Consider the following 57,671-nt stretch of genomic DNA (forward strand, 5'->3'; position numbering starts at 1 on the left):
ACAACTAACTATTCACCCAATTCTTTAAAATTTGCTTGCCTTCTGGGGTTAAAACCGATTCTGGATGGTATTGTACGCCTCTAACGTCAAATGTTTTATGTCTTAGAGACATTACTTGTCCGTTTGAATCATAAGAGGTGGCTTCTAAACAATCAGGTAAATCAGGATTTACCACCCATGAATGATAGCGTCCTACTTCAATGTTTTTTTCTAAGCCATTAAAAAGGATTTCGTCATCAACACAAATAGCTACAGGGGTGGCAACACCGTGATATACATCATCTAAATTGACTAGCGAGCCACCAAAAACCTCACCAATAGCTTGTTGCCCTAAACATACCCCGAATATACTTTTTGTAGGGGCATATTTTTCTATAATGGCTTTTAACAACCCCGCTTCATCTGGAATTCCAGGACCTGGTGATAATACGATTTTATCAAAAGGTTCAACATCTTCAAGGGTTAATTTATCGTTTCTTACCACAGTAACATCACAGTCTAGATCTTCTAAATAATGCACTAGATTGTAAGTAAAACTGTCGTAATTATCTATAACTAATATTTTTTTCATCGCTTTATTCCTAGGGTCGAAGGAATCTGTTTTAAGTTATACTTTATTCTTTTTTCTGAGCCTGTGTTTTAAATATCTTCAGCTAGAGTGATGGCTTTGGTTAAAGCGCCAAGTTTATTATAAACCTCTTGTAATTCACTTTCAGCATCCGATTTTGAAACAATTCCTGCACCGGCTTGCCAGTTTAACTTATAGTCTTTACTTAAAAAAGTACGTATCATAATGGCATGATTAAAATTTCCGTCAAAATCCATAAATCCAATAGCGCCTCCGTAATACCCACGACTCGTTTTTTCATATTTTTCAATAAGTTGCATAGCCATGTGTTTTGGAGCACCGCTTAAGGTTCCAGCAGGAAAAGTGTCGGCAACTACTTGCATGGTTGAGGTGGTGTCGTGTTTTTTTCCAATAACCTTACTCACTAGGTGAATCACATGCGAGAAGAACTGTACTTCACGATATGTTTCTACTTTAACACCGCTTCCGTGACGACTCAGGTCGTTTCTGGCTAAATCGACAAGCATCACGTGTTCTGCGTTTTCTTTGTCGTCGGCCTTTAATTGTTCCGCAAGTTTGTTGTCTTGTTCGTCGTTTCCGGTACGTTTAAAGGTTCCGGCAATAGGATGAATTTCAGCCAAACCGTCATCTACAACCAATTGGGCTTCTGGCGAACTACCAAAAATTCTAAAATCACCATAATCAAAATAGAAGAGGTATGGTGAAGGGTTGATGCTACGTAGTGCGCGATAGACGTTAAAATCATCGCCCGTAAATTCTTGTGAAAATCGTCTAGATAATACAAGTTGAAAGATGTCACCACGACCGGCATGTTTTTTACCAACAGCGACTTGGGTTCTGTATTCGTCATCGGTTAGGTTAGATTGTATGTCACCTTTAGCGCTGAAATCGTATTCGGCAAAATTCTGCGTGTTAATTAGTTTGTCAATAGCATCAATATTGTTTTCCTGGTCTTCGTAGCAGTGTGCAAAAATATAAGCTTCATTTTTATAATGATTAATGGCTATAATATTCTTGTAAACGGCATAATACATATCAGGAACGGTTACCGAATTGTCCTTTTTGCTTATTTGAATGTCCTCAAAATAACGAACAGCATCATAAGCTGTATAGCCAAAAATCCCGTTGTTTATGAATTTGAAATCTTCATCAGTATTCACATCAAAACGCTTAGTGAATTTATAAATTTCATCTACAACATTAACGTCTTCTGTGATGGCTATGTTTGTTGAACTTCCGTCAGGATAGGTTTCAGAAATCACCTCGTTTTCAACCTTAATTGTTGCAATAGGGTTGAAGCAAATGTAAGAGAAGTTTTTATGACTTCTATGGTAATCACCACTCTCTAACAAGATGCTATTCGGGTATTTATCACGAATTTTATAGTATACCGTTACAGGGGTAATCGTGTCGGTTAAGATTCGTTTATGATGGGTGTATAGGCTAAATTTTTTCATATATGACATAAAAAAGGCTTGTCGTGAATGACAAGCCTTTTGATATTTTAATTTTTAAATATACTAGGATTTTACTTCACGAAGATTAGTTTCGAAAGCACCACCACCAAGTATTGTTTAAAATTGTGTTCATTTTGTAAATTTTATCTTGCCAAATATAAAAATGATAAGCCATTACGCAAAACTTTATGTTACTTTTTTAATTAAAAGTTTGTTAAACTAAAAGATATTCAAAGAAGTATTATTTAGTTTTATGCTTATGAAGTTAAACGTGTTATTTGTTGCCTTTTTGATAATGGCAAGTTGTGGGGGAAATAAAAAAAACGAAGCGGTTACTGAAACAGCTTCAAAGGAAATAAAAGTTGAAGTTCCTCAAGAAAAGGGAGATGCTCTTGAAGTCTACGATTTTGATGGTTTTGAAAAGTTTCTAAATAAGAAAGACGATAAGGTTTATGTGGTGAATTTTTGGGCCACGTGGTGTGCACCTTGTGTTAAGGAATTGCCTTATTTTGAGAAATTAAATGCTGCTTATGCTGATGAAAACGTTGAAGTACTTTTAGTGAGTTTAGATTTTCCGCACATGTACGATACCAAACTGAAGCCTTTTATAAAAGAAAATAATCTACAATCTCATGTTGTGGCTTTAGATGATCCCGATATGAATACTTGGATTCCAAAAGTCGATGAAAGCTGGTCAGGCTCTATTCCTGCAACGGTAATTTATAATAAAGACAAAAGAGCTTTTTTCGAACAGTCATTTACATACGACGAATTAGAAAAAGAAATAAAACCATTTATAAACTAAAATGATAATCATATGAAAAATGTCATTAAAATAATTTCAGGTGGCTTGTTAGTACTTTTAATAAGCGCTTTTACTGTGAATACGAATACCAATACCGGTTATAAAATAGGCGATGTTGCTGAAGATTTTTCTTTAAAAAATATTGACGGAAACATGGTATCTATGGCCGATTATAAAAATGCCAAAGGATTTATTATCACCTTTACCTGTAATACTTGCCCTTACGCGGTTATGTATGAAGACAGAATCGTAGCTTTAAATAAAAAATATGCACCAATGGGCTATCCTGTAATAGCGATTATGCCTAATAATATAGACGTTAAACCTGGTGATGCTTTACCAGAAATGAAAAAGCGAGCCGAAGAGAAAGGCTTTGATTTTCCTTATTTGATTGATGAAGGTCAGCATGTGTACCCGAAATTCGGAGCAACAAAAACACCACATATCTTTGTGTTAGAGAAAACCGGCAAGGGTAGCGTAGTCAAATACATAGGAGCTATTGACGATAATTATAAAGATGCTTCAGAAGTTAAAGTGAAATATGTTGAAAATGCTGTAGATGCCTTATTAAAAGGTCAAGAAGTGTCTGAAAAAGAAACAAAAGCCATTGGTTGTTCTATTAAAGTATAATGAGAAGTAAATATCTTATATAAATCCGAAGTAATAATTCTTCGGATTTTTTTTCGGCTATAAGTTTTATAAGCCTTAATTTTGTAGAACACTTATTACATAAAAACATGGAAGATTTAACACAAGAAGAATGGGTAGAACAATTAGCTAATGATAACAATGCTGTTGTTTTAGATGTAAGAACTGATGCTGAAGTTGCAGAAGGTATTATAGAGAACGCGATTCATATTGATATCTATAAAGGTCAAGAGTTTGTTGATGAAATAGAAGCTTTAGATAAATCTAAAAACTATTACGTGTATTGCCGTTCAGGAAATCGTTCAGGAAAAGCCTGTCAAATCATGGAGCAATTAGGTTTTGAAAACGCCTATAACCTTGAAGGCGGTATGCTAGAATGGACCGGAGATGTGGTTGAAAAATAGATAGCGTATGAAATTTTATATGCACTATTTATTAATTTTTATAGTTGTTGCTTTCACGAGTTGTGGTCAATCAAAATCTGATGATTATACTGATATGAAGGCCGAGCAATTTCAAAATGACGTGAGTCATGATTTTGTTCAGCTTATTGATGTGAGAACATTAGAAGAGTTTAAAGCAGGCCATTTGAAGCATGCGATTAATGTTGATTTTAAGTCAGGCGATTTTATTAAAAATATTGAAAAATTAAACTCCAGTAAACCCGTGTACATTTATTGCAAATCAGGGAATCGTAGTAAAAAAAGCGTTTCTGCTTTTAAGAAAGTTGGGTTTACTACAATCTATAATTTAAAGGGTGGTTTTTTAGTCTGGAAAGACAAGGGTTTACCTGTAGTAAAAGGTAAATAGCTCTTTTCAATTGCGACTTTTTTTATTTCATATTTAGGTTTAATAATTTACAAATGTTAATTTAAAATGAATTTATTAACGTTTATCTATAAATTAAGTCATTCATCTTTTTTATTTTAATTCAAGATATGCTTTTTTATATCTTTGATAGTAAGCTTATTAAAACATTGATAATTCAATAATTTAATAGCTACAACAAGAATTAATTTATAGCGTTTTAAGATGGAATACGGATTTGTAGTACTAGGTATAGTTGCTTTATTGTTTATGAGTATGTATGGATATTCATATATATCGGTTGCTCAGGAAAAAGCCAGAGAGATAAAGGAAAGACAACAGAGAGAAGAAAAAGAATTAGAGAGGCGTGAACGTCGGCTTAGACATCAAGCAATCATAGATGAAAAAGTAAATAAAGTGGCGGCACGTCGAGAAGAAATTCAACGTGAATTGAAATTATTAAAAGATATGAAGGAAGCGCAAAAAGTGAGTTAAACCTTTTTTGTTTCAGTCTGAAAAGAAGCCTGTATAAATTCAATTATACAGGCTTTTTTTATATTGTTAATTTAAGGTGTTGTTAGCGATGTCCATTCGTGTACATTGCTCTGATCCTAAGTATTGCGGGTCACCATATTCTTCAGACCAAAAACCCTCAAATACATTTTTAGACAGACATTTGTAAACCACAACACCATGAAAGGTTTGGTGGTTTTCACCCGTGTAATGAAAATTGATTACTAGAATGTTGTCTTTAAAAAAACCGTGTCCTATTTGAACTTGGTTTTCATTTATAAGCCAGCGCGCCTTAATTCTGTTGTGATGGTCCAGGCTTAAATTTAAAGTGCCTTTATAATTGTAGGGTTCGCCATCTTGATTGCTGCCAACAATAGAAAAATCGCCTACTAAATCTTGAATGCTCATGTTTTTGATGCTTCTTGCTGTTATTAACTTTTTCTCAGCGGGTAAAAATACAATCATTATTCGATGTGCCGTTAATAACTCCTAACAATAACCTTTTTAAAAGCTATTATAAAGTTCTATTTTGCATGCCTGTTTTAAAATTTATAAATGAAAGTCTGTATAGCCGAAAAACCAAGTGTTGCCCGTGAGATTGCTGCTGTTCTAGGAGCAAATACGCAGCGCGATGGCTTCTATGAAGGCAATGGTTATGCGGTAACCTATACTTTCGGACATTTATGTACTTTAAAAGAACCCAACGATTATAAACCGTACTGGAAAAGTTGGGATTTAAACAACCTACCCATGCTTCCTGAGAAGTTTGAGACTAAGGTGGTGTCAAATTCAGGGATTCAGAAGCAATTCAAAATTGTAAAAAGTTTATTTGATAAGGCCGAAGTGGTTATAAACTGTGGCGATGCCGGGCAGGAGGGGGAGCTCATTCAGCGTTGGGTGTTGAATGAAGCCAATTATAAAGGCGAGGTACAACGTTTATGGATTTCATCCTTAACAACTGAAGCCATTAAAGAAGGTTTTGAGAGCTTAAAACCAGCAACCGACTATGATAATCTGTATTACGCAGGCTTTTCACGAGCGATTGGTGATTGGTTATTGGGTATGAATGCTACGAGATTATACACGGTAAAACACGGCGGGTACAAGCAAGTACTTTCTGTTGGGCGCGTACAAACGCCTACTTTAGCTATGGTGGTGAATCGTTTTAAGGAAATTGAAAACTTCAAGCCACAACCGTATTGGGAGTTACAAACCAAATATCGCGACACCCTTTTTAGTTATGAAGAAGGGCGCTTTTTAAAGAAAGAAGATGGTGAATCTTTAGCGAATAAAGTAAAAGAAAGTGAATTTGAAATTGATTCGATCACCAAGAAAAAAGGTAAAGAATACGCACCAAAATTATTCGATTTAACGGGGTTACAGGTGTATTGTAATACGAAATTCGGATTTTCAGCCGATGAAACTCTTAAAATCGTTCAAGCGCTATATGAACGTAAAGTGGTGACGTATCCTAGAGTAGATACCACTTTTTTACCCAATGATATTTATCCAAAAGTCCCTGGTATTCTTCAAAAGCTTACTAATTATGTGGCTTTAACACGACCTGTTTTAGCTAAGAAAATAAAAAAATCAACACGGGTTTTTAACGATAAAAAAGTAACAGACCACCATGCGATCATTCCAACGGGGATGCAAACCCATTTACAGGCGGCACAGCAGCAGGTTTATGATATTATTGTGAAGCGCTTTATTGCTGTTTTTTATGACGACTGTACGGTATCGAATACCACGGTTTTAGGAAATGCGGCTAAAATTGTGTTTAAAACCACTGGAAAGGAAATTATAGACAAAGGTTGGCGTGTGGTTTTTGAAAATCCGAATGCTAAGGAAAAGGAATCAGGCATCTTACCCACTTTTGTTAAAGGTGAAAAGGGACCGCATGAGCCTTCATTTTTAGAAAAGGAAACCAAGCCACCAAATCAATTTACAGAAGCCTCCTTACTGCGAGCCATGGAAACCGCAGGAAAACAGGTTGATGATGAAGAGTTGCGTGATTTAATGAAGGAGAACGGTATTGGCCGACCATCAACACGGGCCAATATTATTGAAACCCTCTTTAGAAGAAAATATATTAAACGAAATAAAAAGCAAGTATTGCCTACGGTTACGGGGATTCAGTTGATAGATACCATTCAAAATGATTTGTTGAAATCTGCCGAATTAACCGGTTCTTGGGAGAAACAACTTAAGGACATTGAAAAAGGCGAGTACAGTGCAGCAGCTTTCATTAAAAACATGAAACGCATGGTAGATGCTTTGGTTTATGAGGTGCGGAGCGAAACCAAACGCGCTAATATTTCTTATGAAACCGTGCAGAAACAACGTGCGGCTAAAGCAGAAACTAAAAAAGCAGCAGGCATTTTAGATGAAACTTGTCCGAAATGTAAAAAAGGAAAACTTCTAAAAGGAAAAACAGCTTATGGTTGTAGCGCCTACAAAGCGGGCTGTGATTTTGTGTTACCGTTTAGTTTTTCGAATAAAAAAATATCTGAAAAGCAATTTATTCGTTTGCTTCAGAAAGGCTCTACGGTGAATTTGAAAGGCTTTAAAACAGAAACAGGAACTGTGGAAGGTTTGTTGCGTTTTGATGATGACTTTCAGTTGAAGTTGGAACCGAAAAAGACTTCCGCGAAAGTGATAGAAAAACCAACTTCTGATGCTTTGGCTTGCCCGAAATGTAAAAAAGGCACTGTCATTAAAGGAAAAACAGCTTACGGTTGTAGCGCTTATAAATCTGGTTGTGATTTTACGATGACTTTTGAAGCTGTAAGAGCGGCTATGAACGGACAAAAACCTACCAAAGCGCTGGTGCATCAAATATTAAATGGAAGCATCTAAAACACCGCATAGACACTTTATGATTTACAAACCTTATGGTTTTTTAAGTCAGTTTAAAAGTCACGATTCCAAACAGCAATCTAAAAACTTTTTAGGCAGTCTTTATGATTTCCCCGAAGGCATTATGGCCATTGGCCGTTTGGATGAAAAATCGGAAGGTTTGTTACTCTTAACCACCAATGGTAAAATGAGCGATTATGTAAACAGTCGTAAGGTAGAGAAGGAGTACTACGCGCAAGTAGACGGGGCCATTTCCGCGGAAGCGATAGAAAAATTAAAAACAGGAGTAGAAATAGGTTTTAATGGTAAAAAGTACCAAACCAAACCCTGTAAAACCTTTGCTTTAAAGGAAATTCCTAACTTACCAACTCGCTCTAAAAAGATACGCGACGAGCGTCATGGTCCGGCGCCATGGATTTCGGTGGTGTTAAAAGAAGGCAAATTTAGGCAGGTACGAAAAATGACATCGGCTGTAGGCTTTCCAACTTTGCGCTTGGTACGCGTTCGGGTGGGGGATATTCAGATAAAAAACATGCAACCGGGTGATGTAATTGAAATCCCCAATTTAAGATCCCTCCTTGAGGAGGGTCGGGGAGGTGTATCATAACTTGAGGAGGGCTAGGGAGGTGTTTTTATACCTCCAACTTCTTAAGTTCTCTATAATTTTGGTTTAATCGTTTTAGTAGTAAACCGTATAAAAGCTTGTAAAACAGCCAAAAACATAGTGTGAAAAACACTACCATGATAACGCATATACCATAGAATACTAAAATTTCTGAAGAACTGGCATTTGTAAGTTTGTCGGAAACTTCAGGTGAATGTTCAATACCAAAATATAAACCGATTATTACTGAAATAAAAAGTACAATGAGGTTGTATAACACGTAATATTTAATGATTTTACGTGTTTTGAGGATGCTTTGCATTAGTTTCTTAGCGTTATCGGTGACCGAAATGGCCTTGTGTGCTTTAAATAAGAGATAAATAAAAAGCAAGATAATGGCATAAGTGAAAACATTTATTAGCGTTAAAACTGTTTTATTGGTGAAAACAAGATCAAGTTGTTCGTTGTATGATTTCGAAAAAAAAGTAGGTAATACATTAATGAGAATCCAAAAAACGAGCTCTGCAATACTGATATAAAACAGCGTCTTTACTATAGAAGACGATTTTTTATGTAGCATGGCATATATAGATCTCGCAGAAACCTTATGACTATTGGAACTTTGATTCCAATCTTTCTTTAATAAATCTAATTCATCCATAGGGTTACGGATTTAAAATGGTTTTTAGCTTCGTTTTAATTCTGTTCATCTTCACACGGGCATTCACTTCACTAATTCCCAAAGTTTCACTTATTTCTCTATAGTCTTTGTCTTCTAAATATAGAAACACTAGAGCCTTTTCAATATCATTTAATTGATGGACGGCTTGGTAAAGCACTTTTAATTGTTGCTCTTGGGTATCGTCGTACTCTTCGGCCTTCATTTTAAAAGCAACGCCTTCAAAGTCTTGCGTATTTATGGTACGCTTTGATTTTCTATAAAGCGTAATTGCGGTATTTAATCCCACACGATACATCCAGGTACTAAATTTTGCATCACCTCTAAATTTCGGGTAAGCACGCCATAACTGAATCGTAATTTCTTGAAATAAATCGTTATGCGCATCGTAATTATTGGTGTACAAACGGCATACCTTGTGCACGATATTTTGGTGCTTTTCAAGTAATTCAACAAAATTATGTTCTAACTCTTTATTCAAGGGGTTGGATTAGTTATGATGTAAGTGTTTTAAAGTTTTAAATTGTTACACTTTAATAGAAATATATTTTATAAATATTAGTTTGGTTTTTTATAAACCGTTTAAAATCACAGGTAATGTTAAGATTTAGAGCTGTTTATGGTTGAGGTTTATAAGATTTGTTTTTTTGTTGAAGTGAAAGTTTAGATTTTTTTTAGTAATTAACTGGTTTTTAGGTTTTTGAATATGGTGTATAGATAGAATCTATGGTGCTAAAAAATCTAAATAATTGATAGTCAGAAGGGCTAATATATGAAAAAAATATAATTCGAAAACTTCAATTGATGATGCCCTTTCTATTTAAAAAAAATTGCTTCAAAATGAGTTTGTGACTTGTTATTGAGGTTAAGCGGTAAATGTCTTTAATAGAGTTGTTTATCATGATAAATGTCATGGTTTTTTTGAGTAAAATTTTCTAGCTTTAGAATATTAATAAGTTCTAAAATATATCGTTATGAAAGCTAAGAAGAACCCCGTAGTAGACATTGGGAGAAATAGCAGTATATATTTTGCTATCGGATTAAACATCATGTTGTTTTTTACTTGGCAAGCTTTAGAAATTAAAACTTATAAAGCAGACCAAGATGTTGTTGAAATTATAAACATACAAAAACAATTTGAAGAGGAAATTCCAATTGTGAACGTAAATACGCCACCTCCACCGCCACCTCCTGCATCAGTTCATGAGTCTATCAAGATTGTTGAAGATGCTGTTGAAATTGAAGAAACGGTTATTGAGAGTTCTGAAATCGGACTAGAAGATGCCGTTATGGCACCAATACCGGTTGCTGTTGAAGCCGTTGAAGTTGAAGAAATCGAAGAAGATGTTCAAGTGCCTTTTGCTGTCATAGAACATGTTCCCGTTTTTCCTGGTTGTGAACAAGGCACTAATGATGAGAAGATTGCTTGTTTTCAAGAAAAAATGAAGGCACATATTTCTAAGCACTTTAGATACCCACAATCTGCTTTAGACTTAGGTGTTCAAGGTCGTGTTTCCGTGGTGTTTATAATTGATGCGAATGGAAAAATAGCATCAATAAGATCTAGAGGTCCAGATAAAACTTTGGAAAAAGAAGCCGAACGCATTATAGGCTTACTGCCTGATATGATCCCAGGAAAGCAACGCGGAAAACCCGTAAAGGTTTCTTACGCAGTGCCTATTTTCTTTAAATACGAATCTCGATAGATCTGTGTTTTTTGAATTAAAAATTTAGAGGCGGCTTGAAAATTCAACTTTTCAAGCCGCCTTCTTTATGTTTATAGCTGGTTTCTACATTTCATCTTAAAGTTTCTACAGTTCAGTCAAACGGTTTTCCAAAATCAGGTCTTTTGTTAGATATTTGCTTCATCATTAATCTTAAAACGTATCATTATGAAAAATCTAGACTATCATCTTAAATTGAAAATTTATATCTGTGTAAACGGGAATCTAAAAAACAACTGTAACCTCTGCCGAAAAACTTTTCACTAAATTTAACTTTTAACTTTCGAACCCTTATGTCTAAAACCGTTAAAAATAGCATCATATTATTTGTTGTAGGCTGTATTGCTTTTGTAATAGGGACTTTAATTAACGGCGATTTTGAAACTAAAAGTGCTAATACACTACTCATAGATTTCGTGTTTTACCAATTATATGGATTTGTATTAGGCTATTCTAATATGTATTTCTTTAAATATTTGAATGGTTTAAATTGGACAAAAAAGGAATATGCAAAACGAATTATTATTGGTGTTGTCGGGGCGATTATCATCACTTTAATAGGCTTATTTGTTTTGCGCTTAGCATCTGCAATGGTTTATTACGGCATGGACTTTAATACCTTTTTGAGTGGTGAAAAGTTAGAATATTATCAATTCGGACTTTGGATTACGCTCACCATTGTAGCCATATTTCATATTGTTTATTACTACAACAGGTACCAGCAAAACAAGTTAAAAGAACAAAAAGTCATTGCAGGGACCGCTAGTGCAAAGTTTGACGCTTTAAAAAATCAATTAGACCCACATTTTCTGTTTAACAGTTTAAATGTATTAACCAGTTTAATTGAAGAAAATCCTAAAAATGCGCAAAAGTTCACCACAGGATTGTCTAAAGTATATCGTTATGTATTGGAGCAAAAAAGTAAAGAGTTGGTTACTGTAGATGAAGAACTACAGTTTGCAAAAACTTATATGTCCTTACTTAAAATGCGTTTTGAAGACAGTATTGTATTCACCATGCCAGAGCAAGCCTCTAATCCCGAAAGTAAGGTCGTACCTCTATCATTGCAGCTTTTATTAGAAAATGCCGTAAAACACAATATGGTGACCTCCAGCAAGCCCTTGCATATCACCATATATGAAGAAGAACATAATTTAGTGGTGGAAAACAATTTTCAGCCCAAACAAATAGTGAAAAAGAGTAGTGGCGTGGGGTTGAACAATATCAACCAACGCTACAATTTACTCACCAATCGTAAAGTCAACATAACCAAAGAAGCAAAGCGTTTTGCCGTGTCAATTCCAATGCTTACTAAAAAAATATCAATCATGAGAACAACATCACAATCACATTTAGACGACAGTTACGTACGTGCACGCAAACACGTAGAAGAATTAAAAGGCTTTTATTACAGCCTAGCATCTTATTGCGTAGTCATTCCATTTTTAATTTTTGTAAACTATAAAACCTATTGGGGCTTCCAGTGGTTTTGGTTTCCCATGTTTGGCTGGGGCTTAGGTCTCGTAATTCAAGCTTTCCGTGTTTTTGTAGACGACGGTGCTTTTGGCCGAAACTGGGAAAAACGCAAACTTGAACAATTTATGAAAGAAGAAAAAAGCAAATGGAACTAAAATAAAACATCATGGAATCAGATTATAATCACGAAAATTATCAAAAAGAAGAAGCGTATTTAAGAGCCGAAAAACGCTTAAAAGAGCTCAAAGGTTTTTACTGGCATGCCTTCTGGTATGTTGCGGTAAATATTTTTATCACCAGCATGATTGTGTTTAATGGTGGTCATTTCTGGAATTTTGGCACCTTTGCCACACCTCTTTTTTGGGGAATAGGCTTAGCCTTTCACGGGTTATGTGTCTTCGGTAAAGATATCGTTTTTGGAAAATCTTGGGAAGAGAAAAAAATAAAGGAATACATGGAAAAGGAACAAGAAAATTTTCATTAGACATGGATACAGAAGAAAAGAAACATCAGCTTTATATTGAAGCTAAGAAAAAAGTGAAGGACCTAAAGATATTCTACATCCATTTTGTGGGCTACCTCATTGTAGTGTTATTGCTTTGCTACAATTTATACATCATGGCAGGCCCATACAAGCCATTTTTTCAATGGTTTGATATTTGTATTTTAGTCGCTTGGACGGTATTCATCACCTACCACGCCTGGAATGTGTTTAAAGGCCGATTATTTTTCAAGAAACGTTGGGAAAACGAGAAATTACGAAAATTTTTGGATGCCGAAAACCAAACCACACGTTGGGAATAAAACCAATAACAATTTGGGCGTTACCACTCCCGATAGCTATCGGGAGGTTGGGATTTCCGTTGCAATCCCTGCTTGCCGGCCTAACGCAAAGTCCGATTCTAATTAAACTTACAGAAAAAAATGAATGTCATAATTATAGAAGACGAAAAACCATCAGCAAGACGCTTGCAACGGATGTTAACAACTTTAAACTTAGAAGCTGAAGTCATGCTACATTCGGTAGAAGAATCTATAAACTGGTTTAAAACCAACATACATCCCGATTTAATATTTTTAGACATTCAACTCAGCGATGGACTCTCATTCGAGATTTTTGAAGCCATAGAAGTGAAGTCAGCCATCATTTTTACCACTGCTTATGATGAATATGCACTTAAAGCCTTCAAATTAAACAGCATCGATTATTTGCTAAAACCTATAGACGAAGATGAGCTTACCACAGCTATTGAGAAATTTAAGGAACGCACACCACAAGCTCAAGGGGTGACTTTAGATTTTGAGGATATTAAAAAACTGCTTGTAAATCCAATAGATCGCGCCTATAAAAAGCGATTTTCAGTAAAAGTAGGGCAGCACTTAAAACTCATCAGTATCGAAGATATTGAATGTGTGTACAGCGAAAATAAAGGCACGTATATTCATACTTCTGAAGGCAGAAACTATTTATTAGACGCCACTTTAGACTTCCTAGAAAACGAATTGGAACCTGAAACCTTCTTCCGCATCAACCGAAAATTCTATGTAAACATCAACGCAATAAAAGATATGGTCAGTTATACCAATTCGCGTTTACAAATAAAATTAAACACCTTTAACGAACAGGATGTTATCGTAGCTCGTGAGCGTGTCAAAGATTTTAAGTTGTGGTTGGAGTAATTATTACTTCCTAGTCAAACGCTTTAAAGCCACCCATTGCTTAAGCATCTCTCTAGAATCTTGAGCAGGGTAACCCAATACGGTTTGTCCGGCTTTAATATCACCAATCACACCAGATCCAGCACCTACAGTAGCACCAGATTCAATGGTCGTGTGGTCTTTAATGGAAGCACTTCCTCCAATAATAACACCGTCGCCTAAAGTTACAGAGCCGGCAAGGCCACTGTGTCCGGCCATGATGCAAGAACGCCCCATAACACTGTTGTGTGCAATTTGAACCAAGTTATCAATTTTACAACCATCACCTATAATCGTCGAGCTAAATTTAGCACGATCTACACAAGAATTGGCACCAATTTCTACATAATGACCAATAATTACGTTTCCTATTTGCGGAATTTTAACCAATCCACGGCCATCATCACATGGACGGTAACCAAATCCGTCGGCACCAATACTCACGTTGGTATGGAAAATACAATGGTTACCTATAACACAACGTTCTCTAATAATAGTTCCAGACCAAACCGTGGTGTAATCACCAATAATGGTTTCGTCGTACACGCAAACATTCGGGTAAAGGATAACGCCTTCGCCTAGAACCACATTCGGACCAATATAACAGTTGGCACCAACTATACAGTCAGGACCTATTTTAACGGTTTCATGAATCACAGCGGTTGGGTGTACTTCAACTTCAAATTCTGGTGTTGGCGGACTAAACATTTCTAGAATACTAGCCATAGCCAAATCGGCATTAGGTACCTTGATAATGGCTCTATTTTCTCCAGGTTCAATATGTAAATTGTTGTTGATAACGGCAGCACAAGCTTGTGTGCTATCCCAAAGCTTACTGTATTTGTTACTTCCAATAAAAGTAATGTGATTTTTTTTTGCGTTTTTTAGCTGTTCAGGGCCTTCAATAAGTACATCAGTGCTACCTATTAATTCACCTTTTATAATTTCATTAATTTCTTGAATCGTATATGAAGCCATGGGTGAGTTTAGTTTCGTTTGGGTGTAAAGCTAATAGAAAAAAAACAATAATCACTTTATTCAATGCTCAATCCTGTTTTCGTCAAAAGCAGATGGCAGTAAATTGGGAATGAATTTAACCACTAAAGGCAGTAGTATAGCGCCTCCAGGTAATAAAAAGATAGCCAAGCTAGGAATGGATTTAAAAATATCTAACAACTGCTCCTGTACTTTTTTTTGCTCTTCTTTGGTTAATTCGCGTGTGGTAGATTGTGAAATAAGCACCATAAGCTCCTTACTTTCCTTAATTTCATGGTACATACGTTTGCTGTTCCTACTAATGAGTTTAACTACCATTTTACTAGAGTTGTTGTAAAAGGTCTGTACAATATTTGATGAACTTAAAAGCGCAATACTTTTTTCATTTTCGGTATAAAAACGATTCACCGATTTTATAGACTGATGTATGGTAAATAGGTTTATCCCCATATCTAAGCCTAAAGTTTCTAAAAATTGATGCTCATCGGTATCAATCATACGGTCGCCCCAAGTGGCCATACAAGCTAAGTCTAAAATATATTGCTTTTCAAACGGATTTTTTAAATAGAGTAGGGCTTGGTTGTAATCAATATAACTGCGGTCACTATAGCGTAGCGAAGCTTCAAATAGTTTGATTAAACTGTCTTCATATTGGTTTTTAATGTCCTTAGAATTTAAAACGCCTAAGGTTATCGAAACAATAGAAGCTTCAATGTTTTTCAAGTAATCTTTAGAGATGCTTTGTTGTTTTAAATATTCAGAATATGCTAGAACATCAACATAGAGTAGGGCATTTATAACAAAGTAATTGAAGTTTTTTGTGAGAATATTGTCATTGATGTGAACACGTTTATGAATGATGTTCTCCAACTGCTCACTTGACTTTTTTCCGCTTAAAATATCCTTAAAAAGGGATGTTTTAATTTCGTTTATGCTGGTGTAAAAATTAATAACACTTTCAATGAATGGTAGTTTGCTTTTAGACTTTTCATGCGCGTAAAGCAAGGCTAGTACCAGGTTGGTTTTGCAAATTTCTTCTTCCGTAAGGTCTTTTTTAGCAATACTTTGTGCAACAATATCCAGGTTGCTGCCATAAATAAAACCACAATGTCTTAGGGTGATGTAAAACTCATCTTCACTGTATTTTAAAAACAGATTGAAGTTGTTTAGTTCTTTAAGTAGCTTGTTTATCCAGCCTGCAGACGATGGGTTCATGACATATATTTATACAGCAAAAGTAATGTTTTCAAAAATTAAAACTCACAATAATCGCTTTAACAAAACTTTAACAAAACCGCTATTTTCTTTTTTTCGTAGGTATGGGTGAGAGTCAAAAAATAACTAATTAAAATCTCGAATATTATGAAAAATTTAAAAACAGTATTAGGAATTGGAGTGATCGCCTTAGCGGTTTTCTTCATAGTTGCAGCAGATCATATTGATGCACCTGCAGTACAAGGAGGTAATAGTGATATTACCGATTTTTATGCCTTTCAAGGCGAAAACACAGACAATTTGGTTTTTGTAGCAAACCTTCAGGGCTTGTTGAGTCCTTCTGTTACAAGTGCAGCATTATTTGATGAAAATGTATTGGTAGAATTTAATATTGATACCGATCAGGACAATGTTGAAGATTTAGTGATTCAAGCCATTCCCAAAGATGGTAAAATGTATTTTTTTGGGCCTGTTGCGCCATCGCAAACAGGTTTAAAAAGTACCATAGAAACACAGGCTATAACAGGTGGAGTTGTTGATATTTCTAGCTATGGAGCAAGTCCGAAAATAACTTCTAATGAAGGAATGAAATTCTTTGCGGGCCCTCGTGACGATCCTTTCTTTATGGACTTCGCTCAGTATTCAGAAATTATTGCAGGAAATGCAACCAGTTTCAATAGTCCTGGAGCAGATACTTTTAAAGGTACCAATGTGATGTCTGTTGTGGTTGAAGTGCCAAAATCTATGATCGGTGGATCGGGCACCATTAATACATGGGTAGAATCTAAAAGAAAATAATAATAACCACTTAAATATATAATCAAATGAAAACTTTAAATAAAATATTAGCCGTATTAGCGGTTTCGTTAATAGCTTTTAATTGTTCTAATAATGATGATGACCAAGGCATGATGCCAGAACCAGATTTTTCAGGAACTTTTAGTCAAGAAGATCAAATGGGAAGACCTGCAATAAATACTGTTTTTGTAGCCTCTGCCGATAAAGACATGTTCAATGTAACTGTACCTTCAAATCAAGATGCCGCTTTCCAAAGCAAATTTCAAAGTAATTTAATGGCCTTAAGTCCAGCTTTTGAAAACCCTGGAGATATGAATGCTTTAGGACAAGATGCTGCTGCTTTTACAGGTCTTCTAGCTACAGATGTGTTGAATGTATCTTTAGATGGAACCACAACATTTTACGATGGTACTAATGTATTAACGGGTCGTGCGTTAGGTGATGATGTGATTACAGTAGAACTATTGTTAATTTTTGGTGGAGAGGATTTTATGGAAAATCCAGGATTATCAAACGATAATGTGGATGCCAATGATAAAACCTTTTTGACCTCGTTTCCTTACTTAGCCAGTCCGCATTAAAGACATCTCTCTCAACCTCTCTCTCCGGGGGCAGGCTTAACGGTTTGTTCCTGGAGATATTTTAACTTAAAAAACCTAAAAAACATTTATTATGAAACCTTTTAAATACATTATATGTGTTCTTTCAATAGCGCTTTTAGTGAGCTGTAACGAAGAGCCCAAACAAATAGCGCACGCACAGGATTATCAACCATATATAGAAACCTCTAAAAATGAAGGGTTGCAAATAGCTTTAGATGATTTGAAATTTTGGGAAGATAAATTGAAAGAAGCTCCCAATCAGTTTCCTTATTTTGTAAAAGCAGCAGCTGCTCAAACTCAGATTTTTAATAGTACCGGGCGTATTGAAGCCTTAATTCAGGCAGAAAAATATTTAATTAAAGCTAACGAAGCAACAGGATATAACAAAGCGGCATATTTAAGAGCCTTGGCTAGAAATTATATTTCACAACATAAATTCACGCAAGCGTTAACCCTATTAAAAGAAGCAGAGGTTAATGGTGAAGGTTTAAAAGGCAGTGAAAAGATGTTATTTGATATTTACTTGGAACTAGGTAACTATGATTTAGCCAAAACATATTTAGAAAAAATTAGAAAAGATTTAGATTTTGATTATCTCATCCGTTTGTCAAAATGGTCAGACCATAGAGGGGATTTAGACGCTGCGATTAAATACCTTGAAAAAGCAAAAATTATTGCAGAATTATCCAATTTACCGTCAAAAAACCAGTGGGTTTATACCAATTTGGCCGATTATTACGGTCATGCAGGAGAAATTGAAATTTCTTATGAATATTATTTAAAGGCTTTAGAAATTGACCCCAATGATGCTTACGCAAAGAAGGGTATTGCTTGGGTTGTATATTCTTATGAAAAGAAGCCAGCAGAAGCTTTACGTATTTTAAACTGTATTACAGAAAACTATAAATCTCCAGATATATATCTATTAATGGCTGAAATTGCAGAGTATCAAGGCAACACAGAAGCGCAAAATAAATATGTTAATTTATATAAAAAGGTTGTAGAAAATCCTAGATACGGAGCTATGTATAATAAATACAACGCATTAATCTATGCTGAAAATAAAAAACAAACTACAGAAGCTTTAAAAATAGCTTTAGAAGAAATTGACAACAGACCAACACCAGCGTCTTATGATTTATTGGCGTGGACTTACTACAATAAGGGAGATTATAAAAAAGCCCTGCAAGTTGCAGAAAGTTATGTGGTAGGGAAAACTTCAGAACCTGATGTTTTACTGCATTTGGCAGAAATTTTTAAAGTAAATGGTAAGGAAAAGGAAGCACAAAATTTGAAAAAAGAATTGCTAGAAAGTGTTTTTGAATTAGGACCATTACAGGAAAAAAATATTATCAATATATAATCTTCAATACATGAAATTTTTAAATAAGTTCACTTTTTTAGTTGTTTGTTTAGCATTTAGCACGATGCATGCACAAGACATTAAAGGTGTTGTGGTAAATGCTGAAAAACAACCTTTGGAAGCTGTTTATGTGTATAATTTGAATTCTCAAAGTCATGCGCATTCTTCAGAAAACGGTTTGTTTATTTTAGAAGATAGTCAAGTAGGCGATTCTATAAAATTAGGGCTTTTGGGTTACAAGAATCAAATTTTGGTTTTAGAAGCTGCAAATTTCGAAACAAAATTACGGGTTACTTTAAAGGATAAAATACTTCAGTTAGAAGAATTGGTAATTCGTGAAGCATTAAATCCGTTAAACACGATTGCTAAGCTAGACTTAAGCACCACACCTGTAAATTCATCTCAAGAAATATTACGTAAAGTACCTGGGCTAATTATTGGTCAGCATGCGGGAGGCGGAAAAGCTGAGCAGATTTTTCTAAGAGGTTTTGATATTGATCATGGAACCGATGTAGCTATTAATGTGGATGGCATGCCTGTTAATATGGTGTCTCATGCACATGGTCAAGGGTATAGTGATTTGCATTTTATTATTCCAGAAACGGTAAATAATATCGATTTTGGTAAAGGTCCCTATTATGCTCATAAAGGTGATTTTGATACGGCTGGTTATATCGATTTTTCCACTAAAGATTATTTAGGGGAAAGTACGGTAGCCTTATCAGTTGGACAATTTAACTCGCTGAGAACTTTGGGGATGTTTGATTTGTTAGATAATACACCCAATCAAAATGCTTATGCGGCTGTAGAATATATTGCAACCGACGGCCCTTTTGAATCGCCTCAAAATTTTAATAGGCTCAATATGTTTGGAAAATACGTGATGTTTTCTCCCGAAAATGATAAACTTTCGCTAACTATTTCTCATTTTACTAGCCGTTGGGATGCTTCAGGGCAAATTCCGCAACGTGAGGTGGATAATGGAGATATTACCCGTTTTGGAGCTATTGATGATACTGAAGGTGGAAACACACAGCGTACCAATTTAAATGTGGAGTATACCAAGCAAGTTTCCGAGAAATCGTTATTAAAAACGAATGCCTTTTATGTGAAAAATCAATTTGAATTGTATTCAAATTTCACTTTTTTTCTTGAAGATCCTATTAATGGGGATCAAATTAAACAAAAAGAAAATCGAGATATTTTTGGTTTAAATAGCATGTTAATTCATGATACGCGACTAGGAGATACAGAAGTTAAAATCACATCTGGTTTAGGTCTTAGGCAGGATATAACTAACGACACCGAGTTGTCTAAAACATTGAATAGAACAACAACTTTAGAATATGTACAACTGGGAGATATTAACCAAACTAATATTAATGGGTTTGCTAACGCAGATTTTGAGTTTGGAAAATTAACCGTTGCACCAGGATTACGTTTGGATTATTTTAAGTTTATGTATAATGATGAACTGCAAACCGATTATGAAACCCTAGCACAAACAAAAACAATTGTATCTCCAAAATTGAATTTTTTCTATGCCGCAAAAGATAATTTACAATTGTATGTGAAGTCGGGAATAGGATTTCATTCAAATGATGCCCGTGTGGTTTTAGACAATCAAATTGATGATATTTTACCTAGAGCTTATGGCATTGATGTTGGAAATATTTGGAAGCCAAGCTCTAAGTTGGTCGTTAATACTGCTTTATGGTACTTGTTTTTAGAACAGGAATTCGTTTATGTTGGAGATGCAGGTATTGTTGAGCCTAGCGGAAAAACAGAGCGTTTCGGATTAGATTTAGGACTGCGTTACCAGTTGAATGATTGGTTGTTTTTTGATACCGATGCAACGCTAACCAAAGCTAGAAGTGTTGAAGAGCCTAAGGGTGAAGATTACATTCCTTTAGCACCAAGTTTTACTTTAACGGGCGGATTGGCACTTAATAATTGGAAAAACTTTTCAGGTGGTTTACGATATAGATTTATTGATGATAGACCAGCAAATGAAGATAATAGTATTGTTGCTGAAGGTTATTTTGTTACAGATTTTAATCTGAATTACACCATGGGAAAAGTTACTCTAGGGGTGGCAATAGAAAATCTTTTTGATATAGAATGGAATGAAACTCAGTTCGCTACAGAATCTCGCTTACAAAATGAACCACAACCGGTTACTGAAATACACTTTACACCAGGTACACCATTTTTTGCCAAAGGCACAGTGTCCTACCGTTTTTAAATGTTAATACTTGACTTTTAGGTTTATGTTAAGTTGGAAAGTGTTCAGTTATTTATAATTGGGCACTTTTTTTGTTAGTTGAAGTTAGTAATTTGAAAATATGAAGTACTATCTTTTTTAGTAGGGTATAGGGGTTTGAAATGGTGTAGCGTGATAATCTCAGGGAAAAACACCTTTGCGATTCCCTCAAGGTGCCACTCTCATCTAATCAACTTTTGATTCTTGCTACGAATTAATACGCTTACTGCAAATCAAACAAATACTCACCCCTTCAATCTACTTTTTCGTAAAAATCCAGTGCCAAATTCAAAACGCTATGAATAGTTTCTATAGGTAAGTCTTCATTAGGATTTATTCTAAAAATCTTCATACGGGTGCGGTTCCCAGCCTCCAAATTAGGATGTTCAATTTTATGGCCTTCAACAATTAAATAATAAGGTTCCAAGGTTTTTTTATCGGTCCAGATATAGCAAAACATTTTCCCTTTGTAACAAAAACAAGGCATGCCATATTTAGTGGTTTCGGCGATGTTACTATCAAATTGAAGCAATATATCACGCATGGCCAATACACAACTTTTTATAGGTTCGTCTTTTTTGAAATAGTACGTTTCGTTATTGGACATGGTTGGTAGTTGTTCGGGTTTTGTTATACTAAAATACTAATTTCTCCAATTAGTAAACCAAAGTAGGCAGCTAAATTCAGCTAATCGCATCAATTAAGTAATTGATTACTTCATGTATATGGCAACTGTTTTATACATGATGTCACTCCGAATTAATTATTTTCTGGATTCCAATTCTGCTTTTATTTTTTTCATTTTTCCAAAACTTGAAAGCACTATTAAGCTTGATGCTATGGGTACAACAATTAGTGCACTAAAAACACCAGTATCATTCTTTTTCAGGAGCCCATAAACAGTAACCATAAAGAGAATACTTAAAAGGCCTATTAAAACGGAATTCACAACTTTTAATGCTCTTAATTCTTCGGCAAGTCTTTCTGTAGTTTTTTCGTTTAATTTCATTTCTTAGTTTAGTTAGTTTACAACTTTTAAGTAGGAAATAATGGGGTGTCACGAAAGAATATGCTTTCAATACTACTAAAATAAACAATTAAACAGAATAGCTCTTAAATTCTAACAATTTTAGAACCCTTATTTTAAACCTTTTTTAATTTATATTTGTGATAGACTTATGGCATTGCGCTCTGCCTTAAATCGTTTCAGTAGGAACCACCTGTGCTTTCTAAAGAATTAATTGCTAATTTAGAAGCGTTCATTAACACTATATGACTAAAACTAAAACCAAAGAATTTTTATTTTCCATTGAGCAAATCCCTTCCTTGCTATACCTTCTAAAATGGACTTTAATTTGTGCAGTTCTAGGGGCTATTGTAGGTAGTGTTTCAGCATTTTTTCTAATAAGTTTAGAATGGGCTACAGATTATCGCGAGTCTAATCAGTGGATTATTTGGTTTTTACCTATTGGTGGTTTTATCATAGGGCTGTCTTATCATTTATACGGGAGTAGTGTGGTTAAAGGCAATAACCTGTTGCTCGAAGAATTTCATTCACCTAAAAAGATTATCCCTTTTCGAATGGCACCACTCGTATTGTTTGGTACGGTTTTAACTCATTTGTTTGGTGGTTCGGCTGGCCGAGAGGGTACCGCAGTGCAAGTAGGAGGGGCGATTGCCGATAGACTCACCAAGATTTTAAAATTAACGAATCGCGATAGAAAAATTCTTTTAATTGCCGGTATTAGTGCAGGTTTTGCCTCAGTGTTCGGAACGCCTTTAGCGGGAGGAATTTTTGCTTTGGAAGTCTTAATCCTCGGAAGAATTCGCCTCGATGCTATTATTCCTAGTTTTATGGCGGCGATTTTCGCTAATTACTTTTGTCATATTTGGAAGGTGTCGCATACCCATTATACGATCAGTAACGTTGCTGAAATGACGCCGATAAATGTTTTGTGGTGTTTGTTGGCAGGGATTATTTTCGGACTCGTAGCCATGCTTTTCTCAAAATCAACACACTTTTGGGGGCACTTATTTGGGAAGTTTATTAAATATCCGCCCTTGCGGCCTGTAGTTGGTGGTGTGATATTGGCGGTGACTATTTATTTGATGGGCACTACAAAATACATTGGTTTGGGTATTCCTACTATTGTTGATGCGTTTAATGTTGAGCTTAACTCATACGATTTTATTCTGAAATTACTATTCACCTCATTTACGCTTGGAGCAGGGTTTAAAGGCGGCGAAGTCACGCCTTTATTTTTTATTGGAGCTGCCTTAGGAAATGTGTTAATATGGTTTATCCCTTTACCCATGGGCTTACTAGCGGGAATGGGTTTTGTGGCGGTTTTTGCAGGTGCTACTAATACACCGATTGCTTGTACAGTAATGGGTATTGAGCTTTTTGGGATTGAATCGGGTGTTTTTATTGCCTTAGCCTGTTCTACAGCTTATTTGTTTTCAGGGCATTCAGGCGTGTATTCATCTCAAATTATTGGAAGTCCGAAAAACAACTCTTTCCTGCGTGAGAAGGGACTGCACCTCTCTGAAATTAAAGATAAAAGAACGAAACATGAAGAATTTGATAACCATTAGAATCTATTTTGAATACGGACAAAAAATTGAAAATAATTCTTTTTGGAAGAAATTATATGGTTCAGATTTTTCAGAAGTCTTGTTGAAACGTGCCAAAAACTTTGGTTTACATCAAGTATTACATCTTAATGTGAGTAAAGGGTATTTGAATGACCAGAATGTTAATTGGGGACAACATGAAATTCGAAACAATAAGCATCCGCATCTTATTGAAATTCTAGATTCCGAAGAAAAAATCAATGCTTTTTTAGACGAAGAAAAAGTGTTGCTTCAAAACACTAAAATTTTGATGGTTAAAAATGAAGTTTTATTGAAGTGAGTTTTCAATAAAACTATCGTTTACGTTAAATTTTTCAAAGCTTCAATGATATCATTTGGTTCAGAGCGTGTTCTGTAATCCACATCAACGTAGCGCCAAACTACAGTGCCGTTAGTATCTAATATAAAAGTTGCAGGAATGGGTAAGATACTGCCGTCACCATTGTTGATTTTGTCCAAATCAAGATTACGATCTACACGCATGTGCTCGGCCAAAAATTCAGGAACTTTCCAAGCAACGCCGTATTGAATTGCTACTTTAGCATCTTGATCAGATAAGACGGTAAACTCCATTTTGCTAATTTCTGACTCAGATAAAGAACCATCAGGTACTTGCGGACTCACAGCAACTAAGGTTGCTCCGAGTTCGTGGATTTCAGAAAGTCTGTTTTGTAAAGCTCTAAGTTGTAAATTACAGTATGGGCACCAATCACCACGATAAAAAGTAACAACAACAGGGCCTTTATTAATCAAGTTTTCTAAATTTATTAATGTGTTTTCTGCATTAGGAAGTTCGAAATTTGGTGCTTTTTGTCCAACTTTTAGGGCTTTATCACCTTGTTGAAGTGTTTTTGCTTCATTTATAATGTCATCAACGCCTTGCATGAATTCTGGTTTGGCTTGACGGCCAGCAGCAATTTTCGCTTCGGTTTGTGCTTTTAATGTTTTCATTTGGCTTGTTTCTTATAATGTGTTCTTTATGAAAATGTTCTCGATTCCGCTTGAACATCTGTAAAATTGCTCTGTCTTAACGGGCTTTGAGCGGAGTCGAGAAGTTTTTTTGTTTCTTTGAATTAAGGATTCAGCTTTGCTCAACTTAACTTGTTAATTCTTTTAAGCTTGATGTTTTACTATTTATTCAAAGGAAAACCACGATCGCGCATTAAGGCATCAATCGTTGCATCACGACCTCTAAATTGTTTATAGGCTTCGGCTGGATCTACGGCATTACGTGGTGCAAAAAGATATTTTACTAATTTATTTGCTTCATTTTTATCATAAAAACCGTCTGGAGCTTCTGCAAAAGCTTCTGAAGCATCGCTGGTTAATACATCGGCCCACATGTAACCGTAATACGCTGTTGCATAACCTTCACCTGAAAATACATGACTAAACTGCGGCGTGCGGTGGCGCATAGGAATTTCTTTAGGAATACCTAGGTCTTTTAAGGTTTCACGTTCAAATGTAGCCACATCAATGTTTTCTGGATCGGCAAGGTGTATTTTCATATCGATTAATGCCGAGGCTAAATACTCTGTTGTATTAAAACCTTGATTAAACGTAGCTGCATTTTTAATTTTTTCAACTAAACTTTTCGGCATTGGTTCTCCGGTTTTATAATGCACCAAATAGTTGTTAATTACCTTATCGGTCGATAACCAACGTTCTAGAAGTTGCGATTGAAATTCAGTGTAATCTCTAACGCCTCCGTTCAATGTTGGGTATTTTACATCTGCAGAGAAAAAATGCAGAGCATGGCCAAACTCATGGAAAAAAGTTATCGCGTCGTCCCAAGACACCAAAACAGCTTCACCAGGCGCAGGTTTTACAAAATTAGAATTATTAGAAGCTAGTACATTGGTTTCGCCTTCAAAAGAAGATGAGCTTCTGTAAGTTGTAGCCCAGGCACCAGAACGTTTTCCTTTGCGGGTATAAGGGTCTAAATACCATAAACCAATATGTTTCCCGGTGTCTTTATCGGTAACTTCCCAAACTTTTACATCTTCTTGAAAAACAGGGACAGAATCTTCAGGAACTTGCGTGAAGTTATAATTGAAGATTTCGCCAGCAACAAAAAACATGGCTTCCGTAAGTTTATCGAGTTGTAAATATTGCTTGACTTCCTCACTATCTAAATCGTATTTCTTTTTACGCACTTTTTCAGCATAAAATCTGTAATCCCAAGGTTCAATCGTAATGTTATCACCTAGCGCATTGGCAATGTCTTGCATATCGGTAACTTCTTCTTCAACCCTTGCAATCGCAGCTGGCCAAACCGCCATCATGAGTTGCATAGCGTTTTCTGGTGTTTTTGCCATGCGGTCTTGTAAACGCCATTCTGCATAATTTTTATAGCCCATAAGGCCAACACGTTCTCTACGAAGTTTTAATATTTTGGCTATAATGGCTTTATTGTCATATTCATCATTATTATCGCCTCTTGAATAATAGTTTTCCCAAACTTGTTTTCGTAATTCACGATTTTCAGAAAAAGTTAGGAAAGGATCCATCGAAGATCGTGTGTTTGTTATGGCGTATTTATTTGATTCGCCCTTGTCGTTTGCAGTTTTAGCGGCCGATTTGATAAAACCATCAGATAAACCCTCGAGTTGATCTTCAGTTAAATAAGTGATGTAGTTTTCTTCGTCATGTAAAACGTTGTTAGCAAAATCCGTATATAGTGAAGATAGTTCTTTGTTAATTTCAGCATAGCGCTTTTTCTTTTCAGTATTGAGATTAGCACCATTCATTTCAAACCTTTTATAGATTAGAAATACGGTACGTTGCGCTTGGGGCTCTAAAGGCGTTGTAAGTGAAGCCTCATAGACCGTTTTTATGCGTTTAAAAAGCTTTTCGTTTTGTGAAATTTTTGATCTGAATTCTGAAAGCTTTGGGGCGAGCTCTGATTGAATCTCTCTAAATTCAGGAGAAGATAAGTTACTGCTTAGAATACCATAGTAGGTTGATACATGTTGAAGCGTTTTTCCAGCACTTTCCATTGCAACAATGGTGTTTTCAAAAGTAGGAGCTTCGGTATTATTAGCTATGGTTTCAATTTCAGCAAGATTGAGTGCCATAGCTTCTACCATGGCAGGTTTTATAGCTTCAACAGGAAGTTTATCAAAGGCAGGAACGCCGCCATAAGGGCCAGTCCATTCTTGAAGGAGTACATTGTCACTCATTGTTTTTTCGGTGTCTTGAGTTTTGTCTTTTTTACAAGCTGAAAATAAGATGATACTACAAATAACAGTGGTTTTAATGCTTTTAGAAATCATGAATAAAGATATTGAAAATTGAAACAAAATGAAAATCGTGTCAAAAGGATGCAATATACGTAAAAATGCTTAATTTTTGTTTTAATTTTACATTGTTTAGAGTGTTTTGTGTTTCTTTTTGTAGTGTTGAGTTTCGTTTTTGTATGAAATTATTAACTATATAAAGATGAGTTTCTGTTTGTAGGTTTTTAGTTGACTTTTTTTATCGGAGAGACGGCACTCGTTAACGAACGATAGTCATTAAGTTAAATTGGATATCAGGAGTTCCAGGTTTCAAGTTGGGTGTTATCTCTGAAGAAAGGTTTGTGGGAAACAATCATCTGTGAAAATCTGTGGAATCTGTGTCTGAAATAATTCTCAACGAAATCTTAGCGTATCTCCATGTCGTAGAAAAATCTACCCCATAAGCCACTTAATAATACGCAACTTCATATCAGAATACGGACTATATTTTAAATTGGGTTCCAGCCAAAACGACTTGTGTAAAATACTTTTTTGATGAGAAAAAGTATCAAAGCCAGTTTTTCCATGATAAGCCCCTATACCACTTAGACCAACGCCTCCAAAAGGAAGTTTACTATTTGATAGATGCATAAGGCTATCATTAACAGCGCCTCCACCAAAAGACACTTCTTTTAAAATCTTTTTGATTTTTGTGTTACTCTTTGAGTAAATATAACAAGATAAAGGGCGTGGTTGGTCCTTTACTTTTTGAATGGCGTCATCAAGGTTGCTGAAAGAAATAACGGGTAGGATAGGGCCGAAAATTTCATCTTTCATGACGTCATCATCAAAAGCGACGTTGTTTAAGATGGCCGGACTTATAAAACGAGCATCCTTGTTGGTGTTTCCGCCAAAATAGAGTTTGTCTTGGTCAATAAGTTTAACTAAGCGTTCAAAATTTGTGGTGTTTATGATTTGTAAATAATTAGGCGCATCCGAATATTTTTGATCATAATGGCTTTCAATTTCAGTTTTTAAGGCTTCAAGGAAAGGTATTTCAATAGATTTTTCAACTAAAATATAATCGGGAGCCACACAGGTTTGTCCAGCATTTAGAAATTTTGCCCAAACAATACGTTTAGCGGTCATTTTGATATTCGTGTCCGCGAGTACGAAAGTTGGGCTTTTACCACCCAATTCAAGGGTTACAGGTGTTAAATGTTTCGCAGCAGCTTGGTAAACTATTTTGCCAACCTTGGTACTTCCAGTAAAAAATATTTTATCAAAACGGTGATTTAAAAGTTCGGTGGTTACATCAACGCCGCCTTCAACAACATGGAAATAGTTTTTAGGGAAATTGGAGTTGATGAGTTCTGCCATTACAGCTGACGTTTTCGTAGGAAGTTCGCTAGGTTTCAGTATCACCGTATTTCCTGCGGCTAGAGCTGTTATAGCTGGTAACAAAGACAATTGATAAGGGTAATTCCAGGCTCCAATCACTAACGTGTTTCCTAAAGGTTCGGGGATGATGTAGCTTTTCGCAGGGAAATTCACCAGACTTGTAGATACTCTTTTCTGTTTAGACCACTTCGGGGTATTTTTTATATAGCTGGATATCTCATGATAAACCAAGGATAGCTCTGTGACATAAGTTTCAAATTCCGACTTTCCGAAATCTTCATAAATAGCCTTATAGAATAAGTCTTCATTTTCTTTTAAAACATGTTTAAACCTTTTTAATTGTTCAATTCTAAAGGAAACAGCTTTAGTTTCGTCGGAATTAAAATAGTCTCGCTGCTGTTTTAATAGATTACCTAAGTCCATAAGTCACTGTTATTATTCAAAATTAAGCGATATTAACTGGCACTAACCACCCCTAGTGTATAAAGCATTTCCATAGTTGGTGTTTTACTTCCACCTGCAGGTTCTAAAGTGATCCCAAAGGCCTCACTATTATTACGGTTTTCTATTTCAAATATTTTATTGGCATCAGATGTGAAATTATCAATAGTCCCTAAACTCGTAGGTGTTAATGGGCTTAAAGTTAATGACCAAATTTGATAAACTTTGCCCTCTGGAGGTTCAGGTAAACCTTGAGCATCTAAAAATATACGGTTTGTGTTTTTATCCCAATATACTTTCGCATAAGTGTTTGAAAAATCACCTTGACCTGCCAGAGGTATTTTAGAGATATTGTCATCACGTAAAACCGTGATTAATGTATTTGCTTCTTCTAGGTTATTTTTAGAGTTTTCAATTTGAGTTTCTAATAGAGATTGTTGGGTTTCTGCAACCTGAATATCAGTCTGTAATTGTCTATTTTGACTAAGCGTCCAAAGTAATCCAGCACCTAAAATAAGGGATGCAGCCCAACCAGAATAGGTTATCCAATTGTATTTAGGTTTGTTAAGTGATACCACTAGGGTTTCATCGGTATCAAAACCTAAGCGTTTTTTTATAATGTTGTAAATATGCTCATTACTCTTTTGTGAAGTTGCAGCTGTTAGTTTTACAACTGCAGATTCAATATTTAAAACCTCTTGTAGTAATTCTGGATGTTTTTGCAAAAGGGCATAGATTTCCTCATTTTCTTGTTCAGAAAGTGTACCAGCCACATATAGCTCTAAAATTCCAGATTCTATGTATGCGTTTGTATCCATATTAATTTAAAACCAGGCTTCTAAGTTCATTAATGCAATTTCTGTTTCGAGTTTTTACCGTTCCAATGGGCATTTCTAATGCTTCAGAGGCTTCACTTTGTGTGTATCCTTTAAAGTAAAGTAATTCAATCACTTCAATACATTTTTTAGCTAGCTTACCCACATATTTTTTAATTCCAATAGCATCGGTGGATTTATCTAAGTTTTCACTGCTTTCAATGATATCTACGAAAAAATTAGCGTTGAGGTTTTGTTTTGATTTTTTGAAATTTTTAGAGCGCGTTTTATCAATAGCAGCATTTCTAGCTATGTTTAAAATCCATGTGAAAAAACGGCCTTTTTTACTAGAATAGCTATCAGCTTTATGCCATGCTTTAATGAACACATCTTGCATGACTTCTTCAGCAATTGCGTGATCTCTCACAATATTGAAAATAACACCATGCATGCTGTCTTTATACATGTGGTATAAGGTTTCAAAAGCTTTTTCGTCTTTTTTCTTGAAATTTTCAACAAGAAGGTCTATATCCATATGGGTGCAGTGGTTAGCGAAGTTTGGTTCTATTGCTGTTTAAAAATACTTAGTAATTTTTAGAGTTGCTATAAACTTTAAAGGCTATCAAACTCTAATATTTAGATAGCCTTTTAAAATATATGATGTTTAAAAAAGATTAGTTTTCACGTAAAAATGTGCTCACTTCAATAGCCACATCTTCCCAAGTTTTACTAACACCATCAGCTCCAGTATGTAAAGCTTCACAAGCTTTGTTTAATGAAGCTAGAGCGTCTAAAGCGTTCCATTCAGCTAAATTCATAGTTCCGTTTAGGGTTACACGTCTTTCATCAGTAATGGTTACATCCATTGGTAAATTTTGTGTTTCACCATTCATAGTAACTTCTGCAACTGCAGAACCATTCACGAATTTTAAGGTGCCTGTGATTAAATCGGTGTCTAGCATTGCTCCGAAAAAAGAAGCTTTAATTTTAGCGTCTCTGGTGTTTGTTGGGTCATTTGTAAAAAGACTACTCACAGGAATTGAAAAACTTAAATTATTTAAAGCTTCTTGAGGTGTTGCTCCTGATTGTTCATCAAACTTTAAGGTGGTAAACTCACCGCCAACGCCAACTTTATCGGTGGTTTTGTATGCGGTAAATGTGACCTTCGTAGCTTCTGGTTTTACAACAAATTTTGCTGCTGTTGAAGCTTCTGTAGTTTCAGCTGCTTTTGTTTCTTTTTTTTCATTCTTACAAGCGGTTAAACTTAGAGTAACAGCGATAAATAATAAGCTTAGTTTTTTCATTTTTAGTGATTTATTAATAAAAAATTCTTTTTGTAATTGGAGTTTTATTTTTAACAATATTGACTTAAAACCTATAGGGCTTTAATCAATCGGAAAGTTAGTAAATAATAAAGGAAATGCCTTGCCTACTATGACAAATATCATGTTTTAAAAGGGGATTTAACATTATTTTTGGAAAATTATTAGAAGATAATGTTAAGCGAATTCGTTCAAAAATATAATGTTCCAGGGCCTAGATATACGAGTTATCCAACTGTTCCGTATTGGGACAGTGCAACCTTTTCATTAGAAAAATGGAAAGCATCTTTGCAAAAATCTTTTTCAGAAAGTAATGCCAAAGAAGGTATTAGTCTTTATATTCATTTGCCCTTTTGCGAAAGTTTGTGCACGTTTTGTGGCTGTAATAAACGTATTACCAAGCAACATAACGTGGAATCGCCTTATATCACTGCCGTTTTAAAAGAATGGCAATTGTATTTAGAACTTTTTGACGAAAAACCCGTTATCAAGGAATTACACCTTGGTGGAGGTACGCCCACATTTTTTAGCCCCGAGCATTTAACACTACTGATTAACGGCCTTTTAAAATATGCTGTTCGTGCTAAAAATTATGAGTTTAGTTTTGAAGGGCACCCCAATAATACCACAAAAGCCCATTTGCAAGCTTTATATGATGTTGGTTTTAGACGTGTAAGCTACGGCGTTCAAGATTATAACGAAACCGTACAAAAAGCGATACATAGAATTCAGCCCTTTGAAAATGTAAAACAAGCGACCGAAATGGCTAGAAAAATTGGCTATACTTCGGTAGGGCATGATATCATTTTCGGATTGCCGTTTCAAAGCCTAGAACATGTTCAGGAAACCATTTTAAAAACGAAGGAATTACTTCCCGATAGGTTGGCGTTTTATAGTTATGCGCATGTGCCTTGGGTAAAAGGTAATGGGCAACGCGGTTTTAAGGATTCCGATTTGCCTTCTGCCGCATTAAAAAGAAAGCAGTACGAGCTCGGGAAACAGTTGTTAGCAGAAGTCGGTTATGAAGAAATTGGTATGGACCATTTTGCTTTAAAAACCGATGCTCTTTATAAATCTATGATTTCTGGCGATTTACATCGGAATTTTATGGGCTACACCGCCTCAAAAACACAAGCTATGATTGGGTTAGGTGTATCATCGATAAGTGATAGCTGGTATGGTTTTTCTCAGAATGTGAAGGCTATTGAAGACTATTATAAGCTTTTAGAAGCAGATACGATTCCTGTTTATCGCGGACATATTTTAAACGAGGAAGATTTAACCGTTAGAAAGCATATACTCAATTTAATGTGTCGTTTTGAGACGTCATGGACCACAGATACACTTTATTTTAAAGAATTACCAGATGTGCTGGTGAAGTTGGAAGAAATGGAGAAGGATGGTTTGCTCATAAGAACTAAAAATAGTGTTGAGGTTACAGAAAAAGGAAAGCCCTATGTGCGTAATATTTGTATGGCTTTTGATGTGCTTTTACAACGAAAACAGCCGCAAACACAGTTGTTTTCAATGACGATATAAAAAGATATAATTAATAAGTACCATGGAAAAAATTATTGTTCCTGTAGATTTTTCTGAACATTCAGAACATGCTTTGAATACCGCAGCCAAATTGGCTAAAAGGTATCAGTCTGAATTGTTGGTGCTTCATATGTTAGAAATGCCAGAGATGGTATTAACATCATCAGGGAAAGAGCAAAATGAAAAGGCCGGTTTTTTATTGCGCCTTACGGAACAAAAAATTGAGAAACTACTTAAAAAACCATTTTTACTTAACTTAAAAGTCACCCCAATTATTAAGCATTTTAAAATGTTTAGTGAGGTGAATGATGTAGCTATAAAAAATAGTGCCGAACTTATAGTAATGGGCACTCAAGGGGCTAGTGGATTTAAAGAAATGTTTATAGGTTCTAACACAGAGCGGGTGATTCGATATGCTGAAATACCTGTTTTAGCAGTCAAAAATAGAGTTGTAGATATCCAGTTTGGAGTCGTGGCTTTTGCCTGCGATTTCTCGGAAGCTTGTATTCCTGCCTACTTAAAAGCGGTAAAACTATTTGAAAAAATGGGTTCTAAAATTTACCCTGTTTACGTGAATTTACCTAATGATAATTTTAAAAGTTCTATTGAAATAGAAAATAAGGTCGCTGAATTTTTTATGAAGGCCTTTGGAAACCTAGACCGCATGGATGATGTTCACTATATTTCTGATTATAGTGTTAAGGAAGGGGTTTTGAATTTTGCTAATAAAATTGGAGCAGACCTCATAGCATTGCCCACACGCGGAAGAAAAGGTTTTGCGCATTTCTTTGAAGGAAGCATTGGTGAAGATGTTGCTAATCATGCCACTTTACCGGTTATGACATTTAAAATATAGAGGATAGAGAGAGTGAGAGAGTGAAGTAAACGTAGTGATGGCGTTTAACTTCGGAAGGGCAGCTAATTTTTTTAGCTGCTTTTTTCTTTTAATCTATTTTGAATGAGGCCTAGTGTTAAATAGAACCTGCAATGATATTAAATAAGCTGGCTTTGGTTTTAAAGAAATCGTTTTCCAAAGCAATGGCTTTGAGTTTAGCATCAATAAGCTTTGATTCCCTGGAGTTTACTAGAAAGAGTGAACTTTCACCTAAAAAGAATTTACGTTCTTCGGCCTCAAGCATTTTATTATAGTCGTTAACAATTTCGTCTGTGTAGGCGTTTTGTAAACGAAATGAGTTTAATTCTTGGTTAATGGCCGTTACTTTGTTTTTTAGGGACACTTTTGTGGTTTGTATTTCGAATTTGGTATCCTGAATTTTTAGTTCCGCGAGTTTTAAATCGGCGCGTTCTTTTCTTAAAAACAAAGGAAAGCTGATGTTGACACCACTTTTGTAATCTGATGTACTAAACGATCGTGCGACTTCAGGTGTTTGTGATAAGAAATTGTATTGTAAATCGATTTGAGGAAGTAAATTGTTTGTCTTTAGTCGTTTTTCAACGTTTAAACTTTGGAATTTATAGTCTAAAGATTGAAGCTTTGGGTGTTCGTTGTAATCTAGGTTTTCAATATCTAATATTGAAGTGTTTAGTGTATTATCGATGGTGTTTAAAGTATTGGTATCTGGAGTAATACCTTCTTGAATTTCAATTGGTGTATTTTCATTCAACCATAAATAATTAGAAAGTTCTAAAGAAGCTTTCATGTATTTTACTTTAGATTTTTCTAAATTTAATTTCCTGTTGTTTAGCGTAATTCGAGCTTCTAAAGTATCAATAGCAGGAACATCACCAACTTCATAACTCTTCTTGACACCGTCAAAACGTACTTGAGCATTGGTTAGAAAATCCTCATAAACCTGCTTTTCGTTATAGGTTTTTAACCAATTAAAATAGCTCAAAGTGGCTTCGTAAATGATATTATTGACTAATAATTGTCGGTCGGCCTTGGCTTGATTTATAAATAATTTTGATTGTTTTAGCATGGCCATACGCTTATTAATCAATAAGCCTTTGGCAACTGAAAACGAAACTCCAACACTGTAAAGGCCTTCATCAGGTGTGGTACTTTCTGGGTTTAAATAATACCCGGTATTTTCTTCAAAATTTCCCTTTAACTCGATACCGTACCATGTAGGTATTTTGAAAGCTGCATTTAATTTATCGTAATACTCGGTGTTTTTAAACTTTTTTCTACCGTAATCCACCTCTAATTTGGGGTCAAAGGCACCTCGAGCCTTCATTAATTTGGCTTCACTTTCATTAATGACGAGGTTCGCTTGTTTAACTACAGGGTGATACGATTTTACATACCCTAAATATTCAGGTAGGCTTATCACTTTCGTGCTGTCTTGTGCAGCAAGGAGGGCGCTAGTAAGTAATAGGATATGTAATAAAAATGCTTTCATTTTTGTATTTATTTAGAGCCTTCTTTTTTGTTTGTATGCGGTTGGTAATAATTGGGCGGGAAACTATTAATTTGACGCCAAAGTTCAAACCAAATAGGGACATCTTCTAATAAGGCTATAGTTCGAGCACCAGAACCGACTCTAATGGCTTCAGGCCATTTGTAATCTTCTTCATCAGGGGCTAGCAACACACGGTATTTGCCGTTAGTACTTATAAAATTTTCAATAGCTACAACTCGAGCACCATAAGTTCCGTAAGAGGCGTTTGGCCATCCGCTAAACACGATGGCAGGCCATCCGTCAAATTGTACACGGACTTTTTCACCGATATGTAGCAGTGGTAAATCTATTGGGCTCGCGTAAGTTTCAACCGCTAAATCATATTTTGCCGGCATGATACTCACTAAATCTTGCCCTTCTTTAAAAGTCACTCCAATACCACCGGTGTAGGCTCTGTTAATGTACCCATCTTGAGGCGCCGTAACGAAGAGTAAACTGTTACGTACTTTGTAATTAGAGTGGGCGTTTTCAAGTTTGGTAACCTGTGCCTGAGCATCATAACCACTAGATTGCGCGGTGTACATATCACTTTGTGCTTTTGAAATTTTATCGGCATAAGAAGCACTAATTCTAGAAAGTTCAAGCTGAGCGTTTAAAACTTCGTTCTGACTCGCAATGTATTTGTTTTCTTGTGAAATTAGTTTGGCCTGAGTTTCTTGTAGCTTTAAACGTTTTTCTTCAACATCCTTAACCGCTTTCAAGCCTTCCTGTTGAAGGGTTTCAATACGCTGAAACTGGCGTTCGGCAATATTCAAATTGGTTTTAGCAGCTTCTAAATCGATGCTGTCACTTTTTACCTTTAACCGAGCTTGTATTAATTTGTTTTCTGTTTGTTTGTTTTTTAATTTTTGCTCGTTAAGAATGGCGTTAATTTGTCTGTTTAAAGCTGCCACCTTGCCTTCATAAGCATTTACAGATGAAGATTTTGCTTCTATTTGTTGGTTGGTTCTTTCAACGAGTTTGTCATCAAAATAATCACTTTTCACTTCAGAAATTCTAAGAATCGTATCGCCTTTTTTTACATAATCACCTTCTTGTACAAACCACTCTTCAATACGTCCCGGAATTTGAGACATGATGTGCTGCGGACGCTGATCAGGCTTCAATGTAGTAACAACCCCATTACCGGTGATGTTTTGAGTCCATGGTAAGAAAAGCACAATCACACCAATAATCGCAATGGCTAATAAAAATTTATTAAGTTGCTTATAATAGTTTTTATTGAAAATATCCTTACTAGATTTAAAACGCGTTAAATCTACTTTTTTGTTTAATTGATTGTTAGAAATATTAAGCATAGTTTATAGATTTTGAAGCGTTGCGTTTCCTTTTTCTAAAGTCAATAATTCAGTACAGCTTTTAGCCCAGTTTGGATCATTACTGATAACAATAATGGCCCAAGGGTTATCTTTGTGTGTTAAAAAGTCTATGATATCTGAAGATTCTTCTTTAGAAGTCTTGTTTAAAGGTTTTTCAAGGATCAATAGTTTAGGCGCTTTTAAAATTGCTCGTGCTAAAATAATTTTCTTAGAAACTGTAGATGATAACTGATTCCCTTCCGCTTGAATAACGGTATGCAATCCGTTAGGTTGGTCTTTTATAAAATCTCTCAAACCGACTTTGTCTAAAATCTCAAATATTTTTTCGTCAGATATGGCTGGGTTTCCAAAAGTTAAATTCTCTCGAATGGAACCTTCAAAAGGCGTTTCTTCCGCAAAGGACACTCCAACTTGTGATCGGTAATGGTTTAAGTTTATACTACCTATAGACATGTTATTGATGTAAACAGCACCAGATGTTGGCTCTAAAACCCCTGCAATGAGTTTTAGTAAAGTCGATTTTCCACTACCGCTTTCACCGGTAATCAGGATGCGGCTTTTCTTGGTGATTTTTAAGGAAATGTTGTTTAAAATGGGTTTGCTTTTGTTTGCCAATGCATAGGAAACTTGATCCAGTTCCACATTTAAACCATCTTTAAAAATAGGCATATCGCCGTCTTGACTTTCCATCTCTTTGTCAACGACCTGACCTATCTTTTCAATAGAAGTTAAGGCATCATAAAAAGATTCTAAGCCAAGAATTAATTTTTCAACAGAACCTATAATTAATAAGATGATGATTTCGGCAGCAACAAACTGACCGATATTCATTTCTTGATTTAAAACCAAAGCACCGCCAATAAGTAATAAACTTGCCGTGACAATCACTTTAAAGCTTATCATTTGAATAAACTGCAACTTGAGTATTTTAAAGTGACTTTCCCTAGATTTTAAATACTCACTAACGAGTTCATCATTTTTATTAAGTCCTAAACTGGTGCTTCCAGATAATTTGAAACTGGTTATCGTTCTGGCAATCTCTTGAATCCAGTGGGCGACTTTGTATTTGTTTTTAGATTCTTTTAAGCTCGTGTCTAAACCTTTTCTGGCTGTAAATTTAAAAATCACAAAGATTAAAATAAGAAGTAAAACACCAAATATGATGAAAAACGAGTGGTAGAAAGCCAGTAGTATTAAAGCAAAAATCGTTTGTAAAACAGCAGTAGGTACATCGATAAGAATTTTTGATAAACTCTTTTGAAAGGTGATAGTGTCAAAAAAGCGGTTTGCTAATTCAGGTGGGTGATAATTTTGTAATTCCGACATTTTTATCTTCGGAAAACGGTAGCTTAACTCAAATGAGGAACGCATAAAAACACGTTGTTGAATGGTTTCTAAAATACGCAACTGCATGATTTGTAAACCTCCAGCAAAAGCCACTCCAACGGTAACCAAAACAACCAAAACAATCCATGAGGTTGAAACCTGCGCCCCTTGAATAAGGTTAATAATAGCCTGAATACCTAAAGGAAGTGATAAAGAAATCACACCAGAAAATATAGCGTAGTAGAATATTTGTAATATATCCTTTTTTTCAAGTTCTATCAAACCTAAAAAACGTTGCCAAGGTGTCTTTGTGGGTTCCGTCATAGTTATAATTTTAAGGTGTTTAATGTCAAATTAGTGAAAAAGCAAGAAGGGTGAATCTCTTCGTTACAAGTGGTTGTTTTTGGTAAATGCTCTTTTAAAAAGTGTTGGTGCAAACTGCCTTCAATAATGGTACTTGCTAATGAGTAAGTAAAGATGTAATTTGGTGCAGCTTCGGTAATCATGGTGCTTAAGCGTGCTACCAAACGTTTGTAAATTTCAAAATAACCCGCTTTATTTTCCTGGTCCACTTCTTTAGTTAAAAAGGATTTGTAGCTTTCGTTAATAATGATATTGTTTAATGTGATTTCGTTGATATGTGAATAATTAGAGTCCTTCTCCGTAGTGCGGCATAGGATAAATATGGCCTTTTCAAGCTTTTCTTTTTTGTCTTGAATACTATAGGTTTCAATAACTACTTGATATTCTAACCAAGCCCAATACCAAGACGATAAATACAGTAATAATTTATGCTTGTTTTCAAAATAACGGTAAATAGAACTTTCGTTAGAACCAATTGCTGTACCTAATTTTTTAAAGGTGAAAGCTTCAAAGCCAATATTATCTAATAAATGGATGCTGTGTTGTATGATACGTTTGCCTAATGCTGAAGATTCGGGGTCTTTAACGTAAATTTGGTCTGGGACCGAAATTTTAAGGTTAGCAAGAAGGTTGCGCATAAACAGTTATTTTAAATGTCAAAAATAATAGTAATACTATTAACAGGTGCAATTATAGCTATTATAAATTTTTATTGTTAATCAATAAAATCTATTTAATAATTATTTAACATAGGTTTGATTTAAGGTAGATTGTTATTCTGTTTGTTAGCTAATTTTTTTGAGGTTGTTATTGTTCCTCATATTGGTTATAAATTTAGAAGATTAAGTGCTCTCGTTACTTGAGTCTCGTTCTTTCGAAATGCGAAAGCACTTACAATCGTTATGGTTAGTGGCAGTCTATTTCATTAGTTATACCGTCATAAACAGGAGCAGGAGAGAGGTAAGGAATCCCCAAGCCAAGTCCACGAACAATAAATAAAAGGCCAATAATCACAATAAAAGCAGGAATTAAATTTTGGATGCGTTGTCTTGTTTTTCCTTTTAAAAACTGACTAAAATAAATGGCTGTAGTCATTAACGGGATGGTGCCTAATCCAAAAACGGCCATATACAAACTTCCTGAAGCCGTGTTTCCGCTAGCAATAGCCGCAAAAACCGCCATGTAAACGAGGCCACATGGTAAAAAACCGTTTAAAAAACCAATGGTTAGAAAGGTGTCGTAGCTTTTTCTTTTTATAGCTTTTCCTAGTGCTGATTTGATTTTAGAAATGCCACGATAAATGGGTTTTGAAGCGTTGTATTTATTAAATATTCTCTTCGGAATAAAAACCACAAGAATCATTAATACTCCAATGACGATAGATAGCTGTTGCTGAAAACCAAAAAGGTAAAATTGTTTGCCTATAAAGCCAAAAATGAGCCCAATAATACTGTAAGACAGCAGGCGCCCGAAGTGATAAATAAATATTTGGCTGACTTTTTTGGCTTGATTAGAACGGTCTACGGGAAGCATAAAAGCGATAGGGCCACACATACCCACGCAGTGAAAACTGCCTAATAAGCCTAATATGAATGCCGAAACCAGCATATTAAAGGTGTATTTCTTCCTTGAAAAGATAATCTTCCTTTTGGTATGTCCATTCGATTCTAAGGTCCCAACGTCCATCAACCAAGCGTTTGTCTGAAATCAATAATTCAGAGCCCTCTAAATTTATTGGCGTTTCAAAATCTAACTTTTTACTAGAAGGGCGGTAAAGCATTACTTTTCCTGTGATGTTTTTATAGTCTAAATCTTTAGGAAAATAGACAACAAGGCCTTCCGGACTTTTTCTATAGCTGATGTTCTCTTTTAATGTTTTAGCGTTGTTTAAACGGTCTATATCGTTTTGATAAGCCAATTCAACCCCGTAATAATCTTCAGTAACCAATTCATGGTCGTAGGCCTTATCTACATTCATTGTAATCACAAAATATAGAATGAAGGATATAAATCCCACAAAGGCTAATACGATGCTTGTTCCCCAGTTTATTTTCATTGTGTTTTAATTAAAAGTGAATAATGAAAAATTTAAATTTAGTAATTGCTTATATTTTATAACAGCTTGAGTTGTTAAAGTGTTACTTCTCCATTGTTTTTTAGAGGAACAAGTCAACACATATTAAACGTAAAGCCACCCAAGCTACTAATACTAACTATAATATTTTGTTATTTTATTTGTTGACCCCTCTAACGGATAAATATTAATTATTCCCTTTTAATTTTTAATTCACTACTTAAAACTCCGTGGCCCCAAAAAGTTAGCCGTAGTCGTTTCTATCAAATCATCACCTTCATAAACGCCTATTTCTATTTTATTTCGGTCACCTGTTAAGGCTGAATTATTAATTTCAACGAACAAGGTGCCTTCAGCTAGGCCTTGACTAGGCACATGAAGTTTGTTGGTAGTCGCAACAATTTTAAGCGTGCCTTTATGTGATAGTAATTTAAGGGTGACATCATCAAAATCGCGTGTGGTTTTGTTAACGAGTTTATAGGTAAAAACATTACTAATGATGTTGTTGTCTTTGTGCTCATAAAGTTGTCCTGGAAGCCTTAAAACATTGGCTTCAATATCATTTCTTAGGAATAACATACCGGTTAACAATCCAGTAAGAATGACTAAAACAGCGGTATAACCTTTTAAACGTGGTGTGAATTTAAACTTGGCTTTTTTCTCTATTTCTTCCTCGCTGGCATAACGTATCAAACCTTTTGGTAAGTTGATGCTTTCCATGATATGGTCGCATTCATCTATACAGGCGGTACAGTTGACGCATTCAAGCTGTGTACCGTTACGAATATCTATTCCGGTAGGGCAGACGTTTACACATTGTTTACAGTCGATGCAATCACCATGACCTAAGGCATCACGATCTTCGTTTTTCTTGAATTTTTTTCTTCCGTTTTCGGCTTCACCACGTTTGTGGTCGTAGGCAACAACAATAGACTTGGTGTCTAAAAGCACCCCTTGTAGTCTTCCGTAAGGGCAAGCAATGATACATACCTGTTCTCTAAACCACGCAAAAATAAAGTAGAAGACCGCCGTGAAAATGATGAGTGAAACTAAAGTGCTCAAATGAGCACTTGGTCCGGCTTTGATGTATTGAATGAGTTTATCGCTCCCTATTAAATAGGCCAAGAATACATTGGCAATAATGAAAGAAATGAGTAAAAATATAAAGAGTTTTAACCCTTTTTTTCTGATTTTTTCGGCATTCCAAGGTTGTTTCGCCAAGCGCATTTGTTTACCGCGGTCGCCTTCAATCCAAAATTCAATACGGCGGAATACCATTTCCATAAAAATGGTTTGCGGGCAAACCCATCCGCAAAAGATTCTACCAAAAGCCACGGTAAAAAGGGCGATAAATATCACGCCAATAATCATGGAGATGACAAATAAGTAAAAATCTTGAGGCCAAAACGGGAATCCGAATATATTAAAACGACGTTCTAATACATTAAACATTAAAAACTGGTTGCCGTTCACCTTGATGAAAGGTGCTGTGATTAAAAATGTTAATAATACGTAGCTAACATATTTACGGTATTTGTAGAGTTTGCCGTTAGGTTTTTTAGGAAATACCCATGCGCGCTTACCGTCTTTGGTAACCGTGCCAATTGAATCTCTAAATGTTTCGTTGTCTTGCGGTTCCAAATCTTTTTGAATTAAGACCCCATGAGCTGGTGACTCATGAGGTCATGTTTAATGTAATTAATCTAGTTTTATTCGCTTATAACTTCAGCAGGTACTTCTGCTTCCGTTTGTAGGGTTGAATCTGGTTGAACTTCAGCTTCGCCTTCCTCAGAAGTTTCTGTTGGTGCTTCCGAAGCATCGCCAGCATTTGGGTCTACGATAATATCACCTTCAGCTACTTTAGGATTTGCTGGGGTTGTACCTTGAAAGGTTAAAACGTAACTAGCAACCTGCGCAATTTCTAAAGGTTTTAACTGGGCTTTCCAAGCAATCATACCTTTTCCTGAGCGACCACCTTCAGAAATGGTGTGGAATATACTTTTAATATCGCCACCTAGAATCCAGTGGTTGTCTGTTAAATTCGGACCAATACCACCGCCACCATCAGCCATGTGACAAGCCACACAGTTGGTTTGGAAAACGTTTTTACCAGCGGTTAAATCGGATGCCTCTGTAAGAATGGTTACTGTATTCACATCTACCAAGCCTTTAGCGGTTTTCTTGTAGGCTTCAATGGCTACTTGAGCTTCAGCAATCTCTTCATTTAATTCTTCAATTTGATTTTGACCGCCAAAAACTTCATATCTAATGAGGTAAACCACTGCAAAAACAATGGAGATGTAAAAGGCGTATTTCCACCAAGGTGGTAAATCATTATCTAATTCCTTAATGCCATCATAACTGTGGTCAAGAATGATTTCACCTTCTTGTTCAATAGGTTTAGAACCTAATAATTTGATGTACGTGTCTTTCAGCCAAGTTATTTTTGCCGATTTATTTTTTTCTGCTATAAATTTGGCTTTGGCCTCAGGAGATAACTTCTGAAACATCACATTTTCCAGAGAGCCTACAATACCTTCTATAGCAATTAATATAAAAAGCACCAAAAGTAAGAACAGTAATACGGCTGGATATTTTACAAAAGCGGGTTGTTTTCCTGAATCTACAAAAAATTCGACCGTTCCTAGAATGATAAAAAATAGGACCGGAACACGAATCCAAGATGGTATTAAATTTTTCATGATATGTCGTCGTTTTGGTGGTTGTCTAAAGGTATATTGCTCACTCTGTTGATGTATTCTTTTTTGGCGGTAATTACCCACCAAAACAAGGCTACAAAAAAGATGAAAAAGATTAATAAAGAGATTATCGGGAAGATTTCTATCCCGGCAATACTCTCCATATGGTTTTTTATATATTTTAACATGTTTGCCGTTTTTAGGTCGTTATTCTTGTGTGGTTTCCACTTTAATATCGGTTCCTAATCGCTGTAAATAAGCAATCATAGCAACGATTTCTCTGTCTTTCATTTCAATAAAGTCTTCGCCGTTGGCCGCCGCCGCTTTCTTGTCAGATTCGTAAGCTGTTACAAAATCGGGGTCAGCATATAAATTCTTTTCAATTTGAGCACCTTGAGCGTCCATGCTTTGTTGGGCGTTGGCAATTTCTTCTTCGGTGTAAGGTACACCTAAGCTTACCATGGCTTCCATTTTAGTTTTGGTCATCGATTTGTCTAATCGGCTACTTTCTCCAGTAATTAACCAAGGGTAACGTGGCATGATAGAACCTGATGAGGTACTCTGCGGGTCGTACATGTGGTTAAAGTGCCAGTTATCTGAATATTTCTGACCAATACGGTGTAAATCTGGCCCCGTACGCTTAGATCCCCATAAAAACGGGTGGTCGTAAACATATTCTCCGGCTTTAGAGTATTCGCCGTAGCGTTCAACTTCATGTCTAAATGGTCTAATCATTTGCGAGTGACAACTCACACAACCTTCTCTAATATAAATATCACGCCCTTCTAATTCAAGCGGTGTATAAGGTTTTACACTAGCAATGGTTGGGATGTTTGATTTTACCATAATGGTTGGTACAATTTGAATGATACCACCAATTAAAATAGCAATAGTCGCTAAAATGGTTAATTGAATAGGTCTACGCTCTAACCAAGTGTGCCAACCTTCACCTGCTGTACGCTTGTTGGTTACTTTTTCAAGAGCAGGGGCTTCTGCTAATTCATCTTGTACCGCAGTACCTTGTTTAATGGTTACAATGACGTTATAAACTAAGACGAACATCCCTATAATGTATAAAGAACCTCCAATAGCACGCATCCAGTACATAGGCATAATTTCGGTTACCGTTTCAAGAAAGTTACCGTAAACTAAAGTTCCGTCTGGATTAAATTGTTGCCACATTGAGTACTGTGTAAATCCAGCAACATATAAAGGAAGGGCATACATAATGATTCCTAGAGTACCTAACCAAAAGTGTAAGTTGGCTAAGGCAGTAGAGTATAATTTTGTTTTAAATAACCTTGGAATTAGGTAGTAAATAATACCAAAAGCCATAAAGCCGTTCCAGGCTAAGGCGCCAACGTGTACGTGTGCAATAATCCAATCGGTAAAGTGTGCTACAGCATTGACGTTTTTTAAGGATAATAAAGGCCCTTCAAAGGTGGCCATACCGTAACCTGTAATGGCTACAACCATAAATTTTAAAACCGGGTCTGTACGTACTTTATCCCAAGCACCACGCAGGGTTAGTAGTCCGTTAATCATACCACCCCAAGATGGCATAAGTAACATTACTGAGAATGCCACGCCTAAATTTTGAGCCCATTCTGGTAAAGCGGTATATAATAAGTGGTGTGGTCCAGCCCAGATATAAATAAATATTAAGGACCAGAAGTGTACAATAGAAAGTCTATACGAGTAAACAGGTCGGTTTGCAGCTTTAGGCACAAAGTAATACATGAGTCCTAAAAACGGTGTGGTTAAAAAGAAGGCCACAGCATTGTGTCCATACCACCATTGTACTAAGGCATCTTGAACTCCAGCGTAAACCGAGTAACTTTTCATAGCACTCACAGGCAGTTCAATATTATTAAAAATATGAAGGACAGCAACGGTAACAAAAGTGGCGATGTAGAACCAAATAGCTACGTAAAGGTGACGTTGTCTACGTTTTAAGATCGTCCAAATCATATTGATACCAAAAACCACCCAAACCACAGCAATAGCAATGTCTATAGGCCATTCTAATTCGGCGTATTCTTTTGAAGAAGTATAACCTAAAGGCAGTGAGATCGCGGCAGACACAATAATAAGTTGCCACCCCCAGAAGTTAATGTTACTCAATAAATCACTGGCCATACGGGCTTTTAGTAATCGCTGAAGTGAATAATAAATACCAGCAAACATGGCATTACCTACAAAGGCAAAAATAACGGCGTTAGTATGTAATGGTCTTAATCGCCCAAAACTTAGCCATGAAATGCCATCGGTAAGATTAGGGAATAAAAACAAAAAGGCAAGTAGTAAACCTACTGCCATGCCCACCACACCAAATACTATTGTAGCGTAGATAAATTTGGTTACGATTTTATTATCGTAATGAAACTGTTGCATTTCCATAGTTGAGAATTAGTCTTTTTTGGTTAGAATTGATTTTTTTGGTTTTTCTTTTACGAGTTCGTCTTCAAATAACATGCGAACCGAAGGCGTGTAGCTATCGTCAAACTGACCACTTTTTACAGCAACAATGAAGGCTATAAAGAAGCCAATGGCTACTATGATGCTGATAGTTAGTAAGATGTATATGACGCTCATATTGTGGTTCGTAAGGTTGTTTTAGTATTCAAATATATTTTGATAGCGCTTTCTAAAATATGACATTTATCATGTTTTTTCAACCTTATCGTGAATTTTTTTTCCTACGAAGTTAGTGCATAATGTAGTAAAAACAACAATGCTAATCGAACTTAAAGGCATTAATATGGCGGCTATTACTGGTAGTAATTGCCCTGTAACCGCAAAATAGAGTCCGATGCAGTTGTAAATCAGGGACAAAACAAAGCTCCATTTGATAATTTTTATAGCCGATTTTGACGCTTTTATAAAGTCGTAAAGTAAGGTGAAATTACTAGCGTCTAAAATGGCATCACAAGCAGGGGAGAACACATTCACATTTTCTGAAATGGCTACACCAACATCGCTTTGGGCTATGGCCCCGGCATCGTTTAATCCGTCGCCAATCATGAGGACTTTAGCACCAGAATTTTGATGGTGTTTGATGTACTCTAATTTGTCTTCAGGTTTTTGGTTGAAGAGCAACTTGGTTTTTGCAGGAAGGAGTTTGGTGAGGTTTTTTTCTTCTCCAGAATTATCACCCGATAGTATGACCAAATCATAAGAAGGCTTTAATTGATTGAAGAGTTTTGAGAGTCCTTTGCGGTAACGGTTGTAAAAGGTAAAGCGTCCTTTGTATTTGTTATTTGTACTTACGTGAACCGCAGTGATTAATGATTTTCCTTCGGAAGTATGGCCTACAAAAGCACCTGAGCCAATTTTAATTGAATCTTTGTTGTGCTGTGCGGAAATACCTTTGCCTATATGTTCTTGGTAGTTTTCAATGGTTACAATATCGTGTTCATTTAAAAGGGTATATAAAGAACGGCTTAGAGGATGGTTTGAATTCCGTAAAGTACTTTTAAGAAAGACTTCTTCATCTGAAGATAATTGAGCGCCTTCATATTCAATACTCGTTTCTTTATTTGCAGTAATGGTTCCCGTTTTATCGAAAATGATGGTGTTTATTTGAGCCAGTTGCTCAATCACTGATGCATTTTTAGCATAAAACTTTTGCTTGCCAAAAATACGGAGTATGTTGCCTAAAGTAAAGGGCGCGGCTAAAGCAATGGCACAAGGACAGGCGATAATAAGCACTGCGGTAAAAACGTTCATGGCTTTAGAACTATCGTTTACTAACCAATAAGCCGTGGCTATAATGGCTATACTTAAAATAGCCAGCGTAAAGCGCTTACTAATGGTGTTGGTTAGGGTAGTAAAAGCGTCTTCTTTATTGATGTTAAACACATCGTTGCTCCAAAGTTGTGTGAGGTAACTCTGCTCAACACTTTTTAAAACATCTACTTCAATACTGCCTTCTACTTGTTTTCCTCCGGCATAGAGTTTGTTGCCAGATTGTTTTGAAACGGCTTCAGATTCACCGGTAACAAAACTGTAATCGATGCGAGCCCTTCCGTTAATTAAAATACAATCTACAGGAATGAGCTCTTCGTTTCTTATAAGCAGTCGGTCGCCTTTTTTGATGTCATAAACCTGAATGGAAATTTCGTCACCTTCAGCTGTGATTTTAGTGATTCCGATTGGGAAATAAGATTTGTAATCACGTTCAAATGATAAAAAGCTGTAGGTTTTCTGTTGAAAAAACTTTCCGAGAAGGAGAAAAAATATTAACCCCGCAAGGCTATCAAAAAATCCTGTTCCTAAATCCAGAATGATTTCGGCTGTGCTTCTTATGAACAATACCGCAGCCCCCAAAGCAATAGGCACATCAATATTTAAAATACCCGATTTTAGACCTTTATATGCTGAAATAAAATAATCTTGGGCTGAGTAAAACACCACGGGTAATGAAAAGCTAAACATGAGCCACCTGAAAAGTGGTTTAAATTGTTCGAGCCAAAATTCATCCACTTGAAAATATTCCGGAAAGGATAAAAACATGATGTTTCCGAAGGCAAAACCAGCCACGCCTAGTTTGTAAATGAGCGAACGGTCTATATTCTTTTTGCCAACCGAATAATCGTCTAAGCTAATAAAAGGTTCGTAGCCAATACGACTGAGGAGCTGCACCAGTGCTTTTAAGGAAATTTGATTAGTGTTATAAGTAATACGGACGGTTTTCTTCCCAAAATTCACCATTGATGATGAAATGGCTGGGTTTAACTTGTTTAAGTTTTCTAAAACCCAAATGCAAGAGCTGCAGTGAATATGCGGAATGTATAAACTAACAATTTGAGTGTTGTCGTCGTTAAATTCAAGGAGGCTTTCTACAATTTTGGCATTGTCTAGAAAGTTGTATTTGCCTTCTACATCCTTAGGTGTAGTACCAGGAGCATTTTGCAGCTCGTAGTATGAGGTTAAATCGTTATCTGAAAAGATTTCGTAAACCGTTTTACAACCCTGGCAACAAAAAGATTTTTCATCATAAATGATTTCCGAATCTGCAGCATCAAGTCCGCAGTGGAAACATGTTTTAGGTTCCATAAATTTAAAAAGGCATTTCTAGCTGTTGACAAAATTGAAAAAACAACAAATTAATACGCATGATAATTGTCATGATTTATATATTTTTACAAAATACAAAATTATAGGTATGAGCAAGTGCGAGCAGTGCATAATTAAACAGTTTAATTCATTAAAAGCATTAACAAAAGATGAGTTGGTGCGCATCTCTGCGTGCAAAACGTCACACACCATAAAAAAAGGTGAGGTTATTTTTGAAGAAGGTGAAATGTTAAACGGGGTTTACTGTATAAAGGATGGCATTTGTAAATTATCGAAACTGAGTGAAAACGGCAAGGACCAAATTGTAAAAATGGTGGTTAAAGGCCAGCTTTTAGGTCAGCGTTCATTGATTAGCGAAGAAACTTCTAATTTACAAGCTACAGCTTTAAATGAAATGGAAGTTTGTTTTATTCCGAAGAGTGAAATTATTGCCGATTTACAGAAGAACCCTAAATTCTCCTTTGAAGTTTTAAAGGATATGGCTCATGATTTAAGAGATTCTGACGATATTATCGTGAATATGGCTCAAAAATCAGTACGTCAGCGTTTGGCGGAAACCTTAATTTATATTCATGAAAACTTCGGAACTAATCCTGATGATACCTTAAGTGTGCTTCTGTCTCGTGAAGATTATGCTGGTATTGTAGGAACCGCAACCGAATCTGCTATACGTGTGCTTTCTCAGTTTAAAAAAGAAGGTTTGATTGAAGCCGTTGGGAAGTATATTAAAATTATTGACTTCGCAGGTTTAGAGCGTGTGGAGTAAAACGCTAGAAGGTCTCAGTTTTCGGTTCATCGAATCAACAATGGATAATTAATAATTAAAAAGGAATAATTAAAAATTGACCAGTTGATAGGAATTCGAAGCTTAACAACAATCGGTGAAATTTGTATCTGAAAATTTCTCTGTGAATCTCTGTTTTAAAATCTCATAAGTGTAAGTTTCCAGAAACTAATAACCAACATAATTTCTCGCAAAGCAGTAATACACAAAAATCAGTGAAATCTGTGTCTATATATTCTGAGAGAATCTCTGTGAAACCTCCGCACCTCTCTGTGTAATAAAAAGAATTCTCAAGACTAGGGCTGTTTCAGTTTAGCCATATGTTAAGTTTATGAACTCTTTATGACAACAAGTCGTATAATTTCCACTTTAACTTCTATCTTTGTAGTCCGAAAAAAATAACTATGTCGAATATCATTTATATAGGTTACGAATTTAAGGTAACACCTTTACAACCAGCGGTTGAGATTTTAATTGCAGAATTAGGTTATGCTGGTTTTGAGAGTTTTGTAGAAACCGATCAAGGCGTAACAGCCTATATTCAAAAGGAAGAATGGCAAGCCGATATTTTAGATGATATTCAAATTTTAAATTCCGATGAGTTTGAGATTAGCTACGAGTTTAGCGAAATCGAACAAACCAATTGGAATGCCGAATGGGAAAAGAATTTCAGCCCGATTGTCGTAGATGATAGCTGTGCTGTACGTGCACCATTTCACGATAAATTCGATACTGAATACGACATTATTATTGAACCCAAAATGAGTTTTGGTACGGGGCATCATGAAACCACACACATGATGATTCAGCATATTTTAAAAAACGATTTTAAAGGGAAATCGGTTTTAGATATGGGCTGTGGTACTGGTGTTTTAGCCATTTTAGCCGAAATGAAAGGCGCACAAACTATTGATGCGGTAGATTATGATAATTGGTGTTATTTAAACAGTTTAGAAAATGTTGAGCGTAATAACTGTGAGTATATCACCGTTATTGAAGGAGATGCCGCGGTGTTAAAGGGTAAAAAGTATGATGTTGTTATTGCCAATATCAACCGTAATATCTTATTACAAGACCTAGAAACCTATGCATCTTGCATGAATGCAAACGGAACGATTTTCTTAAGCGGATTCTACAATGATGATATTCCTGTGATTCAGGAGGCTTGTGAAAAGCAATTGTTAAAATTTGAAGAAAAATTAGAGCGTAACCATTGGGTGGCTCTAAAATTTATAAATTAGAATAAAAAAGATGAGTACGGAAGAAAATACATCCGAAGAGGTACTGCTCGAGGAAGCGGTTTCAACTCAAAATGAAATAGTGGTTTATAACGATGATGTGAATACCTTCGATCATGTTATAGAAACCCTGATTTACGTGTGTGATCACACAGCTGAACAAGCAGAGCAATGCTCCCTAATTGTTCACTACAACGGAAAATGTACTGTAAAAACTGGTGATTATGACGATTTAAAACCGCGTTGTTCTATGCTTCTTGAAGCTGGTTTGAGTGCTGAAATTATATAAATTTTTGTCATTTAGTAGAACCTGTCTAGCGGCAGGCAGAGGAGCCGCAACTGAAGTATCTTTTTAGGTTTCGATTTGTTTAACCGTTTAACTGTTTAATCATTTAGCACAGACGTTATTCTGAAATCGAAGGCTGTTTAAAAAGTCTATATGATGTCATATTGAGCTTGTTGAAATATCATAATAAAACCTATTTATTATGGTTTCGACAAGCTCAACCTGACAAATACAAGTTTAAACGTGTTTTTGAATAGGCTGTCGATTCAGAATGACGAAAAACGAACCTTATCGAACAGCCTTTTCCTTTTCTTACTTATTCTTAGGTTTATAAGGTAGACGGACAAACATAATTTGTTGTAGGTAAATCCGAATCTTTTATCGCAGCAAAACCTCCTGCAATATCAACCAAATTATCAAAACCGCGAGCTTTTAAAATTGAAGCAGCAATTACAGAGCGGTAACCACCTGCACAATGTAGATAATAAGTTTGATTCTTATCAATGGCATTCATATTGTCATTAATGTAATCTAACGGGAATGTGTGTACTTGATCACCTTCTAAATGTTGAGATTTATATTCCCCATCTTTTCTAACATCTAAAACTTCAATGTTGTTGTTTTTAAAACGTTTAGAAAATTCTTCAACCGGTATAGATTCTATCGATTCTAGATCTTTACCAGCTTGTTTCCAAGCTTCGATACCGCCTTCTAAATATCCTAGCGTATTATCGTAACCCACACGAGATAATCTTGTAACGGTTTCTTCTTCTTTACCTTCAGGAGTTATGAGGAGTATCGGTTGTTTTAAATCGGTTATCAAGGCACCAACCCATGGGGCAAAACCGCCGTGAATTCCAATAAAAATAGAATTAGGGATGTGAGCCTTTACAAAGTCTTTTTCATGCCTTACATCTAAAACTAGAGCACCTTCTTCATTAGCTAAATGTTCAAAAGCTTCAGGAGTTAAAGGAGTATTTCCTTGTTTTAAAACGGTTTCAAAAGTATCGTAACCCGATTTGTTCATCATGGCATTTTTGGCGAAATATTGTGGAGGAGGGGCAATACCATCAAGCACTTCTTTAACAAATTCAGCTTTGGTCATATCGGCTCTTAAAGCGTAGTTTGTTTTTTTCTGATCACCTAAAACCCCAACAGTTTCTTTACTTAGGTTTTTTCCGCAGGCAGAACCCGCACCATGTGCCGGGTAAACAATGACATCGTCTGGAAGCGTCATGATTTTATTGCGTAAGGAGTCGTATAGCATTTCGGCTAAATCTTCTTTTGTTAAATCAGATTTAATAGCCAAATCCGGACGCCCAACATCACCTAAAAACAAAGTGTCACCAGAGAAAATAGCATGATCTTTGCCGTTTTCATCAATCAACAAAAAAGTTGAAGATTCTAAGGTATGACCAGGGGTGTGCAGCACTTTTATCGAGATGTTTCCCAGCTTGAAAACTTCGTTGTCTTTTGCTGTGTGGATATCATAATCGGTGTCAGCACCAGGGCCATAAACAATAGTTGCTCCTGTTTTTTTAGCCAAATCAATATGACCTGAAACAAAATCAGCGTGAAAATGTGTTTCAAAAATATATTTAATGGTAGCATTTTCTGCGGAAGCTTTATCCACATACTGCTGTGTTTCACGAAGCGGATCAATAATAGCCACTTCACCGTTAGATTCAATATAATAAGCACCTTGTGCTAAACACCCTGTATATATTTGTTCGATTTTCATAATGTTATATTTTTTTTATTTCCTTGAAAAAGGAAATTTTATTATTTTATTGCTTATTTCAAAATTATAAAACTCTATTGGATTGGTTTGTAACTTATATAACATAAAGCTAGAGTAGCTCTCTGTAAATAATATATGCCGCCATGATGAGTACGAAGTAACCAAAGCTTTTCTTGAGTTTTTTAGCACTCACAAATTTTGAAAAATACCCACCAATTAGAATGCCTAATACAGAAATGGTTGTGAATGCTAATAGGAAAGCCCATTCGATATCTAAAGTTTGTACGTCACCCAAGAAACCTATTAAAGAGTTAATGGCTACAATGATTAGTGAAGTTCCTACGGCTTTTTTCATTGGAATATTTGCCCAAAGTACTAAAGCAGGTACGTAGAGGAAACCGCCGCCAGCACCTATCAAACCTGTAATGGCTCCAATAGTAATCCCTTGTAGAAAGGTTTTGTAATAGGCTTGTTTTTCTGTACCTGGTTTTAAGTTTTTTTTGCTTTTTATCATGGAAATGGCAGCAAAAAGCATGATAAAGGCAAAAAAGACCATAATTGTGATGTCTTTTGTAAGTTGAAAGTTTCCAAAAGTCAATAGGATTTCAGGAATATTGGGAACCAAAAATCGACGTGATAAATAAACCGCTAAAAATGAAGGAAATGAAAAGGCTAGGCCTATTTCAAAATCTACCAACCCTTTTTTATACTTCTGGTAAGTGCCAACCAACGATGTAACGCCGACGACAAATAGCGAATATGCTGTGGCTACAATAGGGTTATAGGCTAAAAGATAAACCAACAAAGGAACGGTTAATATGGAACCGCCGCCACCTATTAAGCCTAAAACTAAACCCACAATTAAGGCACCGAAATAGCCAATTAAATGTATACTATCCATGATTAGTGTGGTAGTTTGTTTTTAAGTAAACCGTAAATAAATGTACCAACAATAGCCGCAGCAATAACTATTAGCATGCTCCAAACTCCTGTACCTAATAGAATGTACATGGGCCCTGGACAAGCACCAATTAGTGCCCAGCCTAAGCCAAAAATGATACCACCAACAATATATCGCGTAATCACTTTGTCCTTTTTCGGAACAAAAAGATCGGCTCCTTGTATGGTTTTAATATGACTCCTTTTGGAGAGTTGTAAAAATGCAACACCTACAGCTATGGCCGAACCAATAATACCATACATGTGAAAGGATTGAAAACGGAACATTTCGTAAATACGAAACCATGATACGGCTTCAGATTTTACTAAGACAATACCGAAGAATATACCAACGAGTAAAAATTTTATGAATTTCATTATTCTAATATTTAAATTGAAGAAAAAAGTATTTCGTAATTTAATATAGCCCTAAAATTGTTTTCATTTTGTCATTCAGAAGGAAGTACGACTGAAGAATCATTATAAATGATTTTTGAGATTCCTCGATACTTTGGAATGACAAGAAATACATGAGGTCTAATTACGAATATGTAGCTAGAAAATAAGCGGCAGTATGAAGTTAGCCATGATTAAACCACCTATAAAAAAGCCAATAACAGCAATTAGCGATGGTACTTGCAAACTACTCAAGCCGGTAATGGCGTGACCAGAGGTGCAGCCACCTGCGTAGCGCGTTCCGAAGCCTACTAAGAGTCCGCCAACAATTAAAAGGATTAAACCTTTTGGTGTGGCTATAGCTTCTAAGCCGTACATTTCAGCTGGGACCAAAGCCTTTCCTGGGGTTTCAAAACCCATGCTTTGAAGTTCTGTAATGGTGGTAGGGTTTAATGTGGTACCGCTGTCATTTGAGAGGTAATGAACAGCAATAAAACCCCCAATAATCGTACCTAGAACGACTGTAAGATTCCAAAGCTGGTCTTTCCAGTTGAATTTAAAGAAATCGGCAAATTTTCCAGCACCACCAATCGCACAAAGCGTTCTGAGGTTTGAGGACATGCCAAAGGTTTTTCCAAAATAGAGTAGTAGTGCCATAACGATGGCAATGAGTGGCCCGGAGATATACCAAGGCCATGGGTTTAAAATATGTTCCATGCTATTAGTTTTATAGCACAAAAGTAAAACCTTGAAAGCTGTTGGTTTGTGATAAATGTTACCTAAGCAGGAGAAGAGGTAGCGGTGATGTTATAAGATTTGGATTTTATTCCGACTTAATTTTATTTTATTCTCGTTTTCCAGTTGCTTTAAGAGCCTAGAAACCACCACGCGTGAGGTGTGTAAATCTTCAGCAATCTCTTGATGCTTGATGATGATGTTCTTAGATTCGTGAAGCACGGTTTTATTTTTTAGATACTTATATAAACGCTCGTCCATCTTCATAAAGGCGAGATTGTCTATAGCCTCAAGCATTTCGTCAAAACGGTTTTGATAGCTTTCTAAAATGAAATGACGCCAGCTTTCGTTAGTTTGAAACCATTTGTACATATAAGCAACGGGAATCATTATCAGCGCGGAATCACTTTCGGCCACTGCTCGAATTTTACTTTTCGTTGTGCCAATACAGCAAGTTAAGGACATGGTGCAGGTTTCTCCAGCTTCTAAAAAATAGATAAGCAATTCGTTGCCATCCTGATCTTCACGTAATATTTTTATATTGCCACTTAATAAAAGCGGCATATATTTAAGCGTTTGGTTGATGTCTATAATGATTTCATCCTTTTGGAAGGTTTTATATATGCCTACTTCTGTAATCTCTTTGATGAGGTTTTCATCTAATTGGTGTTGGTAAATGTCTGTTAACAAATTTGTTTTCATAGAGATAGGAAGTGGTTTTTTAAATAAACCACATTTTTAACTGAAGTTAGGTTCAATAGTTTAACGTTATTCAAAAATAATCAATTAGATTTTTATAAAAAAAGTTTGCATATGTTTTAAATTATAATGTATATTTGCACGCACAAAATAAGGCCTCGTGGCGCAACTGAATAGCGCACTTGATTACGGCTCAAGAGGTTACTGGTTTGAATCCAGTCGAGGTCACAAGAGTAAAAAAGCTTCCAAGAAATTGGGAGCTTTTTTTGTTTGTGGTTTACAGAAAATTAGCATACTTTTTTTGAATTTTCACTGTTCTTTTTGTTGCTAGTTTGAGTTTGTTTTGTCAATTCAATACAAAACAAAAGAGTCCTTCAAGTTTTTAAAAACCTTGAAGGACTTTGTAGACGACACCACATGTCGCCATAAAACCTCTAAATCTGGCATAAATTTGTCCTGTAATAATAACAGATTACATTTTTTCATAAAGTTAGTTTAGTTTGGTTTTTTAAAGATTAATGGAGCTGCTGTAGGTGTGGTTACCTGCAGCAGTTAATCTTTTTTTTTATACAAATAAAGACTTAAATACGCCCAAGTAGATCATTATATATAGTAAAACCCTGTAGAAATTTTGTTTCTGCAGGGTTTTCGGTTTTTAATAGTTTCTCTATAAATAGTGGTTTGCCTTTTTATGGTGTGAAATGTTAAAGTTAACCTTCAATTTTAGATGCAGTTGACTTCAGTAAATGTAATTGAGTTCTGATGAATATTGTTTTCTATCTTAAACTTTATATTGTTTTTAGAATCCTGTTAGAGTTTATTTCTATATAACCTAAAATCCGGCTAGATCAGGAGCTACAAGTGATTCCTGTTTCTTGTAGCTTAGGGGTAGATTTTGTGTAATCCAATACCGACATCCTATGTCGCCATACAAGCTTAACCCTAGATGTACCTTTGTAGTATAATTATAACAAACTATAGTTTTAAGACTGTAGTTAATTTAAAATAGTAAATTTTTATATTATGAATAACATTTTGAAAAACACAAGAAAAGGATTTTTAATGCTAGCTTTATTTGGTACTATGGCAAGTTTTGCTGATGCTCCTGCAGACGGTATTATTGTTGAAGGTAATAACACTACCTTAACTTTAAATTACGCAAAACAAGGTAGCGCTGTATCTATTAAAGATACTAATGGTTCTGTGCTTTATACTGAAACTATTGAAACCACTGGTAGATATAAGAAAAACTTTGATTTATCATTTTTACCTGATGGAAACTACATGTTTGAAGTAGATAAAGATCTTGAAGTTGAAGAAATTCCTTTTACATTAAACAAGGGGGTTGCTGTTTTTAACAAGAGCCAAGAAAAAGTTGTTTATAAGCCTTTTATCAGAGTTTCTGATGATTTAGTTTATATCAACAAATTAAACCTTGATAACGAAGACTTGAGCGTGAATATCTATTTTACTAAAAATAATGGTTTGAATTCTGAGCTTGTTGTTTCTGAAAAATTGAGCAGTGAGAATAAAATTGAACAGGTTTATAAATTAGCCGATTTAGGAAGAGGTACTTATAATGTTGTATTGAGTTCTGGTGGTAGAACCATTCAAAAAAATATCTAAATTTAATTTAGTATACTTGGAAAAGGTGATCTTGAAAAAGGTCACCTTTTTTTTTGTTATCATTTAGATCTGGGTGCGGGTTTTCTGGTATTTAGTGGTTATGAGACCTTTATAATACTTGACTGAAATTGGCCTTATACCAATTTAACCATATAATGTCATAATACCGACACCACATGTCGCCATAAAAGGTCTAAATCTGGCGTAAATTTGTAGTGTAATTATAACAGATTACATTTTTTCATATAAGTTAAGTTTGGTTTTTAAGATTAAAAAGAGCTGCTGTAGGTGTGGTTACCTACAGTAGTTTAATCTTATATAAGATGAAAAATTCAAAGACGCCCAAGTAGATCATTATATATAGTAAAACCCTGTGAAAGTATATTTTCACAGGGTTTTCGGTTTTTATTAATCTGATTAGGAGGAGTTCTTAATAAAGGTTCTTAATCTTTTTAAGTTTTGTTTTCCAAAGTTCTAATGATTCTTCGTGAATTTTGATGTTGTTATGAACTTCTTTAACTAACGGATTGTCATCTTCTACATTAGTGAAAAACTGTAAGTTGTTTTCCAACTGATTGATTTGACTCTTCACTTCATCAATTTTCTTTCTAATAAATACGCGTTCGTTATCTAAGTTCCTGTTGTCATCATCGGCAGCATTAAGAACTTCCAACTTGTTTTCGTATTTTATGATTTCAGATTCGTTTTTATCTAAATCTAAAGTTGCTAGTAACTGGTCAATGCTTTTTTGAAATTTACCATCAACATAACGTTTGTCTTGAGGTACACGGCCCAAGGCTTGCCAAGCTTTTATTTGCTCTTTAATCGCTTCAATTCCAGCGTCCTTATTTGTTGGTAGTTCTAGTGTTTTTAAGCTGTTTAAAAGCTCGTTCTTCTTGTTGTAAGCTTCAGTTTGCTCGGCGCTGGCAGCATTTCTTTTAGCATGAATTCTGTCGAAATAGTAGTTGCAAGCTGCTTTAAACTGTTTCCAGATTTTGTCACTATCTTTTCTTGGAACGTGACCAATTTTTTTCCATTCACTTTGAATTTTTTTCATCAAAGGGGTTACGGTATCAAAATCGTCACTGTCTTTATTGTCTTCAGCAGTTTTGATTAAATCTAGTTTTAACTGAAGGTTTTTAAATTGTTCTTTCTTTAAATCTTTGTAAAAACTATTTTTTTGACGGTTGAAGGTTCTAACGGCTTCTTTAAACTTCGCCCAGGTCGCTTCATTAACTTTTAAAGGCACTTTTCCTGCATTAAAAAAGGCTTCACGCAAGGCTTCTACTTGCTTTATCTTCTTTTGAATGCCGCCGTGAGACTTAGCGCCTTGAGCACTAATAGTTTCAATTTCGGCAATGATTTCAAGCTTTTTCTCTAGATTTTTTTCGTAAACTTTATCTATTTCTTGATAGTAACTGTGACGCTTATCATTAATGATTTTTGTAGCTGCTTTAAAACGTTCCCAAATGGCTTCA

At 35.6% G+C, this 57,671-nt stretch carries 57 protein-coding genes and 1 tRNA gene (1 of these 58 cut by a window edge); 25 read left to right on the forward strand and 33 right to left on the reverse strand.

The annotated features are described in order from the left end of the window. Nucleotides 1–4: 4 nt before the first annotated feature. Complete coding sequence (locus F6U93_RS04795; protein WP_150937367.1) at nucleotides 5–571, reverse strand: anthranilate synthase component II; 567 nt, start codon at nucleotides 569–571, stop codon at nucleotides 5–7. 68 nt (nucleotides 572–639) lie between these two features. Further along, a complete protein-coding gene (locus F6U93_RS04800) occupies nucleotides 640–2,046 on the reverse strand; it encodes an anthranilate synthase component I family protein (RefSeq protein WP_150937369.1) in 1,407 nt (468 codons plus the stop codon). A 259-nt stretch (nucleotides 2,047–2,305) separates the two neighbouring features. On the opposite strand from F6U93_RS04800, the gene F6U93_RS04805 reads away from it, so the two are divergent. The 5 genes from F6U93_RS04805 (at nucleotide 2,306) to F6U93_RS04825 (ending at nucleotide 4,801) form a co-directional block, all read left to right on the forward strand. Then, the gene (locus tag F6U93_RS04805) at nucleotides 2,306–2,851 is read left to right on the forward strand and encodes a TlpA family protein disulfide reductase (protein WP_150937371.1); all 546 of its coding nucleotides are present in this window, start codon (nucleotides 2,306–2,308) and stop codon (nucleotides 2,849–2,851) included. 12 nt (nucleotides 2,852–2,863) lie between these two features. Next, nucleotides 2,864–3,481 (forward strand): thioredoxin family protein, encoded by a 618-nt coding sequence (locus F6U93_RS04810; protein ID WP_150937373.1) that lies wholly within the window; start codon nucleotides 2,864–2,866, stop codon nucleotides 3,479–3,481. Between the two features lie 107 nt (nucleotides 3,482–3,588). Next, nucleotides 3,589–3,903: a rhodanese-like domain-containing protein gene (locus F6U93_RS04815; protein WP_150937375.1), complete on the forward strand. Its 315-nt coding sequence runs from the start codon at nucleotides 3,589–3,591 to the stop codon at nucleotides 3,901–3,903. Nucleotides 3,904–3,910: 7 nt separating this feature from the next. Beyond that, the gene (locus F6U93_RS04820) at nucleotides 3,911–4,309 is read left to right on the forward strand and encodes a rhodanese-like domain-containing protein (RefSeq protein WP_225312564.1); all 399 of its coding nucleotides are present in this window, start codon (nucleotides 3,911–3,913) and stop codon (nucleotides 4,307–4,309) included. A 222-nt stretch (nucleotides 4,310–4,531) separates the two neighbouring features. Beyond that, nucleotides 4,532–4,801, forward strand: a complete 270-nt coding sequence (locus F6U93_RS04825; RefSeq protein ID WP_150937377.1) for a hypothetical protein — start codon at nucleotides 4,532–4,534, stop codon at nucleotides 4,799–4,801. Between the two features lie 66 nt (nucleotides 4,802–4,867). Here F6U93_RS04825 and F6U93_RS04830 read toward each other — a convergent pair whose 3' ends face one another. Further along, entirely contained in the window at nucleotides 4,868–5,227 is a 360-nt protein-coding gene (locus F6U93_RS04830) for a hypothetical protein (protein ID WP_150937379.1), read from the reverse strand. Nucleotides 5,228–5,374: 147 nt separating this feature from the next. Between F6U93_RS04830 and F6U93_RS04835 the strand changes: the two genes are divergently transcribed. Both F6U93_RS04835 and F6U93_RS04840 read left to right on the forward strand, forming a co-directional pair. Beyond that, nucleotides 5,375–7,678, forward strand: coding sequence for a type IA DNA topoisomerase (locus F6U93_RS04835; RefSeq protein ID WP_150937381.1), 2,304 nt, complete (start codon nucleotides 5,375–5,377; stop codon nucleotides 7,676–7,678). Further along, on the forward strand, nucleotides 7,665–8,285 hold the full coding sequence (locus F6U93_RS04840) for a pseudouridine synthase (protein WP_150937383.1): 621 nt from the start codon (nucleotides 7,665–7,667) through the stop codon (nucleotides 8,283–8,285). The genes F6U93_RS04835 and F6U93_RS04840 overlap by 14 nt, the downstream gene beginning before the upstream one ends. Nucleotides 8,286–8,310: 25 nt before the next feature. Here the strand turns inward: F6U93_RS04840 and F6U93_RS04845 are convergent, their stop codons facing one another. Both F6U93_RS04845 and F6U93_RS04850 read right to left on the reverse strand, forming a co-directional pair. Beyond that, nucleotides 8,311–8,943, reverse strand: a complete 633-nt coding sequence (locus F6U93_RS04845) for a hypothetical protein (protein WP_150937384.1) — start codon at nucleotides 8,941–8,943, stop codon at nucleotides 8,311–8,313. Nucleotides 8,944–8,947: 4 nt separating this feature from the next. Beyond that, entirely contained in the window at nucleotides 8,948–9,442 is a 495-nt protein-coding gene (locus tag F6U93_RS04850) for an RNA polymerase sigma factor (RefSeq protein WP_150937386.1), read from the reverse strand. Nucleotides 9,443–9,935: 493 nt separating this feature from the next. On the opposite strand from F6U93_RS04850, the gene F6U93_RS04855 reads away from it, so the two are divergent. The 5 genes from F6U93_RS04855 to F6U93_RS04875 all read left to right on the forward strand — a co-directional run bounded on the left by F6U93_RS04855 (nucleotide 9,936) and on the right by F6U93_RS04875 (nucleotide 13,841). Then, a complete protein-coding gene (locus F6U93_RS04855) occupies nucleotides 9,936–10,667 on the forward strand; it encodes an energy transducer TonB (RefSeq protein ID WP_150937388.1) in 732 nt (243 codons plus the stop codon). A 311-nt stretch (nucleotides 10,668–10,978) separates the two neighbouring features. Next, entirely contained in the window at nucleotides 10,979–12,316 is a 1,338-nt protein-coding gene (locus F6U93_RS04860; protein WP_150937390.1) for a 2TM domain-containing protein, read from the forward strand. An 11-nt stretch (nucleotides 12,317–12,327) separates the two neighbouring features. Continuing rightward, the gene (locus F6U93_RS04865) at nucleotides 12,328–12,645 is read left to right on the forward strand and encodes a 2TM domain-containing protein (RefSeq protein ID WP_150937392.1); all 318 of its coding nucleotides are present in this window, start codon (nucleotides 12,328–12,330) and stop codon (nucleotides 12,643–12,645) included. 2 nt (nucleotides 12,646–12,647) lie between these two features. Further along, nucleotides 12,648–12,965 (forward strand): 2TM domain-containing protein, encoded by a 318-nt coding sequence (locus F6U93_RS04870; protein WP_150937394.1) that lies wholly within the window; start codon nucleotides 12,648–12,650, stop codon nucleotides 12,963–12,965. Nucleotides 12,966–13,085: 120 nt separating this feature from the next. Continuing rightward, the gene (locus F6U93_RS04875) at nucleotides 13,086–13,841 is read left to right on the forward strand and encodes a LytR/AlgR family response regulator transcription factor (protein WP_150937396.1); all 756 of its coding nucleotides are present in this window, start codon (nucleotides 13,086–13,088) and stop codon (nucleotides 13,839–13,841) included. A gap of 3 nt (nucleotides 13,842–13,844) precedes the next feature. On the opposite strand, the gene lpxD is transcribed toward F6U93_RS04875, so the two are convergent. Next, on the reverse strand, nucleotides 13,845–14,837 hold the full coding sequence (lpxD, locus tag F6U93_RS04880; protein WP_150937397.1) for a UDP-3-O-(3-hydroxymyristoyl)glucosamine N-acyltransferase: 993 nt from the start codon (nucleotides 14,835–14,837) through the stop codon (nucleotides 13,845–13,847). 60 nt (nucleotides 14,838–14,897) lie between these two features. Beyond that, nucleotides 14,898–16,070 (reverse strand): LETM1-related biofilm-associated protein, encoded by a 1,173-nt coding sequence (locus tag F6U93_RS04885; RefSeq protein ID WP_150937400.1) that lies wholly within the window; start codon nucleotides 16,068–16,070, stop codon nucleotides 14,898–14,900. 147 nt (nucleotides 16,071–16,217) lie between these two features. Here F6U93_RS04885 and F6U93_RS14925 point away from each other — a divergent pair, with 147 nt between their 5' ends. The 4 genes from F6U93_RS14925 (at nucleotide 16,218) to F6U93_RS04905 (ending at nucleotide 21,078) form a co-directional block, all read left to right on the forward strand. Then, complete coding sequence (locus F6U93_RS14925; protein ID WP_150937402.1) at nucleotides 16,218–16,868, forward strand: DUF4331 family protein; 651 nt, start codon at nucleotides 16,218–16,220, stop codon at nucleotides 16,866–16,868. Between the two features lie 26 nt (nucleotides 16,869–16,894). After that, nucleotides 16,895–17,449, forward strand: a complete 555-nt coding sequence (locus F6U93_RS14930) for a DUF4331 family protein (RefSeq protein ID WP_150937404.1) — start codon at nucleotides 16,895–16,897, stop codon at nucleotides 17,447–17,449. A gap of 91 nt (nucleotides 17,450–17,540) precedes the next feature. Beyond that, nucleotides 17,541–18,833: a tetratricopeptide repeat protein gene (locus tag F6U93_RS04900; protein WP_150937405.1), complete on the forward strand. Its 1,293-nt coding sequence runs from the start codon at nucleotides 17,541–17,543 to the stop codon at nucleotides 18,831–18,833. 10 nt (nucleotides 18,834–18,843) lie between these two features. After that, a complete protein-coding gene (locus tag F6U93_RS04905; RefSeq protein ID WP_150937407.1) occupies nucleotides 18,844–21,078 on the forward strand; it encodes a TonB-dependent receptor in 2,235 nt (744 codons plus the stop codon). A 271-nt stretch (nucleotides 21,079–21,349) separates the two neighbouring features. Here F6U93_RS04905 and F6U93_RS04910 read toward each other — a convergent pair whose 3' ends face one another. After that, entirely contained in the window at nucleotides 21,350–21,703 is a 354-nt protein-coding gene (locus tag F6U93_RS04910; RefSeq protein ID WP_150937409.1) for a DUF1801 domain-containing protein, read from the reverse strand. 156 nt (nucleotides 21,704–21,859) lie between these two features. Continuing rightward, a complete protein-coding gene (locus F6U93_RS04915; protein WP_150937411.1) occupies nucleotides 21,860–22,105 on the reverse strand; it encodes a hypothetical protein in 246 nt (81 codons plus the stop codon). Nucleotides 22,106–22,368: 263 nt separating this feature from the next. Between F6U93_RS04915 and F6U93_RS04920 the strand changes: the two genes are divergently transcribed. Both F6U93_RS04920 and F6U93_RS04925 read left to right on the forward strand, forming a co-directional pair. Next, on the forward strand, nucleotides 22,369–23,691 hold the full coding sequence (locus F6U93_RS04920) for a voltage-gated chloride channel family protein (protein WP_150937414.1): 1,323 nt from the start codon (nucleotides 22,369–22,371) through the stop codon (nucleotides 23,689–23,691). After that, complete coding sequence (locus F6U93_RS04925; protein WP_150937416.1) at nucleotides 23,669–24,010, forward strand: DUF190 domain-containing protein; 342 nt, start codon at nucleotides 23,669–23,671, stop codon at nucleotides 24,008–24,010. Before F6U93_RS04920 ends, F6U93_RS04925 begins: the two co-directional genes overlap by 23 nt. 20 nt (nucleotides 24,011–24,030) lie before the next feature. Here F6U93_RS04925 and F6U93_RS04930 read toward each other — a convergent pair whose 3' ends face one another. The 6 genes from F6U93_RS04930 to F6U93_RS04955 form a co-directional block, all read right to left on the reverse strand. Then, nucleotides 24,031–24,681: a peroxiredoxin-like family protein gene (locus F6U93_RS04930; protein ID WP_150937418.1), complete on the reverse strand. Its 651-nt coding sequence runs from the start codon at nucleotides 24,679–24,681 to the stop codon at nucleotides 24,031–24,033. A 179-nt stretch (nucleotides 24,682–24,860) separates the two neighbouring features. Beyond that, nucleotides 24,861–27,005 carry a M3 family metallopeptidase gene (locus F6U93_RS04935; protein ID WP_150937420.1) on the reverse strand — a complete coding sequence of 715 codons (2,145 nt, stop codon included), beginning with the start codon at nucleotides 27,003–27,005 and terminating at the stop codon, nucleotides 24,861–24,863. Between the two features lie 396 nt (nucleotides 27,006–27,401). Continuing rightward, nucleotides 27,402–28,772 carry an aldehyde dehydrogenase gene (locus tag F6U93_RS04940; protein ID WP_150937423.1) on the reverse strand — a complete coding sequence of 457 codons (1,371 nt, stop codon included), beginning with the start codon at nucleotides 28,770–28,772 and terminating at the stop codon, nucleotides 27,402–27,404. Nucleotides 28,773–28,804: 32 nt separating this feature from the next. Continuing rightward, nucleotides 28,805–29,608 (reverse strand): anti-sigma factor, encoded by an 804-nt coding sequence (locus tag F6U93_RS04945; RefSeq protein WP_150937425.1) that lies wholly within the window; start codon nucleotides 29,606–29,608, stop codon nucleotides 28,805–28,807. Between the two features lies 1 nt (nucleotide 29,609). Beyond that, nucleotides 29,610–30,140, reverse strand: a complete 531-nt coding sequence (locus tag F6U93_RS04950; RefSeq protein ID WP_150937428.1) for an RNA polymerase sigma factor — start codon at nucleotides 30,138–30,140, stop codon at nucleotides 29,610–29,612. 139 nt (nucleotides 30,141–30,279) lie between these two features. Next, nucleotides 30,280–30,909 carry a YceI family protein gene (locus tag F6U93_RS04955; RefSeq protein WP_150937430.1) on the reverse strand — a complete coding sequence of 210 codons (630 nt, stop codon included), beginning with the start codon at nucleotides 30,907–30,909 and terminating at the stop codon, nucleotides 30,280–30,282. Between the two features lie 192 nt (nucleotides 30,910–31,101). On the opposite strand from F6U93_RS04955, the gene hemN reads away from it, so the two are divergent. Continuing rightward, complete coding sequence (gene hemN, locus F6U93_RS04960; protein ID WP_150937432.1) at nucleotides 31,102–32,466, forward strand: oxygen-independent coproporphyrinogen III oxidase; 1,365 nt, start codon at nucleotides 31,102–31,104, stop codon at nucleotides 32,464–32,466. A 22-nt stretch (nucleotides 32,467–32,488) separates the two neighbouring features. Next, entirely contained in the window at nucleotides 32,489–33,322 is an 834-nt protein-coding gene (locus F6U93_RS04965) for a universal stress protein (RefSeq protein WP_150937435.1), read from the forward strand. 115 nt (nucleotides 33,323–33,437) lie between these two features. On the opposite strand, the gene F6U93_RS04970 is transcribed toward F6U93_RS04965, so the two are convergent. The 12 genes from F6U93_RS04970 to F6U93_RS05025 all read right to left on the reverse strand — a co-directional run bounded on the left by F6U93_RS04970 (nucleotide 33,438) and on the right by F6U93_RS05025 (nucleotide 47,728). After that, a complete protein-coding gene (locus tag F6U93_RS04970) occupies nucleotides 33,438–34,829 on the reverse strand; it encodes a TolC family protein (RefSeq protein WP_150937439.1) in 1,392 nt (463 codons plus the stop codon). 8 nt (nucleotides 34,830–34,837) lie between these two features. Next, nucleotides 34,838–36,187, reverse strand: a complete 1,350-nt coding sequence (locus F6U93_RS04975; RefSeq protein WP_150937441.1) for an HlyD family secretion protein — start codon at nucleotides 36,185–36,187, stop codon at nucleotides 34,838–34,840. A gap of 3 nt (nucleotides 36,188–36,190) precedes the next feature. Next, a complete protein-coding gene (locus F6U93_RS04980; protein WP_150937443.1) occupies nucleotides 36,191–37,858 on the reverse strand; it encodes a peptidase domain-containing ABC transporter in 1,668 nt (555 codons plus the stop codon). A gap of 2 nt (nucleotides 37,859–37,860) precedes the next feature. Next, nucleotides 37,861–38,535 carry a TetR/AcrR family transcriptional regulator gene (locus tag F6U93_RS04985; protein WP_150937445.1) on the reverse strand — a complete coding sequence of 225 codons (675 nt, stop codon included), beginning with the start codon at nucleotides 38,533–38,535 and terminating at the stop codon, nucleotides 37,861–37,863. 268 nt (nucleotides 38,536–38,803) lie between these two features. Continuing rightward, complete coding sequence (locus F6U93_RS04990; protein WP_150937447.1) at nucleotides 38,804–39,505, reverse strand: sulfite exporter TauE/SafE family protein; 702 nt, start codon at nucleotides 39,503–39,505, stop codon at nucleotides 38,804–38,806. Nucleotide 39,506: 1 nt separating this feature from the next. Further along, entirely contained in the window at nucleotides 39,507–39,953 is a 447-nt protein-coding gene (locus F6U93_RS04995; protein WP_150937449.1) for a FixH family protein, read from the reverse strand. Between the two features lie 234 nt (nucleotides 39,954–40,187). Then, a complete protein-coding gene (ccoG, locus tag F6U93_RS05000) occupies nucleotides 40,188–41,612 on the reverse strand; it encodes a cytochrome c oxidase accessory protein CcoG (RefSeq protein WP_150937450.1) in 1,425 nt (474 codons plus the stop codon). Between the two features lie 68 nt (nucleotides 41,613–41,680). After that, complete coding sequence (locus tag F6U93_RS05005; protein WP_150937452.1) at nucleotides 41,681–42,673, reverse strand: cbb3-type cytochrome c oxidase N-terminal domain-containing protein; 993 nt, start codon at nucleotides 42,671–42,673, stop codon at nucleotides 41,681–41,683. Then, nucleotides 42,670–42,858 carry a CcoQ/FixQ family Cbb3-type cytochrome c oxidase assembly chaperone gene (locus tag F6U93_RS05010; protein WP_150937454.1) on the reverse strand — a complete coding sequence of 63 codons (189 nt, stop codon included), beginning with the start codon at nucleotides 42,856–42,858 and terminating at the stop codon, nucleotides 42,670–42,672. The genes F6U93_RS05005 and F6U93_RS05010 overlap by 4 nt, the downstream gene beginning before the upstream one ends. A 19-nt stretch (nucleotides 42,859–42,877) precedes the next feature. Further along, a complete protein-coding gene (gene ccoN / locus F6U93_RS05015) occupies nucleotides 42,878–45,070 on the reverse strand; it encodes a cytochrome-c oxidase, cbb3-type subunit I (protein WP_150937456.1) in 2,193 nt (730 codons plus the stop codon). 9 nt (nucleotides 45,071–45,079) lie between these two features. Then, nucleotides 45,080–45,265, reverse strand: coding sequence for a cbb3-type cytochrome oxidase assembly protein CcoS (gene ccoS / locus F6U93_RS05020; protein WP_150937458.1), 186 nt, complete (start codon nucleotides 45,263–45,265; stop codon nucleotides 45,080–45,082). 69 nt (nucleotides 45,266–45,334) lie between these two features. Further along, the gene (locus F6U93_RS05025; RefSeq protein ID WP_150937460.1) at nucleotides 45,335–47,728 is read right to left on the reverse strand and encodes a heavy metal translocating P-type ATPase; all 2,394 of its coding nucleotides are present in this window, start codon (nucleotides 47,726–47,728) and stop codon (nucleotides 45,335–45,337) included. A gap of 109 nt (nucleotides 47,729–47,837) precedes the next feature. Here F6U93_RS05025 and F6U93_RS05030 point away from each other — a divergent pair, with 109 nt between their 5' ends. From F6U93_RS05030 to F6U93_RS05040, 3 genes are all read left to right on the forward strand, one after another. Further along, the gene (locus F6U93_RS05030) at nucleotides 47,838–48,515 is read left to right on the forward strand and encodes a Crp/Fnr family transcriptional regulator (protein WP_150937615.1); all 678 of its coding nucleotides are present in this window, start codon (nucleotides 47,838–47,840) and stop codon (nucleotides 48,513–48,515) included. A 422-nt stretch (nucleotides 48,516–48,937) separates the two neighbouring features. Further along, a complete protein-coding gene (gene prmA / locus F6U93_RS05035) occupies nucleotides 48,938–49,774 on the forward strand; it encodes a 50S ribosomal protein L11 methyltransferase (RefSeq protein WP_150937463.1) in 837 nt (278 codons plus the stop codon). A 10-nt stretch (nucleotides 49,775–49,784) separates the two neighbouring features. After that, nucleotides 49,785–50,060 (forward strand): ATP-dependent Clp protease adaptor ClpS, encoded by a 276-nt coding sequence (locus tag F6U93_RS05040; protein WP_150937465.1) that lies wholly within the window; start codon nucleotides 49,785–49,787, stop codon nucleotides 50,058–50,060. A gap of 325 nt (nucleotides 50,061–50,385) precedes the next feature. Here the strand turns inward: F6U93_RS05040 and F6U93_RS05045 are convergent, their stop codons facing one another. From F6U93_RS05045 to F6U93_RS05065, 5 genes are all read right to left on the reverse strand, one after another. Next, nucleotides 50,386–51,798, reverse strand: a complete 1,413-nt coding sequence (locus F6U93_RS05045) for an MBL fold metallo-hydrolase (RefSeq protein WP_150937467.1) — start codon at nucleotides 51,796–51,798, stop codon at nucleotides 50,386–50,388. Nucleotides 51,799–51,907: 109 nt separating this feature from the next. Further along, nucleotides 51,908–52,699, reverse strand: a complete 792-nt coding sequence (locus F6U93_RS05050) for a sulfite exporter TauE/SafE family protein (protein WP_150937468.1) — start codon at nucleotides 52,697–52,699, stop codon at nucleotides 51,908–51,910. A 2-nt stretch (nucleotides 52,700–52,701) separates the two neighbouring features. Further along, nucleotides 52,702–53,115: a DUF6691 family protein gene (locus F6U93_RS05055; RefSeq protein ID WP_150937470.1), complete on the reverse strand. Its 414-nt coding sequence runs from the start codon at nucleotides 53,113–53,115 to the stop codon at nucleotides 52,702–52,704. A 177-nt stretch (nucleotides 53,116–53,292) separates the two neighbouring features. Next, on the reverse strand, nucleotides 53,293–53,850 hold the full coding sequence (locus tag F6U93_RS05060) for a YeeE/YedE family protein (RefSeq protein WP_150937471.1): 558 nt from the start codon (nucleotides 53,848–53,850) through the stop codon (nucleotides 53,293–53,295). Between the two features lie 90 nt (nucleotides 53,851–53,940). Continuing rightward, nucleotides 53,941–54,570, reverse strand: a complete 630-nt coding sequence (locus tag F6U93_RS05065) for a Crp/Fnr family transcriptional regulator (RefSeq protein ID WP_150937473.1) — start codon at nucleotides 54,568–54,570, stop codon at nucleotides 53,941–53,943. 151 nt (nucleotides 54,571–54,721) lie between these two features. Between F6U93_RS05065 and F6U93_RS05070 the strand changes: the two genes are divergently transcribed. Both F6U93_RS05070 and F6U93_RS05075 read left to right on the forward strand, forming a co-directional pair. Beyond that, nucleotides 54,722–54,795, forward strand: a tRNA-Arg gene (locus F6U93_RS05070). A gap of 795 nt (nucleotides 54,796–55,590) precedes the next feature. Next, nucleotides 55,591–56,193 (forward strand): hypothetical protein, encoded by a 603-nt coding sequence (locus F6U93_RS05075; protein ID WP_150937475.1) that lies wholly within the window; start codon nucleotides 55,591–55,593, stop codon nucleotides 56,191–56,193. A 430-nt stretch (nucleotides 56,194–56,623) separates the two neighbouring features. On the opposite strand, the gene F6U93_RS05080 is transcribed toward F6U93_RS05075, so the two are convergent. Beyond that, nucleotides 56,624–57,671 carry the 3' portion of a DUF349 domain-containing protein gene (locus F6U93_RS05080; protein ID WP_150937477.1) on the reverse strand. The gene runs 929 nt beyond the window's last position, so the window shows 1,048 of its 1,977 coding nt (coding positions 930–1,977); its start codon lies off the right edge, out of view; it ends in the stop codon at nucleotides 56,624–56,626.

It is taken from the genome of Pseudotamlana haliotis, assembly GCF_008806375.1.
Classification (GTDB): domain Bacteria; phylum Bacteroidota; class Bacteroidia; order Flavobacteriales; family Flavobacteriaceae; genus Pseudotamlana; species Pseudotamlana haliotis.

Coding starts and splice junctions, on each gene's coding strand:
- F6U93_RS04795 (WP_150937367.1), bottom strand. CDS start 571: ATGAAAAAAATATTAGTTATAGATAATTACGACAGTTTTACTTACAAT.
- F6U93_RS04800 (WP_150937369.1), bottom strand. CDS start 2,046: ATGAAAAAATTTAGCCTATACACCCATCATAAACGAATCTTAACCGAC.
- F6U93_RS04805 (WP_150937371.1), top strand. CDS start 2,306: ATGAAGTTAAACGTGTTATTTGTTGCCTTTTTGATAATGGCAAGTTGT.
- F6U93_RS04810 (WP_150937373.1), top strand. CDS start 2,864: ATGAAAAATGTCATTAAAATAATTTCAGGTGGCTTGTTAGTACTTTTA.
- F6U93_RS04815 (WP_150937375.1), top strand. CDS start 3,589: ATGGAAGATTTAACACAAGAAGAATGGGTAGAACAATTAGCTAATGAT.
- F6U93_RS04820 (WP_225312564.1), top strand. CDS start 3,911: ATGAAATTTTATATGCACTATTTATTAATTTTTATAGTTGTTGCTTTC.
- F6U93_RS04825 (WP_150937377.1), top strand. CDS start 4,532: ATGGAATACGGATTTGTAGTACTAGGTATAGTTGCTTTATTGTTTATG.
- F6U93_RS04830 (WP_150937379.1), bottom strand. CDS start 5,227: ATGAGCATTCAAGATTTAGTAGGCGATTTTTCTATTGTTGGCAGCAAT.
- F6U93_RS04835 (WP_150937381.1), top strand. CDS start 5,375: ATGAAAGTCTGTATAGCCGAAAAACCAAGTGTTGCCCGTGAGATTGCT.
- F6U93_RS04840 (WP_150937383.1), top strand. CDS start 7,665: ATGGAAGCATCTAAAACACCGCATAGACACTTTATGATTTACAAACCT.
- F6U93_RS04845 (WP_150937384.1), bottom strand. CDS start 8,943: ATGGATGAATTAGATTTATTAAAGAAAGATTGGAATCAAAGTTCCAAT.
- F6U93_RS04855 (WP_150937388.1), top strand. CDS start 9,936: ATGAAAGCTAAGAAGAACCCCGTAGTAGACATTGGGAGAAATAGCAGT.
- F6U93_RS04860 (WP_150937390.1), top strand. CDS start 10,979: ATGTCTAAAACCGTTAAAAATAGCATCATATTATTTGTTGTAGGCTGT.
- F6U93_RS04865 (WP_150937392.1), top strand. CDS start 12,328: ATGGAATCAGATTATAATCACGAAAATTATCAAAAAGAAGAAGCGTAT.
- F6U93_RS04870 (WP_150937394.1), top strand. CDS start 12,648: ATGGATACAGAAGAAAAGAAACATCAGCTTTATATTGAAGCTAAGAAA.
- F6U93_RS04875 (WP_150937396.1), top strand. CDS start 13,086: ATGAATGTCATAATTATAGAAGACGAAAAACCATCAGCAAGACGCTTG.
- lpxD (WP_150937397.1), bottom strand. CDS start 14,837: ATGGCTTCATATACGATTCAAGAAATTAATGAAATTATAAAAGGTGAA.
- F6U93_RS04885 (WP_150937400.1), bottom strand. CDS start 16,070: ATGAACCCATCGTCTGCAGGCTGGATAAACAAGCTACTTAAAGAACTA.
- F6U93_RS14925 (WP_150937402.1), top strand. CDS start 16,218: ATGAAAAATTTAAAAACAGTATTAGGAATTGGAGTGATCGCCTTAGCG.
- F6U93_RS14930 (WP_150937404.1), top strand. CDS start 16,895: ATGAAAACTTTAAATAAAATATTAGCCGTATTAGCGGTTTCGTTAATA.
- F6U93_RS04900 (WP_150937405.1), top strand. CDS start 17,541: ATGAAACCTTTTAAATACATTATATGTGTTCTTTCAATAGCGCTTTTA.
- F6U93_RS04905 (WP_150937407.1), top strand. CDS start 18,844: ATGAAATTTTTAAATAAGTTCACTTTTTTAGTTGTTTGTTTAGCATTT.
- F6U93_RS04910 (WP_150937409.1), bottom strand. CDS start 21,703: ATGTCCAATAACGAAACGTACTATTTCAAAAAAGACGAACCTATAAAA.
- F6U93_RS04915 (WP_150937411.1), bottom strand. CDS start 22,105: ATGAAATTAAACGAAAAAACTACAGAAAGACTTGCCGAAGAATTAAGA.
- F6U93_RS04920 (WP_150937414.1), top strand. CDS start 22,369: ATGACTAAAACTAAAACCAAAGAATTTTTATTTTCCATTGAGCAAATC.
- F6U93_RS04925 (WP_150937416.1), top strand. CDS start 23,669: ATGAAGAATTTGATAACCATTAGAATCTATTTTGAATACGGACAAAAA.
- F6U93_RS04930 (WP_150937418.1), bottom strand. CDS start 24,681: ATGAAAACATTAAAAGCACAAACCGAAGCGAAAATTGCTGCTGGCCGT.
- F6U93_RS04935 (WP_150937420.1), bottom strand. CDS start 27,005: ATGATTTCTAAAAGCATTAAAACCACTGTTATTTGTAGTATCATCTTA.
- F6U93_RS04940 (WP_150937423.1), bottom strand. CDS start 28,772: ATGGACTTAGGTAATCTATTAAAACAGCAGCGAGACTATTTTAATTCC.
- F6U93_RS04945 (WP_150937425.1), bottom strand. CDS start 29,608: ATGGATACAAACGCATACATAGAATCTGGAATTTTAGAGCTATATGTG.
- F6U93_RS04950 (WP_150937428.1), bottom strand. CDS start 30,140: ATGGATATAGACCTTCTTGTTGAAAATTTCAAGAAAAAAGACGAAAAA.
- F6U93_RS04955 (WP_150937430.1), bottom strand. CDS start 30,909: ATGAAAAAACTAAGCTTATTATTTATCGCTGTTACTCTAAGTTTAACC.
- hemN (WP_150937432.1), top strand. CDS start 31,102: ATGTTAAGCGAATTCGTTCAAAAATATAATGTTCCAGGGCCTAGATAT.
- F6U93_RS04965 (WP_150937435.1), top strand. CDS start 32,489: ATGGAAAAAATTATTGTTCCTGTAGATTTTTCTGAACATTCAGAACAT.
- F6U93_RS04970 (WP_150937439.1), bottom strand. CDS start 34,829: ATGAAAGCATTTTTATTACATATCCTATTACTTACTAGCGCCCTCCTT.
- F6U93_RS04975 (WP_150937441.1), bottom strand. CDS start 36,187: ATGCTTAATATTTCTAACAATCAATTAAACAAAAAAGTAGATTTAACG.
- F6U93_RS04980 (WP_150937443.1), bottom strand. CDS start 37,858: ATGACGGAACCCACAAAGACACCTTGGCAACGTTTTTTAGGTTTGATA.
- F6U93_RS04985 (WP_150937445.1), bottom strand. CDS start 38,535: ATGCGCAACCTTCTTGCTAACCTTAAAATTTCGGTCCCAGACCAAATT.
- F6U93_RS04990 (WP_150937447.1), bottom strand. CDS start 39,505: ATGCTGGTTTCGGCATTCATATTAGGCTTATTAGGCAGTTTTCACTGC.
- F6U93_RS04995 (WP_150937449.1), bottom strand. CDS start 39,953: ATGAAAATAAACTGGGGAACAAGCATCGTATTAGCCTTTGTGGGATTT.
- F6U93_RS05005 (WP_150937452.1), bottom strand. CDS start 42,673: ATGAAAAATTTAATACCATCTTGGATTCGTGTTCCGGTCCTATTTTTT.
- F6U93_RS05010 (WP_150937454.1), bottom strand. CDS start 42,858: ATGTTAAAATATATAAAAAACCATATGGAGAGTATTGCCGGGATAGAA.
- ccoN (WP_150937456.1), bottom strand. CDS start 45,070: ATGGAAATGCAACAGTTTCATTACGATAATAAAATCGTAACCAAATTT.
- ccoS (WP_150937458.1), bottom strand. CDS start 45,265: ATGAGCGTCATATACATCTTACTAACTATCAGCATCATAGTAGCCATT.
- F6U93_RS05025 (WP_150937460.1), bottom strand. CDS start 47,728: ATGGAACCTAAAACATGTTTCCACTGCGGACTTGATGCTGCAGATTCG.
- F6U93_RS05030 (WP_150937615.1), top strand. CDS start 47,838: ATGAGCAAGTGCGAGCAGTGCATAATTAAACAGTTTAATTCATTAAAA.
- prmA (WP_150937463.1), top strand. CDS start 48,938: ATGTCGAATATCATTTATATAGGTTACGAATTTAAGGTAACACCTTTA.
- F6U93_RS05040 (WP_150937465.1), top strand. CDS start 49,785: ATGAGTACGGAAGAAAATACATCCGAAGAGGTACTGCTCGAGGAAGCG.
- F6U93_RS05045 (WP_150937467.1), bottom strand. CDS start 51,798: ATGAAAATCGAACAAATATATACAGGGTGTTTAGCACAAGGTGCTTAT.
- F6U93_RS05050 (WP_150937468.1), bottom strand. CDS start 52,699: ATGGATAGTATACATTTAATTGGCTATTTCGGTGCCTTAATTGTGGGT.
- F6U93_RS05055 (WP_150937470.1), bottom strand. CDS start 53,115: ATGAAATTCATAAAATTTTTACTCGTTGGTATATTCTTCGGTATTGTC.
- F6U93_RS05060 (WP_150937471.1), bottom strand. CDS start 53,850: ATGGAACATATTTTAAACCCATGGCCTTGGTATATCTCCGGGCCACTC.
- F6U93_RS05065 (WP_150937473.1), bottom strand. CDS start 54,570: ATGAAAACAAATTTGTTAACAGACATTTACCAACACCAATTAGATGAA.
- F6U93_RS05075 (WP_150937475.1), top strand. CDS start 55,591: ATGAATAACATTTTGAAAAACACAAGAAAAGGATTTTTAATGCTAGCT.